Source organism: Streptomyces sp. NPDC051020 (assembly GCF_040683105.1).
GTDB lineage: Bacteria > Actinomycetota > Actinomycetes > Streptomycetales > Streptomycetaceae > Streptomyces.
Map to the genome: position 1 here is coordinate 112,809 of NZ_JBFBCG010000004.1, position 55,812 is coordinate 168,620.

Below are 55,812 nucleotides of genomic sequence, written 5' to 3' on the forward strand. Positions count from 1 at the left end.
CGGAGCGGAAGAGGACGAAGCTGGGGACGGGCTATTTCATCACGACGCGGATGGACGTCCGAGCGGCCGGTGAACCGGCCGGGACGCATCGCTTCCGGATCCTGAAGTACACGCCGGCAGGAGGGAAAGGGGGACAGCGGGGTGGAGGACGCGGGTTGAGGCAGAGCGGCCGGAGCCTGCGGCCGAGACCGGTGATCAACCGGGACAACGCCGGTTTCTGGCAGGGCGTCGCCGAGCACAGACTGCTCATCCAGCGGTGCCGGGAGTGCCAGACCCTGCGTTTTCCCTGGCTCCCCGGGTGCAATGAGTGCGGCTGCCAGGAGTGGGACACGGTCGAGGCGAGCGGCGAGGGCACGGTCTTCAGTCACGTCGTGATGCATCACCCGCCCTTCCCTGCCTTCAGCACCTCCGGCGACGCCGGGCCGTACGCGGTGGCGCTGATCGAGCTGGCGGAGGGCGTGCGGATGGTCAGCAATGTGGTCGGCGTGCCCTACGACAAGGTGCGGACGGGAATGTCGGTGAGGCTGGAATTCCTCCGTACGGACCCCGAGTTGGAGCTGCCGGTCTTCCGGGGGAGCGAGGGCTGACATGGACTTCACGCCCACGGAGGAGCAGGGCGCGGCACAGGGGCTCGCCGCGCAGATCTTCGGTGACCTGGCCACGCACGAGCGATTGGCCGCCGCAGGGTCGGGGACGGATGCCGAGCTGTGGAAGGAGCTGTGCGCAGCCGGGCTCACCGGCGCCGTCGAGGAGATCGGGCTGCTGGGCCTGGTGCTGCTGTTGGAGGAACAGGGCAGGACGACAGCGCAGGTGCCGTTCGCCGCGAGCTGTGTGTACGGGCTGCTCGCCGTCGCCGACCACGGTACGGACGAACAGCGGGAGCGACTGCTGCCACCGCTGCGGGACGGCACGGCCGTGGCCACCGGAGCGTTCCCGGCACGCTCCGGTCTGCGGACCGACGGGGAAGGGCGGCTCAGCGGCGTCGTGCCCTATGTGCCCTGGCTGCGGGACGCCACCTTGGTGCTCGTGGCGGATGCGGACCGGGTGCTGTGGGTCGTGCGGACTGCCGATCCGGGCGTGGTGGTCGTGCCGGTGGAGACGACGGCGCCGTGGTCGGCGGCGCGGCTCGTCCTGGACCGGGCTCCTGGTGAACGGCTCGGCGGGCCGGGGCCGGAGCTGAGCCCCGAGCCGAGCCCGGAACCAGAAGCAGAGTCAGAAGTAAAAGGGGGAACGGGCCGGGAGCCGGAAGCGGAGACAGGAGAGGCAGGGGCAGCCGGGATGCACGGGGCAGTGCTGGCCGCGAGCCGGACGGCATTCGCGGGATTGCAGGCAGGGGTGTGCGCCGGGTCACTGGCCCGAGCGGTCGCCCACACCACCACCCGGGAGCAGTTCGGGCGCCCGCTCTCCACCAATCAGGGGGTGCTGCTGCGCGCAGCCGACGCTCATATGGACACCGAGGCGATACGGGTCACGGCGTACGAGGCGGCATGGCGCCACGACCAGGGTCTGGCCTACGGCGCACAGGCGCTCACTGCGGCCTGGTGGGCCTCGGAGGCCGGCAAGAGAGTCGTACACGCCGGACAGCATCTGCACGGCGGTACGGGCGCCGACCTCGACCACCCCGTCCACCGTCACTTCCTCTGGGGCCGTCAGCTCGACTCCTATCTGGGATGCGGCAGTGAAGTGCTTGAGGAACTGGGTGAGTTGCTGGTGAAGGAGGGATCGTCATGAAGGTCGGCGAGGAGCTGGCACCGCTGGAGATCGCGGTGACCCGCACCCTCATCGTCGCGGGCGCCGTTGCCTCCCGCGACTATCAGGACGTGCACCATGACGCGGAGCTCGCGCAGCAGAAGGGTTCCCCGGACATCTTCATGAACATCCTGACGACCAATGGCCTGGTGGGGCGGTACGTCACCGACCACTTCGGGCCGTCTGCGGTGCTCCGTAAGGTCGCCATCAGGCTGGGGGCACCCAACTACCCCGGAGACACCATGGTGTTGAGCGGCACCATCACAGCCCTCGATGACGCCGGGACGGCCGAAGTGACGGTCGTCGGCGCCAACGGGCTCGGCAGGCATGTCACCGGCACGGTGACCGTCAGTGTTCCGGAGGGATCGGCATGAGCGTGCGCAGGGCCGATTCGCTCGGCGGCCGGGCAGCGATCGTCGGGATCGGGGCGACCGAGTTCTCAAAGGATTCCGGGCGCAGTGAACTCAAACTGGCCGTCGAGGCGGTGCGAACCGCCCTCGACGACGCCGGGCTGACCCCCGCCGACGTCGACGGTCTGGTCACCTTCACCATGGACACCAGCCCCGAGATCACGGTGGCCCAGGCGGCCGGCATCGGAGAGCTGTCGTTCTTCTCCCGCATCCACTACGGCGGCGGGGCGGCCTGCGCGACCGTGCAGCAGGCGGCGCTCGCCGTGGCGAGCGGGGTGGCCGATGTCGTGGTCTGCTACCGCGCCTTCAACGAACGCTCGGGGCGGCGTTTCGGATCCGGGGTGCAGCACCGGGAACCCACCGCCGAGGGGACGGCGCTCGGCTGGAACCTCCCCTTCGGGCTCCTCACCCCCGCCTCGTGGGTGGCCATGGCCGCCCAGCGTTATCTGCACACCTACAACCTGACCCCGGAGGCCTTCGGCCACGTCGCGGTCACCGACCGGCGCCATGCGGCGCGCAACCCGGCGGCGTACTTCTACGAGAAGCCGATCACCCTCGCCGACCACGCCGCGTCGCGCTGGATCGTCGAACCTCTGCGGCTGCTCGACTGCTGCCAGGAGACCGACGGCGGACAGGCGATCGTCGTGACCAGCGCCGAGCGGGCCAGGGACCTTCCGCGTCCGCCTGCGGTGATCGTCGCCGCAGCACAGGGCGCAGGGCGGGCGCAGGAGCAGATGACCAGCTTCTACCGTGACGGGCTGACCGGGCTGCCGGAGATGGGCGTCGTCGCCAGGCAGCTCTGGCGTACCTCCGGACTCACCCCGTCCGAGATCGATGTGGGCATTCTCTACGACCACTTCACCCCGTTCGTGCTGATGCAGCTGGAGGAGTTCGGCTTCTGCGGGCCGGGTGAGGCCGCCGACTTCGTGGCGGACGACGCGCTGCCCCTGAACACGCACGGAGGTCAGCTGGGGGAGGCATACCTGCATGGGATGAACGGCATCGCGGAGGCGGTCCGGCAGATCCGGGGCACGTCGGTGAACCAGATATCCGGGGCGGCCAGAACCCTGGTCACAGCGGGCACAGGGGTGCCTACCTCCGGACTGATTCTGGGTACCGGCGATTGACCGTGGCGCAGGAGCCGGTCCGATGTCTCAGGGGGGCGACCCTGAGTCCTGATGACGAGCTCTACTCCTCCAGGAGGTGGGGTCGGCCCTACCCCTACAACCTGAGGCGGACGCGGCTTCGGGACCTGGGGCCGATCCCCCGGGTAGCACCCGCTCCTAGCGTGGACCTATGACCACGCCAGTCTGCACGGGCGCCTCCAGGGGAGCCACTGCCGCCACCGGACACGCGCCGCTCACCTCGTCGGCGTCGCACACGCAGCATGCGTCGCATGGTTCACCGGGATCGTACGGTTCGTATGCGGGGCGGGCGCCCTACGTTCCCTACCCGTCGTTCTCGTCGTTCGTGCGGGCGCGGGGGCCCGTGCTGCTGCGTACCGCGCGCTCGCTGACCGCAAACCCGAGCGATGCCGAGGATTTGCTGCAGACCGCGCTCACCAAGACGTACGTCGCGTGGGAACGGATCGAGGATCACCGGGCGCTCGACGGCTATGTCCGCCGGGCCCTGGTGAACACCCGCACCTCGCAGTGGCGCAAGCGGAAGGTGGACGAATTCGCCTGCGACGAGCTGCCCGAGCAGGAGACGGCTCCTGCGCCCGATCCGGCCGAGCAGCAGTCGTTGCACGATGCGATGTGGCGAGCCGTGCTGAGGCTCCCGGACCGGCAGCGGGCGATGGTCGTCCTGCGCTATTACGAGGATCTCAGCGAGGCCCAGACGGCCGAGGTGCTCGGCGTGTCCATCGGTACGGTCAAGAGCGCGGTGTCACGGGCGCTCGGCAAACTGCGCGAAGACCCGGAGCTGACCCCCGTCCGCTGACCCCGCGAGCCCGTCCGTCGGCGATCCGGCTCAGGCCCGGGAGACTGCCGGCCTGTGAGCCCCCGGTGAGCCCCCTGTGAGTTCCTCTGAGCCCGCACACGACGGGTGAGCCCGCGTGACCCGCACACGACGGGTGAGCCCGCGTGACCCGCACACGACGGGTGAGCCCGCGTGACCTGCACACGCCGGTGAGCCCGCATGAGCCCGAGATCCCGCCGGCCCGTGAGCTCGTGAGTTCGAGAGTTCGTGACCCCGCTGGTCGGCGACGAGGCCCGCAGAAGTTGACGACTGCATGGAAGAAGTCCGGGTCATCGGCGGACTCCCGTCCTCAATCCCGGGATTCCGTGCCCCGGGTGCTCCGCCGACGCGGGCAGGAGAAGCCGACGTACACCGATTCGTATGCCCGGGACTAGTGACATACCACTTGGTATGTGCGCAGAATCAGCGGAACCTTAACGCCGCGTAGCGCCCACCGGGAGGACGCCGTGCTGAGCACCATGCAGGACGTACCGCTGACTGTCACCCGCATCCTGACGCATGGGATGACGATCCACGGGAAGTCGCAGGTCACGACCTGGACCGGCGAGCCCGAGCCGCAGCGGCGAAGCTTCGCCGAGGTGGGGCGCCGTGCCACGCAGCTCGCCCATGCCCTGCGCGACGAGCTCGGTGTCGTCGGCGACCAGAGGGTCGCGACCCTCATGTGGAACAACGCCGAGCATGTCGAGGCGTACCTGGCGATCCCCTCCATGGGCGCCGTGCTCCACACGCTCAACCTGCGGCTTCCCGCCGAGCAGCTGATCTGGATCGTCAAGCACGCCGACGACAAGGTCGTCATCGTCAACGGCTCGCTGCTGCCGCTCCTCGCTCCGCTCCTCCCGCAGCTGACGTCGATCGAGCACGTCGTCGTCGCCGGGCCCGGTGACCGTTCCGTGCTCGACGGCGCCGGGCCGCGGGTGCACGACTACGAGGAGCTGATCACCGGCCGCCCGACCAGCTACGACTGGCCGGAGCTGGACGAACGTCAGGCCGCCGCCATGTGCTACACCTCCGGCACCACCGGCGACCCCAAGGGCGTCGCCTACTCCCACCGCTCCGTCTACCTGCACTCCATGCAGGTCAACATGTCGGAGTCGATGGGGCTGACCGACAAGGACACCACGCTGGTGGTCGTCCCCCAGTTTCACGTCAACGCGTGGGGCCTGCCGCACGCGACGTTCATGTCCGGCGTCAACATGCTGATGCCGGACCGGTTCCTGCAGCCCGCCCCGCTCGCGGACATGATCGAGCGCGAGAAGCCGAGCCACGCCGCCGCCGTTCCCACCATCTGGCAGGGTCTGCTCGCCGAGGTCACCGCCAACCCGCGCGATCTGACCTCAATGGCCCGCGTCACCATCGGCGGCGCCGCCTGTCCGCCCTCCCTCATGGCGGCGTACGACAAGCTGGGCGTCCGTCTCTGCCACGCCTGGGGCATGACCGAGACGTCGCCGCTCGGCACGATGGCCAACCCGCCCGCCGGGCTGACGGCGGAGCAGGAGTGGCCGTACCGCATCACCCAGGGACGATTCCCGGCCGGAGTCGAGGCGCGACTGGTCGGCCCCGGCGGCGATCATCTGCCCTGGGACGGGGAGTCGGCCGGTGAGCTGGAGGTCCGCGGACCCTGGATCGCCGGTGCGTACTACGGCGGCGCGGACGGCGAGGCGCTGCGCCCCGAGGACAAGTTCAGCGAGGACGGCTGGCTGAGGACCGGTGATGTCGGCGTCATCAGCGAGGACGGCTTCCTCACCCTCACCGACCGCGCCAAGGACGTCATCAAGTCCGGCGGCGAGTGGATTTCCAGCGTCGAGCTGGAAAATGCCCTGATGGCGCACCCGGATGTGGCCGAGGCCGCCGTCGTTGCGGTCCCGGACGAGAAGTGGGGCGAGCGTCCGCTGGCGACCGTCGTTCTCAAGGACGGCGCAGTCGCGGAATACGAGGCGCTGCAGGCGTTCCTCGCCGAGTCCGGCATAGCCAAGTGGCAGCTGCCGGAGCGCTGGTCGATGATTCCGGCGGTGCCGAAGACCAGTGTCGGGAAGTTCGACAAGAAGGTGATCCGCCAGCAGTACGCGGCGGGTGAGCTGGACATCACGCAGCTCTGAGCGGTGCGCTGACGGCGAGGGCGGTGCGGGAACCCGTGCCGCCCTCGTCCGTCGTCGGCGACGACAACTGCCTCAGTTCGTGCCGATCTTCGCCAGCAGGTCGACGATGCGGGACTGGACCTCTTCGCTCGTCGAACGTTCCGCCAGGAAGAGCACGGTCTCGCCGGAGCTGAGCCTCGGCAGCTCCGCCCGGTTGATGTCGGCCGAGGTGTAGACGACCAGCGGGGTCCGGTTGAGCTGGCCGTTCGCGCGTAGCCAGTCGACGATCCCGGCTCGGCGCCGGCGTACCTGCAGCAGGTCCATCACCACCAGATTCGGCCGCATCCGGGTGGCGAGGGAGACCGCCTCGCTGTCGGTCGAGGCGCACGCGACCTGCATGCCGCGGCGTTCCAGCGTCGCCGTCAGCGCCACCGCGATTTCCTCGTGCTCCTCGATCAGCAGCACCCGCGGCGGGTGCTGCTCGCTGTCGCGAGGGGCGAGCGCCTTGAGGAGCACCGCGGGGTCGGCACCGTACGCCGCTTCCCGCGACGCCTGTCCCAGACCGGCCGTCACCAGCACCGGAACTTCGGCCGCCACGGCCGCCTGGCGCAGCGACTGCAGCGCCGTACGCGTGATCGGCCCGGTCAGTGGGTCCACGAAGAGCGCGGCGGGGAACGCCGCGATCTGGGCGTCCACCTCCTCGCGGGAGTGCACGATCACCGGCCGGTAGCCGCGGTCGCTCAGCGCCTGCTGGGTGGAGACGTCGGGCGCGGGCCAGACGAGCAGCCGGCGCGGGTTGTCCAGTGGTTCCGGGGGAAGCTCGTCGTCGACCGGCTGCGGCGACGGACGGTTGGCGACCTCGACCGCGCCGCCCGGGCCGTCCAGTGGCTCCGGACCCTCGGCGCCCTCGTCCGGTGCCTCTATCGCGTACGCACGCCCCTCGGCGGCCGGGGCGGAGAGGAGCTGCCCGGAGGCATTGGCGGTGGGCGCGGTGCCGGGCTGGGGGGCGGCAGCCGGTGCGGCGGCCGGCTGCGACAGGACGGGGTCCGCGGCGTGCTCGTCCTCGGGTGGGGCGGCGAGCTTACGCCGACGCCCGGCACCGCCGAGCGTCTGGTTCTGCTGGTGCGCGAGGTGCTGGGCGAACGGCACGCCCTGTCCGAGGGTCCGCACGCTGAACGCGCGCCCCTGTGTCGAGTCGGCGGACGCGGGTGCGGCAGCAGACACCGGCGCCGACGCAGGCATCGGTGCCTCGGCGGGCAGCGGCTGTCGCCGGGGGTCCGGCGCGGGCTCGGCCACGGGAGCGGGCTCGGGCGCGATGGCGCCCGGACGGCTCTCCGCCGGGCCGGCGGGGGCCGTGGTGGCCGTGGTGCCGGTGGTGTGCCCCGTTCCGGGCCGGGTCAGGTCGTCGCCAGGGGTGTTCGGGGCGGCCAGGCCCAGTCCCGAGGTGCCGTTCTCCGGCAGGCCGGAGGGCTGCTGGGGCTGCATGGGCCGCTGCGCGGGTTCCGGCTGTTCGGGCTGTTGCTGGGGCGCGTCCGGGGCGTGACGGGCTCGGCGGCGCCCGGTCGGTGCGGGGTGTTCCTGCGGCGGTGTGTGGGGGTTGTCCTGGGGCGTGCCCGCGGTGTCATGGCGTCCGGGCAGTGAGGCGTCGGCCTCACCGGCCGTGGGCGGGATCCGGTCGGCATCGGCGGGCGGGAGGGCGAATGCGATACGCGGCCCCACCGGTTCGGCCGCGGCGGCTCGGTCCTGCGCGGCCGCCAGCGCCCGGCGGGCCCGTCGCCCGGTCGGTTGCTGCTGCACCTGATGCTGGTTCTGCTCGGTCTGCTCACCTTGTGGTGTCTGCGGTCGGCCGGTCCGGGACGCCGTCCGGTCCTGCGCCGGGGCAGATGCGAGGGCCGGGAGGGCCAGCTGGTTCTCGTTGCCCTGGCGCGCCCGTCCACCGCCTGCGGGCACCGGCACGGGCGCCTCGACGGGCACCCCCTGCGGCGGCACGGTATGCCCACGCTGCGGACGGTTGCCCACGCCCTGAACGCCCTCGGCCGCCGTCACCACCGACCCCTCGGACATCGCCGCGGCCGCGGGCAGCGCCAACGCCTGCCCCGGCTGCTCCGCGGGCTGACCGGTGCCCGTCTCGGCCGGGCTGGGCCGTCCCCGCCTGCGACCGGATCCTTCGCCCTGCTGGGCCGGGATGAGCTCGTGGGGCGACGGCTGGGGCTGCTGCCCGCTGTGCTCGTCCTGCGCCGCCGCTTCACGACGCGCCCTGCGCCGCCCCGTCGGCTCCGCCGCAGCGGTGTCACCGGACTCGGCCCCCGAAGCGGCGGTCCCACCGCCCACCGGGCTCTCCAGGAAGGCGTCCGTCGACGCGCGTCGCGCCCTGCGCCGTCCGCCGCCTGGCGTCCCCTGCTGCTGCCCCGTCTCCTCGGGCGCAGCCGGAACGGGGGGCGTCTGCGGCGGCAGTACGGTCCCCGCCCCCGCGCCCAGCGGCACTTCGAGGACGTACGCGCTGCCGCTCATCCCCGGCATCTCGTGCGTCTGCAGCACGCCGCCGTGCGCCCGTACGATCCCGCGCACGATCGGCTCGTGCACCGGGTCGCCCCCGGCGAACGGTCCGCGCACCTCGATCCGTACGACCTCACCGCGCTGAGCCGCCGCCACGACCACTGTCGAGTCGACGTAGCCGCCGCCCGGCGCCACCCGCGTCCTGCCGGTCGAGTCGACCCCGGCGACGTCCGCGACCAGGTGGGCGAGCGCCGTCACCAGCCGCCCCGCGTCCACCTCGGCCTCGATCGGCGGCGCGTGCACCGCGAACTGCGCGCGCCCCGGACCGATCAGTTCCACAGCGCCGTCGATACCGGCCGTCACGACCGAGTCGAGCAGCACCTTCTCCTTGACCAGCGCCTCCGCCCCGCTGTCGAGACGCTGGTAGCCGAGCACGTTGTCGACGAGCGTCGTCATCCGGGCGTAGCCGGCGGCCAGGTGGTGCAGGATCTGGTTGGCCTCGGGCCACAGCTGGCCCGCCGGGTCGGCGGCGAGCGTCGAGAGCTCGCCGCGCAGCTCCTCCAGCGGCCCGCGCAACGACTCGCCGAGGACGGCGGTCAGCTGTGCGTGCCGGGCGGTCAGTTGTGCGAGCCGCTCGGTCAGCTCCTCCGACTCGGCCGCGGACCGCTCGGTCCGGTCGGCCAGCTCGGCGGCGTGCCGTTCGGTCAGCCGGGTGACCTCGGCGGTGTGCTGCTCGGTCAGCCGGGTGACCTCGGCGGTGTGCTGCTCGGTCAGCTCGGTCAGCCGCGCCGTGTGCTCGTTGGTGAGTTCCTCGTACGGCCGGCGGTCGGTGAACGTCATCACCGCACCGACCAGCTGGTCCCCGTCCCGGACGGGCGCGGTCGTCAGATCGACCGGCACCTGCGCGCCGCTCTTGGACCACAGCACCTGCCCGCGCACCCGGTGCTTACGACCGGACTTGAGCGTGTCGGCGAGCGGCGACTCCTCGTACGGGAACGGCTCGCCCTCCGCACGCGAGTGCAGGATCAGCGGATGCAGCTTCTGGCCGCCCAGGTCGCTGGCACGGAAGCCGAGGATCTGTGCGGCGGCGGGGTTGACCAGGACGACCCGGCCGTCGGTGTCCGTGCCGACGACCCCCTCGGCCGCGGCCCGCAGGATCATCTCGGTCTGCCGCTGCGAACGGGCCAGCTCGGCCTCGGTGTCGACAGTGCCCGACAGATCCCGTACGACGAGCATCAGCAGCTCGTCGCCCGTGTAGCTGCCGTTGTAGCCGGCCTGGAAGTCGTTGTACGCGGCCTGCCCGTCCTCCAGGCTGGCGCTGGTGACCTCGACCGGGTACTCGTTGCCGTCGGTCCGCCGCGCGATCATCCGCGTCGGCTTCGTCCGGCCCCGCTCGTCCGCCGCCTCGGGCCTGCGCATCGACCCCGGGATCAGCTTGGAGTCGAACTCCGGAAGCAGATCGAGGAGTCCGCGACCGACGAGCGCGGTGCCCGGCGTCTCGAACATTTCGAGGGCGATGGTGTTGGCGTTGACGACCGTGCCGTTGCAATTGACGAGCAGCAGCCCGTCAGGGAGAGCGTCGAGTATGGCTGCGAGGCGAGCAGCGCCTCGGGATGGCCTGCTGCTCACGACGACGCTTCCTCCCTGGTTACCGCACCTTGCCGGACAGCGGGCCCCATCTTGCCCCTCGGGCCGCAGGCTGTCACTGGAGGAGTCTAAAGGCAGGAGAGGGGCATCCGGCGGCGGATGCGCGGGGAGCTCTCACCAAGGTTCTGTGCATACCGCGTACGACCCCTGCCCCTGACGTGTCCCGTGACGGCCCCGGCGACCCCGGGTCACCGGACATTCGGCAGCACCGGCCGCAGGTCGTTCCAGCGTGCGATCTCGCATCCGTTGCTCCGGTCGAAGGCGGCGTCGACACGCTGCCCGCGCCAGGTTCCGGTGACCCGGGCCGTGGCCGATCCGCCGAACTGCTGGGTGCACAGGGCGCCGGCGGGCACCGGACGGAAGGGGTTCTTGCCGTCACCCGTGGGCTCCTCCAGCTCCGCGAGCCGGTCGCACGCCTGCTGCGCCACCGGGTGGCTTCCGCCGGCGGGGAGGCACTTCAGTTCGTACACGCCGTCGGCGGCGCGGTATCCGGAATCAGAGACCGTGACCGTCAGCTGGGTTGTCCGCGCGCCGTCGTCGCCCTGGAGCGCCGGTACCGGCAGCGGGAGGGGCAGCGGAAGGTGGCCGGTGGCAGCGGTCGCGGCCGGTGCGGCGGCGGACAGCACGGCGAAGGATGTGGCAGCGGTGAGGGCGAGACGGCGCAGCATGCGGGCTCCTGTGGACGTGTGGAAGACGGAGAGGCGGTACCTCGTCATCACTAACGCTCCGCATGCCCCGGCGTTGCGCAACCCGAAGGCTTTGCCCTGACGGCCGAAGGCCTAGTACCGTAGGCGGCGATTGGTGAGGCAGTGCTCAGCTGTGTCATCATCTGCACGCACCACTCGCGTTCGCGCGGGGTGTGCTGGAGGCGTCGCCTAGTCCGGTCTATGGCGCCGCACTGCTAATGCGGTTTGGGTCTTAAAGCCCATCGAGGGTTCAAATCCCTCCGCCTCCGCTTGATCACTGAAGCCCCGTGCCACTGGCCGGGGCTTCAGTCGTATCCGGATGGGGCGCGCGTCCGCGACGGCGTGTGCAGAGGTGGCCCAACATGGCGTTTCCGCAGGTCAGGGGCAGTCTGGGTAATGGATTTCGCGTGACGGCGCAGGTCATGTAATGTTGTTCCCGCAACGCCGACCAGGCAGAAAAGCCCGGAACGCCAAGCACTCGTAGCTTAACGGATAGAGCATCTGACTACGGATCAGAAGGTTGCAGGTTCGAATCCTGCCGAGTGCACAGCAAGCCAGAGGCCCCCAGGAGAAATCCCGGGGGCCTCTGCCGTTACCTGTACAGCAGCGAAGTACAGCAACCGTCTCAGCCGGTGCCGCCCATTGCTTCGGACAGCTGGCCCAGTGCCGCACGCACCTCTTCCTCGCTCGCTTCCGCGTAGACCTCCATCGTCATGGCGATTGCAGGTTCGAATCCTGCCGGGTGCACAGCAAGCCGGAGGCCCTCAGGGGAAGTCCTGAGGGCCTCCGGCTTTTGCGTTGACGGCAGTGTGTGACGGGCTGTGGAGCAAAAGGAAGCTGAGGCCGGGAGGCCAGGGCGAGCGTCCAGTCCGACTCGGCGAGCAGGAACCCGCAGTGACCCTTCGCGGTGCCTGAGGCCCCGTGGCGGCCGACCTGCGCGGCTTCACCCACCTGTCTGGGCGGGGGCCCGCGTTGTCGTCCAAGGGCCCACGGAAGTACGGCCGGGTCAGGCCGACACCTTGACGGCTGAGCCCGCCCGGGCCCGCTCCTGCACGACGCGGCGGCGCCGGGTCGGCATCCCGAACGTCGGGTTGGCGACGCCCCAGATCGCGCCCTTGCAGACCAGCTCCTTGTAGACAGCGGCGAGCCGTCCGGTCAGGGCCGCCCGGACGGCGCGGTCGTCGGCGGTGACGTACTGGATCACGCCTTCCCTGCGGCCCAGTGAGATGCACTGGTTGAAGTAGCGGAGCGGCGCGTTCGGGAGCTTCCCACCGGTCAGGCGTGCCGCGATGGCGTCGGCTGCCTGCCACGCGGTGGGGGTGCCCGAGGCGCACGACATCCGCAGCGGCTTGTCGCCTGGGCCCATGGCCATGGCCGCGTCACCGATGGCGTACACGTCCGGGTGCGAGACCGAGCGCATGGTCCCGTCGACCACGATCTGGCCTGTGTCGGTGATCTCCAGAGCGGTGGCCTTCGCGATCGGGTGGACCGCGAAGCCGGTGGTCCACACGGTGACCGCGGCCGGGACGGACGTGCCGTCGGCGGTGGTGACGCGGTCGGCCTCCACGCCGGTGACGGCGGTGTGCTCGTGCACGGTGATGCCGAGCTTGTCGAAGACCTTCCGCAGGTGTCGGCGGCCTTTGGGCGCGAGCCAGTCGCCGAGCCCGCCGCGGGCGGCGAGGGCGATAGCGAGGTCAGGGCGGGCCTCGGCGATCTCGGCCGCGGCCTCCAGGCCGGTGAGGCCGCCGCCGACGACGACTACGGGCTGTCCGGCGTCCAGGCCGGCCAGGCGCTTGCGCAGCCGGAGAGCTCCGAGGCGGCCGGTGATCTCGTGGGCGTGCTCGGCGGTGCCGGGGACGCCTTGGGTGTTCCAGCCGCTGCCGAGGGCGTACACGAGGCTGTCGTACTCGAGCTCCTCGGCGCCGTTCGCGTCGATGACGGCGACAGTCTTGCGGCCGACGTCGACACGGGTGACCTTCGCGAGCTTCAGTTCGACGCCGGTGCCCGCGAACATCTCGCTGAAGGGCCGGGGCTTGAGGTTCTGGCCGACCGCCAGCTGGTGCATCCGGACACGCTCGACGAAGTCGGGCTCGGCGTTGACGAGGGTGATGGCGACGTCCTCGCGGCGCAGCCGCTTGGCGAGGCGACCGGCAGCGATGGCTCCGGTGTATCCGGCTCCGAGGACGATGATTCGGTGCTGCATTTCCCTGCTCCTGTCTCGCGCGGGTTCGCCACCTGAACCGGTCAGCCCGCTGTTTCCTGACAAGAACGCGATGTGAAGCACCTCACATCGCGGTCAGAAGGCGGTGAGCAGGGGTTCCCCGTGGTCGGTGGCCGCCCACCGCTGGGTCGCGCGTTCGAGCTTGTCGGGGTTGACCTGGTTGTGGAACGCGGCGATGCCCTCGGCGGTGACCTCCAGGCACATGACGCCGATGACCCGGCCATCGAAGACAGCCACGAGGGCGGGGGCGCCGTTGGCGGTCGTGGCGTAGATCTCGGGGGAGCCGCCGACGATGGCGCGCTTCGCCTTGCCGGGCTTGAACAGGCCCCGCAGGAATACGGCGACCGCGAGGGCGCCCTCGACCGCCTTGGCGCGGGCCGGGACCTTCCCGCCGCCGTCGCCGATCGAGATGGCGTCCTCGGTGAGCAGCCGCACGAGCGGCTCGGTCCGGCCGCTGGTGGCGGCTGCGAGGAACTCCTCGACGATCCGCCGGGCGGCGGCCTCGTCGATCTCGGTGCGGGCCTTGCTGTCCGCGACGTGCTTCTTGGCGCGGTGGAAGATCTGCTGGCTGGCGGCCTCGGTGATGTCGAGGATCTCCGCGATCTGCCGGTGCGGGTAGTCGAAGGCTTCCCGCAGCACGTACACCACCCGCTCGTTGGGGGAGAGGCGCTCCATGAGGGCGAGGACCGCGTACGAGACGGATTCGCGCTGCTCGGCGGTGTCGGCCGGGCCGAGCATCGGGTCCCCGGTGAGCAGCGGCTCGGGCAGCCATTGGCCCACATAGGTCTCGCGCCGGGCGCGGGCCGAGGTGAGCTGGTTGAGGCACAGGTTGGTGAGGACCTTCGTCAGCCAGGCCTCGGGGACCTCGATGCGGTCGATGTCGGCGGCCTGCCAGCGCAGGAACGTGTCCTGCACGGCGTCCTCGGCATCGCTCGCGGAGCCGAGGAGGCGGTAGGCGATGGCCTCCAGGCGGGGCATGGAGGCCTCGAACCGGTCCATGTCGTTCATGGTCAGACCCATGGCCCGGATCCTAGTGCCGCGACCGGCAAGGTTTGCGACGGCTGCGTCCCCGCGCTACTCGACCGGTGCTGTTCGGCCTCCCGGACGCAGTGGATCGCGTTGTCCGTGTCTCCCGGGGCCCCCGCGTGCGCCGACCGCCCTTCCCCGCGCGGCCGGTTGATCGGGAGCCCCGCTCCGCCGCGGAGCCTCGTTACGATCGCACGCATGAGCTGGCACTGCACCGGGTTGCGATGGCCCCCAGAAGGGCCGGTCCTGGGGTGGCAGAAGGAGGGGGCGAAGGGCCGGGCGGTGGGCGGGGCCGGTTCGACGCGGGTGAGTGTCCTTGCGTACGGGAAGGAGCTCGGGTTCCGGGCAGCGGGTGAGCGGCACTGTGTGGGGGCGCGGGGGAACGTGTGTCCGCTGGGCGCCCTGGTGTCCGGGCGGAGTACGGGGGCGCGGTGCCCGGAGTGTGCGCGGCTGGACCGGGCACATTCGGTGGCCGCCGACACGGTCGCCGACGACCCCCGGACGTACCGCGTCTATCTCGCCTGGTTCGGGCCCGGGATGGTGAAGGTCGGCATCACCGCGGAGGAGCGGGGTGCGGCGCGGCTGCGGGAGCAGGGGGCCGTAATCTTCAGCTGGCTGGGGCGCGGCCCGCTGATGGCGGCGCGGCGGACCGAGGAGCTGCTCCGGGCGGCGCTGGGGGTACCGGACCGCATCCCGTACGCACGCAAGCGCGCCGTGCGGGCCGTGCTGCCGGGTGCCGCCGAGCGGGTCGCGGAGGTCGAGGAGCTGTACGGGCGGGCGGCGGCGCTGGAGACGGGGGCGGGATGGCCGCAGTCGCTGGAGCGGCTGCCGTTCGATCCCGTCGACCACACAGGGGTGTTCGGACTGGACGGGCCGGTCGAGGTGGGGCGGGCGGTGACCGAGCTGGTGGACGGCGGGGTGGTCGGCGGGCGGCTGGTCGCGGCCGCCGGGCCCGATCTGCATCTGGCGACCGCGGACGGGGTGGTCGTGCTGGACACCCGGCTGATGACCGGCTGGGAGCTGGTGGGGGCCGATGCGCGGTCGGGGGTGACCGTGCCGGTGGTCGACATCGGGGGCGGCGGCGTGCAGGACGGGCTGTTCTGAGATCGTCGGTGCTCCGGGCGGGCCGGGTGAGGAGTGCGCGATGAGTGGCGAGAACAATGACGTGGTGCGGTTCTGGGAGCGCCTCGGGCTGCCGGGGCTGATCGACGTCCATACGCACTTCATGCCGGAGCAGGTACTCCGCAAGGTGTGGGCCTACTTCGACTCCGCAGGACCGCTGACCGGCATGGAATGGCCGATCGCCTACCGGCACGACGAGGACGAACGGCTCGCGCTGCTCCGGTCCTTCGGGGTGCGGCGGTTCACCTCGATGCTCTACCCGCACAAGGCGGGGATGGCGGCCTGGCTGAACGGCTGGGCGGCCGACTTCGCGCGCCGGGTGCCCGACTGCCTGCACACGGCGACCCTCTTTCCCGAGGAGGGCGTGGAGCGTTATGTCCGCGAGGCGGTCGAGGCGGGGGCGCGCGTCTTCAAGTCGCACGTCCAGGTCGGCGCGTACGACGTCAACGATCCGCTGCTGGAGCCCGTGTGGGGGCTGCTCGCCGACGCCGGAATCCCGGTGGTGATGCACTGCGGGTCAGGGCCCGCGCCCGGCGCGTACACCGGGCCCGAGCCGGTCGGCCGGCTGCTCGCCCGGCATCCGCGGCTGCGGCTGGTGGTGGCGCACCTGGGGATGCCCGAGTACACGGAGTTCCTGGCGCTGGCAGAGGCGTACCCGGAGGTGCGGCTCGATACGACGATGGCGTTCACGGACTTCTCGGAGAAGTTCACGCCGTTCCCGGTGGCGGAGCGGGGGCGGCTCGCCGGTCTCGGGGACCGGATCCTGCTGGGGACGGACTTCCCGAACATTCCGTACCCGTACGTGCATCAGCTGCACGCGCTGGAGCGGCTGGAATTGGGGGACGACTGGTTGCGCGCGGTCTGTTACGGGAACGCGCACGCCCTGTTCGGCCGGGGCTGAGCGCTCCCGGGCACGTCCGCTTTCTCAGGGAATTCACAGAATCGGAAAAGGACCCTCTCAGAGGCGTGCCGCACCGTCGAGGCATGACGACGACCTCGCCCCAGGGGCGTACCGAACTGCTGAGGCCGGACCGTAGCCCCGTCCGCGTGCTGGTCGTGGACGACGAGGCTCCGCTTGCCGAGCTGCTCTCCATGGCCCTGCGCTACGAAGGCTGGGAGGTGCGCAGTGCCGGGGACGGTGCGGATGCCGTCCGGGCGGCACGCGATTTCCGGCCCGATGCCGTGATTCTCGATGTCATGCTGCCCGACACGGACGGGCTCTCGGTCCTCGGCAAGCTGCGCCGGGAGCTCTCCGAGGTCCCTGTGCTGTTCCTGACCGCGCGCGACTCGGTGGAGGACCGGATCGCCGGGCTCACGGCGGGCGGCGACGACTACGTGACGAAGCCGTTCAGCCTGGAGGAGGTCGTGGCCCGGCTGCGCGGGCTGATCCGGCGGTCCGGGACGGCAGCGGTACGGAGCGAGTCGACGCTCGTCGTCGGTGACCTGGTGCTCGACGAGGACAGCCACGAGGTGAGCCGGGGCACGACGTCCATCCACCTCACCGCGACCGAGTTCGAGCTGCTGCGCTTCCTGATGCGCAATCCGCGAAGGGTGCTGAGCAAGGCGCAGATCCTCGACCGCGTGTGGAACTACGACTTCGGCGGGCAGGCGAACGTCGTCGAGCTGTACATCTCGTATCTGCGCAAGAAGATCGACGCCGGACGGACGCCGATGATCCACACCCGGCGCGGGGCCGGATATCTCATCAAACCCGGTCAATGACCCGGCCGACCGGCTGACTTCGCAGTCCCTCAGCGCCGGAGCAGCAGCAGATCCGCGACGACCGGGCGGTGGTCCGAGGCAAGTGTCTCGGCCACCGCCGCGTCGCGTACCCGCACGTCGTCCTTCGACACCGCCACGAAGTCGATCCGTTTCACCGGGTTCAGTGCGGGGAAGGTCGGCGCATTCAGGTCGGCATCGGTGAGGTCCTCCCACAGCGGGGCCAGCTCCGGGGCGCCCGGTTCCGCGTTGAAGTCGCCGAGGAGCACCTTCCGCCCTTCGTCCTCCGCCATGATCCGCCGGGTGTCGGCGACCTGTGCGATCCGTACGGACGGGTCGCCGCGGTAGTCGAGGTGCGTCACATACACATGCACGGGCATCCCCTTCACCCGTACGACCACTTCACCGAAGCCGGGCGCGGGCTCCGGCACGGGGTGGGGGACCTGGGTGGAGAGCCGGGTGATCTCGTGGTTCTCGGCGCTGACGATCCGGTACTTCGACAGCACCGCGACCCCGAACTCGCGCCGGGACGCACCGGGAGTCTCCGGATCGAGGCTGTAGATCGGGGCGAACGACACCTGCATGTCCAGCCGTTTCGCCGGCTCGCCCGCGGCGTCGCGCCACTCGCTGCGCGTGCCCCAGTGGACGTCGACCTCCTGAAGCCCGATCACATCGGCGTCGAGCGAGCGGAGTTCCGCCGCCTGCCGGTCCAGATCGAAGACGTTGTCCATGCCCGAGCCGACATGGATGTTGTACGTGGCGACGCGCAGAGGCACCGGATGCCCCTGCCCGGCAGCTCCGGCGGGCGGGGCGGCGACCGCCCCCAACAGACCTGCGGCAATCAGGACTTCCACCGTACGACGACGCAGTGACATGCCACTCCAGCCCTAGGAGTGCGCTGACGATCTTGGAATCGCGCCCGACTTGCACCAGATTGCCCCGATCAACATTTACTGGCGAAGCGGGGCAAGTCAGGCAGTCGAAGCAAGATCTTCAGCAAACTCCTAGGCCCTGTCCGGCCGATCTTCGTGGGCCCGCGACGTCCGGCACGGCACCTCGCCGCGTTGTCTTCAGTCGCCCGAGTACGCCCAGTAGGAGGACGATCCTCCGCCTTGCGATGCACCGCACCGGACGCCGCAGGCTGATCCACGAAGATCGACCGGACAGGACCTAGGCCGTGACCGGCAGCCGGGCCCGCGCGAGCAGGCCCGGGGCCGGAAGGACGTTCTCACTCATCCCGGAATGGCCGTCAGCTGCCGGGCGCCAGGTGAGCGGGGAAACCGCCCGTGGCAACGGGCCCCCACCGCTCCGGGGTGATCCGGATGATCGACTTGCCCTGCTTCACCATCGCCGCCCGGTACTCGTCCCAGTCCGGGTGCTCTCCCGAGATGTTCCGGAAGTACTCGACGAGCGGCTCGACCGAGTCGGGCGCGTCGATCACCTCAGCTGACCCGTCGATCTGCACCCATGGCCCGTTCCAGTCGTCCGACAGGACGATCACGCTCACGCGCTCGTCCCGCTTCGCGTTCCGGGTCTTCGCCCGTTCGGGGTAGGTCGAGACGACGATCCGGCCGGCGTCGTCGACGCCGCATGTCAGCGGGGATCCCTGGGGGCGGCCGTCGGCCCGGGTGGTCAGCAGGATCGCCCGGTGCCGGGGCCGTACGAACGCCAGCAACTCATCGAGTTCCACGGTGGTGTTGGTCGCGATGTTGGGTGCCATGTCCGCAGACTACGACGGCAGGGACTCGCCCTGCACGGCCTGGATGTCCAGCTCCACCCGCAGCGTCGTGCCGATCGCCGAGATGCCCGCCTGCACCACCTGGTTGTAGTTCATGGCGAAATCGTCGCGGCGCAGTTCCGCCGTTGCGCTGAATGCCGCGCGCACCCCGCCCCACGGGTCGGGGCCGGTGCCGAGGTAGCTCAGGTCCAGGTCGACCGGGCGCTCGACGCCGCGCATCGTCAGCAGGCCGTGCACGGTCCAGCGGTCGGGGCCGGCCGGGGTGAGCCCGTCCGAGCGGTACGTGATCTCCGGGAACCGGTCCGCGTCGAGGAAGTCCGGCGAGCGAAGGTGCTTGTCCCGCATTCCGTTGCCCGTGTCGATGCTGGCCGCGCTGATCACGGCGTCGACGCGGGAGCGGTGGACCTCCTCGGCGATCTCGATCCGGCCGCCGAACTCGGTGAACCGGCCGTGCACGCTGGAGATCCCCAGGTGCTGCGCGACCGCGCCCACCGAGGAGTGCGCCGGGTCCAGCGACCAGGCGCCCGGCGGCGGCAGCTCCACGCCGCCCTGGCGGGCCAGCACCACCGTGCCGGCCTCGACCCGTCCGCTCGCCGTGACGAGGGCGGTCGACGCGGCGGGGGCGTACCCGACCGCGGTCACGATCACCGTGTACGCGCCGGCCGGGAGCAGGGCGTCGGTCCGTACCGCCCCGTCCTCGTCGGCGGCGGCTCGCAGCACCTGGGTGCCGGTCATGTCGGTCACCGTCACGACCGCGTGCTGGACAGCCCAGCCGTCCCGCGTCCGTACCTGTGCGCGAAGTCCCATCCCGTTTCTCTCCTTGCTTCATGACTCAATGAGTCGGCCCCGGGGCGGGGACGGCAGGCCGTCCCCTGCCTGCCGTCCCCACCACCGGGGCCCATTTCCACCGGCGGCAGCCTCTCCGCTCGAAGCGCTGCCCGCCAGGGTCTGTGTGAGAGGCCGCGCGCATAGCTGGGGCGGCGTCGCGTGCCGATGGGCGGCGCCTGGCGGCGTTGTCGTCGGTCGACGATGCTCCGCGTCGCCTCCCTCCTCCGCCCTGCCAGGCTTGCCCCTCGCCCCGCTCCTTCCCCCACCCCACCTGTGCGCGCGGCCTCTTACTCGATCACTCGCCGGGGTGGGCGAGCTCGATGTCGTGACCGTCGACCCCGCGACCGGCCACGGTCAGCGCGCAGGCCACCGGCGGGTAGCCGGTCGCGATGACCGAGTACTCGCCCGCGTCCAGGTCGGCGAAGGCGTACGCCCCGTCCTCCCCGGTCGTCGAGGTGGCGACCACATTGCCCGCCGCGTCGACCAGCGTGACGCGGGCGTCCGACAGGGGCAGCCGGGCCGAACTGGCCCGCACGACACCCTGGACCAGCGCACCGGACTGCAGTACGGCGTCGACCCGGGTGACACCCTGGCCACCGATCTCCACCGGCAGCGCCAGTGGACGGAAGCCGGCGGCGTTCACCGCGACGGTCACCGCGCCGGGCACCAGCTCGGCGAAGGTGAACTCGCCGGTCTCGGCGGACGTGCCGGTGGCCAGCACATCACCGCGCACATCGGTCACGATGACCATGGCGCCGTCGACCGGATCACCGCTCTCGGCAGCCCGCACGGTCCCGGCCAGGCCGCTCGTACCGGCGAGCAGAATGTCGTACGACAGCTGCTGGTCGCCGACGACCACGGTGGACGCCTGCGGCTGGAAGCCGTCGGCGGACGCGATCAGGACGTAGCTGCCGGCGCCCGGCGCGTCCAGACGGTAGCTGCCGTCGGCCTGGGCGACGGAGCGCCCCAGCTGCCGGCCGCCCAGCGAGATCAGTGTGACCGCGGCCCGGGCGACGGGTGCGCCCTCGGCGCCCCGCACCACACCACTGACCGGGGTGCCCTGCACGGTTGCCACCGGAGCTTCGAGCGTGTCGACCGAGGCGACCCCGGCCGCGCCCTCGGAGACCAGCGCGGCTGCACCGGACGGGACCTCGGCGAGCACCGCGGCGGGAACCTCGGCGGCAGCCTCGGCCTCCGCCGGGGCATCGTTCGCCGCGTTCGTCTTCAGCGCGACCTCCTTGATGAAGATCGTGATGAGGAAGGCGATCAGCGCGGCCGGAGCGGCGTACAGGAAGACGTCGCCGACACCGTGCCCGTAGGCGCTCTCCATGACCGTGCGGAATGGCGCGGGCAGCTTGTCCAGGTCGGGGATGCCCCCGCCGCCGGTGCCACCGTGGCCCAGGGCCGCGCCCTTCGGACCGAGGTCCGCGAGACCGTCCTTGACGTAGTGGGTGACGCGGTTCGCCATGAGGGCGCCCAGCGCCGAGACGCCGATCGCACCACCGAGGGAACGGAAGAAGGTGACGACGGAGCTGGCCGCCCCGAGGTCGGACGGAGCGACCTGGTTCTGCGCGGCGAGCACCAGGTTCTGCATCATCATGCCGGTGCCGAGACCCATCACGAACATGAAGATCGCGATGTGCCAGTACTCCGTGTCGTACCGGATCGTGCCGAGCATCCCGAGCCCGGCGGTGACCAGGAAGCCACCGCTGACCAGCCAGGCCTTCCAGCGGCCGGTCTTGGTGATGATCTGACCGGAGATGGTCGACGAGAGGAACAGGCCGGTGATCATCGGGATCGTCATGACGCCGGACATCGTCGGCGACTTGCCCCGCGCCAGCTGGAAGTACTGGCTGAAGAAGACGGTGCCCGCGAACATCGCGACACCGACGAACAGCGAGGCGATCGAGGCCAGCGTGATGGTGCGGTTGCGGAAGAGGCGCAGCGGGATGATCGGCTCGCCGGCCCGGGACTCCGTGTAGACGAAGAGCAGGGCGAGCACCAGGGAGCCGGCCAGCATCACGCCGGTCTGCCAGGACAGCCAGTCGTACTTGTCGCCCGCGAAGGTCACCCAGATCAGCAGCAGCGATACGGCGGCGCTGATGAAGAACGCGCCCGTCCAGTCGACCTTGACGTCACGCTTGACGACCGGGAGCCTCAGGGTCTTCTGGAGCACGATCAGCGCGATGACCGCGAACGGCACACCGACATAGAAGCACCAGCGCCAGCCCATCCAGCTGGTGTCGGTGATGACACCGCCGAGCAGCGGACCACCGACGGTGGCGACGGCGAAGACCGCGCCGAGGTAGCCGCTGTAACGACCGCGCTCACGCGGGGCGATCATCGCGGCCATCACGATCTGGGCGAGGGCGGAGAGACCGCCGACGCCGATGCCCTGGACGACACGGCAGGCGATGAGCATGCCGCTGCTGGTCGACATACCCGCGACGACCGAGCCCAGGACATAGATGATGAGCGCTATCTGGACCAGCAGCTTCTTGCTGAACAGGTCGGAGAGCTTGCCCCACAGAGGAGTGGTGGCGGTCATCGCGAGCAGCGAGGCCGTGACGACCCAGGTGTACGCGGACTGGCCGCCGCCGAGGTCCGAGATGATCTGGGGGAGAGCGTTGGAGACGACGGTCGACGACAGGATCGCGACAAACATGCCGAGCAGCAGCCCGGTCAGTGCTTCCATGATCTGCCGGTGTGTCATCGGCGCGCCGTCGGAGGAAGGATTTCCTCCGTGCTTGGCGTGGCCGCCCCGCACACCGGTTGGTGTGGTCGTAGCCATTGAGTTCCTTTGCTTTGCTTCTGTTACACAGGTGTACGGGTGTGCGAGTCGTCGTCGCTGTCGGCGGGCCGCGTGCGGCACTCGTGGCTGTGCTTTCCGGGGGCGCACCCACCGGAACCGCGACAGGTGAAACTGTCACGCAGCCGGGCCAGCAACGTGTTGAGCTGTCCGACCTCGTCGTCGGACCACTCCTGAAGGTTGTGGGCGAACATTTCGGTGGTCCGCCGGTTGAGGTCGTCGAGTACCGCGTTTCCCGCGGGGGTCAGCCGCAGGATGCGGGACCGCTTGTCCGCCGGGTCCGGAGACCGTTCTATCCAGCCCCGCTCGGCCACATGGGCGACATGTCGGCTGGTCACCGACATGTCGATGGCCATCAGTTCGGCCAGTCTGCTGATCCGCATGTCGCCGTGCCGGCTGAGCAGGGCCAGCACGGCGGCGGATCCGCCAGGGCATTCAGCAGGGAGGATGCGGGCGAGTCCGCGTCTGACGGAGCCGATGGCGCTGAGTTGCCGGGCCAGCTCTTCGTACTGACTGCGTGCGGCCACGGGCCCCCCAGACATCCATCTTGTTGCTTAGGGCAACCATAGAAGTATTGGTTGCCGCAGGCAAACGAAAGTTCCCTTGCAGAAGTAAAGGAACGCAAAAGGCTGTGTAGGGCTCGGGTCAAAGGCTCAGCGTGCGGGGGAAGGGTCGGGGTGGGTGTGTCTCGTGCCACACCGGAGGCGTGGGTGGTGCCCCGAAACGGCAGTAAGAGGTCGCGCAGAGGTGGGGTGGAGGAAGGGGCGGGGCGAGGGGCAAGCCTGGCAAGGCGGAGGAGGGAGGCGACGCGGAGGGGGCCCCTCCCATGCCTTTCGGGCTATGGGGGAGTCGTCGACCGACGACAACGCCGCCAGGCGCCGCCCATCGGTACGCGACGCCGCCCCACCTATGTGCGCGGCCTCTCAGCCCCGAGCGCTACTTGGGGCCCGGCCGTCGCCCCACAGGGGCATGGGGTGCTGCCGGACCGCTAGGGTCCTGACCCATGGCACACAACCGTTTCTTGGCGCCCGGCGCGAGGAGCTGTGCGCCTGGCGGACCATCTCCAACGGTTTTGGATGACCCGGATCTCCGCTTTCGCACCGCGGTGGCGGCACGCGGCACGCGCGTGATCCAGTCCGTGGCGGGCGGAGTCCCTGGCGCGAGAGGGGCCGAGCGTTGGCCGCAGGATCCTCGCGCACGTCACGACGTTACAGTTCCACAGACTTCATATCGCAGTATCCGACGAGCACTTCACCCGATTGAGTGGAAACGTATCCATGCGTAATCAGCCGCCGGCACATGGCAACCCGCAGAACCCCGAGGGCAATTACGACCCCGCGGGCAGCACCCAGATGTTCCGCGCCTTCGTCGACGAGGGTGAGCCGCAGCGCCGGCAGCAGCCGGCCGCGTCGTCCGGGCCGAAGACCGGGGTGATCGTCGCCGTCGTCGCGGTGATTGTCATCCTCGGCGCGGTCGCCTGGCTCGCACTCGGCTGACCCGACCCCGCCCTTCCCATCCGTCACGTCCAGACGGCGGTGATGCCCCGGGTCTCGACATGCATGCCCAGGGGCACCCGCCAGGCGTCCACACAGACGGTGTACGTCTTCTCCCGCGCCGCTCCCGCGTCGATCGGCGCGGGCAGCGGCGCGGTCGTTTCCACGGTCGCCCAGTCGATCCCGAGCCCGCCGATGATGTGCGTGGCGAAGGTGACCGTTCCCGACCGGACCGGTGAACCGCCGGTATTGCGGAATTCGGCAGTCACCTTCTCGCACCAGCGGTGATCGGCCGCCGTCCGCTCGGGTGCGCCCAGGGTCAGCACGGCAGGTCCCGCGGGCGCGGTGGACCCCGGCGCGGACGGGGAGGGAGTCGCGGAGCTGTCCCCCGCGCCGCCCGAGGTCGTGCCACCGGTACCGCTGCCATCTGTACTGCCGGCGGAGCCCGTGCCGACCGCGGAACCCGCAGCGCCCCCGGTGGTGCCGGCGGAGGTGCCGCCGGATCTGCTGGAGGACCGCGCACCGCCGCTCGTGCGGTCGCCCGCACCACTGCCGGTGCCGCCCGTGCCACCGGAGTCGCCGCTCGCCGCGGAGGAGCCCGGCCTCGGCTCCGTACCCCCGCTGCCGCCGCCCTCCCCGTCCAGCGGAATCAGCGTCACCCTGCCCGAAGGCGCGACCGGGCCCTTGGGTGCCTTCTCCGGGCCGGTGCCCGCCGCGCCGACTGCCGCATAGCCGTCTCCGTCGCCCGCTCCGGCGGCGCAGGCGGCGAGTGCTCCGCCCAGGCACAGCACGGCCGCCGAGGCGGCGATCACGGTGCCCCGGCGGCCGGTCGAGCCGAATGTCTGACGTCGCATCGCGCAAGTGTGGCTGACGGTCCGTCAATTCGGAACCCTCGTGCGCCTGCGTGTGGATCAGTCGGCGATGAGCCCCTCCCTGAGCTGGGCGAGCGTCCGGGTCAGCAGACGTGAGACGTGCATCTGCGAGATGCCGACCTCCTCGCCGATCTGCGACTGGGTCATGTTGGCGAAGAACCGCAGCATGATGATCTGCCGCTCCCGGGGCGGGAGTTTGGCCAGCAGCGGCTTCAGGGATTCGCGGTACTCGACGCCTTCCAGCGCGGAGTCCTCGTAGCCGAGCCGGTCCGCGAGCGAGCCCTCGCCGCCGTCGTCCTCCGGGGAGGGCGAGTCCAGTGAGGAGGCGGTGTACGCGTTGCCGACGGCAAGGCCGTCGACCACATCCTCCTCGGAGACCCCGAGCGCCGCCGCCAGCTCCGGCACGGTCGGCGAACGGTCGAGCTTCTGGGCCAGCTCGTCGCTCGTCTTCGTCAGCGCGAGCCGCAGCTCCTGGAGCCGGCGCGGCACCCGCACCGACCAGGAGGTGTCGCGGAAGAAGCGCTTGATCTCGCCGACGACGGTGGGCATGGCGAACGTCGGGAATTCCACGCCCCGCTCGCAGTCGAACCGGTCGATCGCCTTGATCAGGCCGATCGTGCCGACCTGGACGATGTCCTCCATGGGTTCGTTACGGCTCCGGAACCGCGCCGCGGCGTACCGCACCAGCGGGAGGTTGAGCTCGATGAGTGTGTCCCGCACGTAGGCACGCTCCGGGCTGTCCAGTCCGTCGGGCCCCGGTGCGGGACCCAGGGCGGCGAGCCGCAGGAACAGGGAGCGGGACAGAGTGCGGGTGTCGATGGCTTCCGGCGAGCTGGTGAGCACAGCGGGTGCGGGTGCGCTCTTCGTGAGCGTGAGCACCTTCGAGCTGCCCTGTTCTGCGGACATGCCACCCCCTTGAGGTCGCGGACGGTCGCGGTAGCCACGACCATCGGAGGAACGCAGCCTCCACCTGAATACCGGAGGTGGGGCTGCGGCAAACGCGGTTCACGCAGAATGTCACATGTCGGCAACGCGCTGTAGTGACATGTCGACAAGTCAAGGTGACATATGTGCAGTTAACGGGGGTGTGCGGCATTCGGGCTGCCCGAGAGGGACTTTGATCGGTTTACCCGATCCGGTTACGCCTCGATCCTGTTTGCGGATCGAAGTCGCGCGAAGCTTCTGGCCAGCAGTCTTGACACATGCATCTGGGAAACGCCCAATTCGGCGCTGATCTGTGATTGCGTCAGGTTGCTGTAGTAGCGCAGCAGCAGGATCCGCTGCTCGCGCTCGGGCAGCTGGACGAGGAGATGGCGGACCAGATCACGGTGCTCGACCCCGGCGAGAGCGGGGTCCTCGTAGCCGAGCCGGTCGAGCAGTCCGGGCAGCCCGTCGCCCTCCTGGGCGGCTTCGAGGGAGGTCGCGTGGTAGGAGCGTCCCGCCTCGATGCAGGCCAGCACCTCCTCCTCGGAGATCTTCAGGCGCTCGGCGATCTCCGCGGTGGTGGGCGAGCGGCCGTGCGCCGTCGTCAGGTCCTCGGTGGCGCCGGTGACCTGCACCCAGAGCTCGTGCAGTCGCCGCGGCACGTGGACGGTCCGCACGTTGTCCCGGAAGTACCGCTTGATCTCGCCGACGACGGTGGGCATCGCGAAGGTCGGGAACTGGACGCCGCGTTCGGGGTCGAACCGGTCGATGGCGTTGATCAGCCCGATGGTGCCGACCTGGACGACGTCCTCCATGGGTTCGTTACGGCTCCGGAAGCGCGCCGCGGCGTACCGCACGAGGGGGAGGTTCGCCTCGATCAGTGCGGCCCGCACTCTGCCGTGCTCCGCACTTCCCGGTTCCAGCTCCTTGAGCTGGTCGAAGAGGACCCGGGTGAGCGCCCTGGTGTCCGCGCCCCGGGTCCTGGCGGGCGACGTGCCGTCGGGCGTCTCGGTCTGGACGGTCTCGGCCGCCGGGGCGGCCCGGGTTGCCGGGGCGGACTGATCGGACTGGGCTGTCTGGGTGGCTTGGGCATCGTCGTTCTGGACGATCTGGGGAGGCACTTGAGGCGCTGTACTGGCCGGCACGGTGAGGCCACCCCTTTGCGGTCAACTTCGGTCAACTCATCCGTCAAAAGCGGTCATAGCATCACAAGACATGTCCACTGTGTGCAAGCACCGCACAGTGTCGTGTTGAGGGGGTATCGGTTTAAACCCATGGAAAAGCCCCTCACCGAAATGGTGAGGGGCTTGTGGGTTCCGGGACCGCGGAGGTCAGAAGGGGTAGTCGGCAATCACCCAGGTGGCGAAAGCCTTCCACTGTCCGGCGGCGGCCTGATGGGCCGGGTGTGCGACGTAGCGCCCCAGGGCGTCCTCGTCGGCGACCGCGGAGTTGATGGCGAAGTCGTACGCGATCGGCCGGTCGGTGATGTTCCAGGCGCACTCCCAGAACTCCAGCTCCGGGATCTGCCCTCCGAGCTCCTGGAACGCCTTCGCCCCGGCGACAACACGCGGATCGTCACGCTTCACGCCGTCGTTCAGCTTGAACAGGACCAGATGACGGATCATGGGGTACCCCTAGTTCACGAGCTCGGTCATGAATTCGCCGACGCCCTGTGCGGCACTCGAAATGCCCTCGAACCCTACCCCGACAAGCTCAGCGGCCCGTCTGGGGGAGTGGATGATCGTGTACAGCACGAAGACGGCAATCATGACGAGCGCGATCTTCTTCGCTTGCACCATCAGCCCCTGCTCCCCTTCGATCCCCTGTGCAGTCGGGCGATTCTATCCGCACGAATGGCCGATTCCGATGGGGGATTCCGATGGGGTGGTGAGCTGCTGTCGGTTTGCTGGGCGGGTGAGTTGTGGTGAGCGGGAGTGAGTCCTGCCGGTGGGGCATGGGGGCGAGAACGGGAGTTCTGGGGTCGAATGGGACCATCAGCTCCTGCGGGCGGCCGCTGCCTGTGAGTGGATCTCCGGCCCTGGCGTCGTCAGTACGGGTGCCGGTCCGGCTTGCTCGTCCATGAGGCGTAGGCTTGGGCGCCGATTTCGGGATGGACCTGCTCGATCCTGATCCTTCGCTGATCGAGCGGCTTCATGAAGTCCTCGTACTGATAGGCGTCGTCGAAGCCGATCCGACGTGTGTCTTCCAGGTCGCAGCTGAAGTACACCGCGTCGATCCGGGACCAGTAGATGGCGCTCATGCACATCGGGCAGGGAGCTCCGCTGATGTAGATCGAGCAGCCCTGGAGCATCCGGGCCCGCTCGGGCTCGGGGTCCGGTGACCCGTCAGCACGGGGCACGTATTCCAGAGTGCTCTCGTTCTGGTGCTCTTCGGAGATCGACGGAGCCTCGGGGTTGAGATGCTGCACGGCCTTGCGGATCGTTTCGACCTCGGCGTGGGCCGTGGGGTCGCCGGTGAGAAGCACTCGGTTCTGTCCACGGGCGATGATGTCCCCATTGCGGGTGATCACCGCGCCGAACGGTCCACCCCACCCCTTTTCCACCGACTCGGTCGCCAGTCGGACCGCCTCGGTGATGAGCTCCTTGTGTTGCATCACTAGGTCTCCGATCGACATCGACAGCCCTTGACGAATACAAGCGCGCGAAAGGGCGATCAACTGTCCGATTTGCCCATAAAACAACGCATACACTAAACTAGTGTGCGTGAGTCTGCGCGCAGGCCGTGAGCCGCCGGCCGAAAACGCCACCGTTGTGACCTCGCAGAAGGTGTGCGCGGGTCGCGCCGACGAGTATCAGCGCTGGCAGCACCGGATGAACGAAGCGGCCCGCGAATTCGACGGGTTCGAGGGTGCCGAGGTGTACCCGCCCGCAGCAGGCGGCGAGAATGAATGGGTGGCGGTCTTCCGTTTCGCCGGCGTGGACTACTTGACCGCCTGGCTGGATTCGGGCAGACGGCGGGAATTGCTCGACGAGGGGCGGGAATTCTTCGAGGAATCCCCGACGCAGGAGGTGCTTCGTGGCGGCGCCCCCGCCGAACAGGCGCCGGAGATGGTCACGGCCGTCGTCTCCCACGAGGTGAAGCCAGGGCGGGAAGAGGGTTTTCTGCGCTGGCAGGAGAAGGCCTTCAAGGCGCAGGCGAAGTCACCCGGATTCATGGGGTCCGAGCTGTTCAGGCCCGTGGAGGGCGTGCAGGAGCACTGGGTCGTCGTCTTCCGGTTCGACTCCCGCGAGCACCTCGACGACTGGCTCGCATCCGACGTCCGCCAGACACTGTTGGAGGAGGGCCGCACCTATTTCGCCTCCTACGACGTACGCAAGGTCGGCTCGGCGTTCAGCGGTTGGTTCCGCTTCGGCGAGGGCAAGCAGGACAACGCGCCGCCCAACTGGAAGCAGGCCATGACCGTGGTCCTGGCGCTCTATCCCACGGTGACGGTCCTGAACCTGACCGAGGGGCACTGGCTGGACGGACTCGGCCTCCCCGGATACATCGGCCTCTTCATCGGGAACGTGCTGAGCGTCAGCGTGTTGACCTGGCTGCTGATGCCACTGGTGAACAAGGCACTCGCCTTCTGGCTGGTGCCCAGCCGCGCGGGCAACTACCGCGTGCACCTGACCGGTGCCGCGGTGGTGGTGCTCTGTTATGCGCTGTTCCTCGTCATCTTCGGCCTGACCACCCACTGACCGATCCGACCAGCCGGCTCCAGCCGGGCCACGCGAGGAGGTCGTGATGCCTGAACGGACCCCCGCAGGCCCCGTCGAGGGGACACTGATCCGGCGGGGCGACCCCGGCTACGACCGCGCCCGGACCGACGAGGTGTGGAACGGGCTCCTGCCGGAACGCGTTCCCGAGGTCATCCTGCAGGCCACCGCCGAAGGGGACATCCCCCCGGGCCCGGCGCTCGTACGCCCCCGCCACCTGGGATCGCCTGCAGGAGCTCAAGCTCACGTGGGACCCGGACAACGTCTTCCACTCCTACCTCGCGTCCGCGACATGAGGCGCCTTGCGCGCGCCCTTGATTCTGTCCGGCCGCCGGGGGCGCGGCCGGGGAAATGACCGGGACGGCGTGTCGGTGGGACGGGTTCTTGTCGGGGAACGCCGGCGATCCTCCATGAGAGCCCCGGCAGGGTGACGGAGATCGTCAAGGAAGGCGACCCGAGGGGCGCACGGATCGGCCAGATCCTCGCCCCCACTGGCCGACCGTCGGCGTCGGGCAGGGTGCCGCACGGCGTGTTGCCCACAGGGGCACAGAAAAACCGCCCCCGACCTGCTTTCACAGGATCAGGGGCGGTCTTCTGAAGCGGTAGCGGAGGGATTTGAACCCTCGGTGAGTTTCCCCACACTCGCTTTCGAGGCGAGCTCCTTCGGCCGCTCGGACACGCTACCGAGAGAGAGCTTAGACCATTCAGGCCGTGGGTTGAAATCCGATTCTCCCGCGTGTGCGGAAGCCGGGTCGGAGGCTGGGCGCGCCGCCGGGTCACCGGTCGCGGAAGAAGGCCGTCAGCTGGGCGGAACAGGCGTCCTCCAGAACTCCGTGGATCACTTCGGGGCGGTGGTTGAGCCGCCGGTCCCGTACGAGGTCCCAGAGCGAACCGGCCGCGCCCGCCTTCTCGTCCCGTGCCCCGTAGACGACCCGGGCCACCCGGGACTGCACGAGTGCGCCCGCGCACATGGTGCACGGCTCCAGGGTGACCACCAGCGTGCAGCCGGTCAGCCGCCATGCGCCGAGCGCCTCGGCGGCCCGGCGGACGGCGAGGATCTCGGCGTGCGCGGTCGGGTCGCCGGTCGCCTCGCGTTCGTTGTGTCCCGTGGCGAGCAGGGTGCCGTCCGGGCCGAGGACGACGGCGCCGACCGGCACATCACCGGCCTGCGCCGCGTGTGCGGCCTCGTCCAGGGCGCGGCGCATGGCCGCCCGCCATGGGTCCCGTACGGGATCGTTCGTCGGGTCGTGGGGTTCTTGCGGTCCGTGCGGGCCCGGTGGTGCGGTCACCCGCGGACCCTAACGGACGGTCTCCAGGACCTCGGCCGCGCCCAGCGCGTCCGCGATCTCCACCAGGGCGTCCGTGCGCAGCATCAGCAGCTCCTTCTCGGCAAGTCCGAGATCGGACAGGATCCCGGTGTCTCCGAGCGGACCCGTCGGAACGGCGTCGGCGTCGAGTCCGTCGTCGGTGTCGTCGGTCTGATTGTCGGTGGTGTGATCCGGCTCGCCGTCCTCCGTACCGTCGAGGCCGACGAGCTCTTCGAGGGCGGCAATCGAGTCCTCGGCCTCGGGTTCGCGGCCGAGCAGTTCATCGGTGAGCAGGATCTCCCCGTAGGAGGAGCGGGCGGCGGCGGACGCGTCCGAGATGTAGATACGGGGGTCCTCCTCACCGTCCACCCGGATGACGCCGAACCAGGCGTCCTCCTGTTCGATGAAGACGAGCACCGTGTCCTCGTCCACCGAGGCCTCACGGGCCAGATCCGTCAGATCGGACAGGGTCTCCACATCGTCGAGCTCCGTGTCGCTCGCTTCCCACCCGTCTTCGGTGCGCGCGAGCAGTGCGGCGAAGTACACCGTGACTCTCCCACTGGTCATAGGGGTGTCGGTCCGGCGGGAGGGCATCCGGTGATCCGGCTGTCCTGCGTCCCGCCCATCGGAATCGTGGCAGAAACCTAGCGTTCGCGAGAGTAGTTCGACCGTTGCGTCGTGGATCAGTTGTCGCGGACACTGCTCGAAAGGGGCCGTCTGGCTGCTCGGAGCGCTACCAGCGGAAGGTCCGCATCCGCATGACGTGGCGCATTCGGGCGGCCCGGGCGCGGCGCGGCTGGACCCGGTCGCGCAGCGCCTTCGCCTCATGAAGCTCGCGGAGGAAGTGGGCGCGCCGTCTGCGGCGCTCCGCTTCGGTCTCGGTCTCCGGCGCGTCCTGCGCGTCGCGCGGGGCCGACTGGTCCCGCTTCTGCTGCTTCCCGTCCGCCATCCGCACATCACCCCAAGCCTGGGTCCGTATGCCCCCCACCTTCCCTCCGAACGTGTGGTTGATGCCAGCGCACAGGTGCGGGGGAGCCCGGTTACTGTTGAACCCATGCGGATCCACGTCGTCGACCACCCGCTGGTCGCGCACAAACTCACCACCCTGCGCGACAAGCGCACCGACTCCCCGACCTTCCGGCGCCTCGCCGACGAGCTGGTCACCCTGCTCGCGTACGAGGCCACCCGGGACGTGCGCACCGAGCAGGTCGACATCGAGACGCCGGTCACACCGACGACCGGGGTCAAGCTGTCGCACCCGCGGCCCCTGGTCGTGCCGATCCTGCGAGCCGGTCTCGGCATGCTCGACGGCATGGTGCGGCTGCTGCCGACCGCCGAGGTGGGCTTCCTGGGCATGATCCGCGACGAGGAGACGCTCCAGGCGTCCACGTACGCGACGCGCATGCCGGAGGACCTCTCGGGCCGACAGGTCTACGTCCTGGACCCGATGCTGGCCACCGGCGGCACGCTGGTCGCGGCGATTCAGGAGCTGATCAAGCGCGGTGCGGACGATGTCACCGCCGTCGTGCTGCTCGCGGCGCCCGAGGGCGTCGAGGTGATGGAGCGCGAGCTGGCGGGTACGCCGGTGACCGTGGTCACCGCCTCGGTCGACGAGCGGCTGAACGAGAACGGCTACATCGTGCCGGGGCTCGGCGACGCGGGCGACCGGATGTACGGCACCGTCGACTGAGTCCTGGTTCCGGCCAGGGCTTTCGGCCCGTGCGCCCCGAGGTCCCTGTCGTCGAACCGGCGCCTGCTGCGCGGCGTGACGACGGGACAGCCCTCAGCGGCAGGAGGAGGGCGCCGGGGCCGGCTTGTTGAGGGCGGTGAGGGCCGCGGCGGCTTCCTTCGGGGTGTTCAGCTTCTTGAACGCCGTACCGAGGATCAGATCGACATCCGCCGTCCTGCGCGCGTCGGTCTTCGGCGTGGCGCCCGTCAGCTGCGTACCGAGGACCGGGAACGTGCCGTTCGTGGCCGTCGGCGCCCCCAGCAGTACCCCGGGCCCGGGGACCTTCTTGTCGTACTCGGCGGAGGCATTGCCCACCTTGCCGATGCGGAAGCCACGCTTCTTCAGCTCGTCGGCGGCGGCCTTCGCCAGCCCGCCGCGCGGCGTCGCGTTGTAGACATTGACGGTGATCTTCGCCGGTGCCGGCAGTGCCCTGGCGGGCGTGGACGGCTTGGGCGTGGGGCAGTCGGCCCTGCGGTCCGCGGCGCTGGCCTGCTTGTCGCCGCCCGTGAAGACGTCGATGAGCTGCAGCGTGCCCCAACCGGCCAGCCCTAGGGCCGCCACGGAGGCAATGGACACGAGGACCAGTGTGCGGCGGTTTCGGGGGCGGCGCATGCGCGGGTACGTGTCGCCCGTGATGCGGTACTTTCCGCCCATGCCGGGAGGAGTGAGCATGCTCATGGACGCAGCGTAGTGCGACCCGGTGAAGATGCGTACTAAATGATCAACGGATGGCACCCGTCCGAGTGCGAATGCACCCGAAAGCACCCGGCGCGGCGAAGTGCGCGGACCGCCGGCTCACCGAGCTGCTGGACTGTCAGCCGAGTTCGAGGACGCGGGCGTGCAGCACCTGGCGCTGCTGGAGCGCCGCGCGGACCGCGCGGTGCAGCCCGTCCTCCAGATAGAGGTTGCCCTGCCACTTCACGACGTGGGCGAACAGGTCGCCGTAGAAAGTCGAGTCCTCGGCGAGGAGGGTTTCGAGGTCCAGCTGACCCTTGGTCGTCACCAGCTGGTCGAGGCGGACCGGGCGCGGCGCGACATCCGCCCACTGCCGGGTGCTTTCCCGGCCGTGGTCGGGATATGGCCGCCCATTTCCGATGCGCTTGAAGATCACACGGAAAGCCTACCGGTCAAGAGCCTCCGGGCGCAGCCATGGAGCGGTACTGCGATGCTGGCCAAAACGTCATGAATGCAGGCATTTCGGAACACGGGCCGCGATGAGTGACAGCGACAGCACGGGCGGAGGTACCGAAGCGGGCGCGGGAGCAGGTGCCGGCGGTGACCGAGCCCAGGTGCGCGCCGAGCATGACGGGTCTCGCGGCGTTCCCGCCACGGGTCTCGGCGATCACATTGGCCGCGTCCTTCGCGGGGTCGTGCCCGGACAGGTGCCCGTGGTTCGGGGAGGAGGAGAGGCGCGGCCAGAACGGTGGCAGCCACAACAGCCTTGACCCTGCGACGGGTTGCGTGAGAGTCCTTCCGGTGCGAACGGTTGTGCAGGAAAGCTGGCGATCGCAGTGACGCCCGTGAACAGTTGCGGACTTTCCTTCATCTCGTCTTCGCCGCGGCCGCCTTCGCTTCCTGCTTGTGCGCGCGGACGAGGGCGAGCGAGTCGGGGCCGGTGATGTCGGCGACCGAGCGGTGCGAGCCCGCCTTCCCGTACGGACCCGCCGCGGCGCGCCAGCCGGTCGGCCGGACATCCAGCTGCTTGCCCAGCAGTGCGAGGAAGATCTGCGCCTTCTGGACGCCGAACCCCGGCAGCGCCTTGAGCCGTTTCAGCAGCTCGGCACCGGTTGCGGCATCGCTCCAGACGGCGCTCGCGTCTCCGTCGTACTCCACGACCAGGAATTGGCACAATTGCTGCACCCGTTTGGCCATGGAGCCGGGATAGCGGTGCAGAGCGGGTTTCGCGGTGAAGAGTTCGGCGAACGCCTCCGGGTCGTAGACGGCGATCTCATGGGCGTCCAGATCGTCGGAGCCCATCCGCTGCGCCAGGGTGTACGGGCCGGAGAATGCCCACTCCATAGGAACCTGCTGGTCGAGCAGCATGCCGACCATGGCGGCGAGCGGGCTGCGGCCGAGCAGCTCGTCCGCTTCCGGCTGCTGAGCGATCTGCAGGGCGATCGGCTTGCCCTTGCCGTTCGGTCTGTTCTGTGTCATGCCTCCGATCATCGCGACAGTGACGGGGGACGGCGAGTCCGGGAGCCGCCGATGGAGTACCGAAGACGGGAACGAGATCAGCAGCCGGGCGACGTGGTCGCGTGCGTGGGGCCTTGCGCGAAAACGGGGTTGCCTCCACCGTGGGCGGGGTCGGGCCGGTTGACCGACCGGCTCGCTCCGTACGGTGACGGGAGTCAGCATGACCTCATTGCCTCTTCTGCCCCATGGACTGCACGGTGACGGCCCGCACAAGGTGATCGCGGTGCACGGCTGGTTCGCCGACCGCTCCGCCTACGACCCGGTTCTGCCGGATCTCGACCTCGGTTCGTTCCAGTACGCGGTGGTGGATCTACGGGGATACGGGGAGGCCAGGGACGCGAGCGGTGCGTACACCACAGCCGAGGGCGCCGCGGACGTGATCGCGCTGGCCGACCGGCTCGGCTGGGACCGGTTCTCGCTGATCGGCCACTCGATGGGCGGCTGCATCGCTCAGCGGACGCTGGCCATCGCCCCGCACCGGGTGCGCAGAATCGTCGGTGTGTCGCCGGTACCCGCATCCGGCCTGCCCCTGCCGCCCGAGCAGTGGGAACTCTTCTCCGCTGCGGCGCACACCCCGGAGAACCGTCGGATCATCCTCGACATCACCACCGGAGGCCGACGCCCCGCAGGCTGGCTGGACCGCATGGTGCGTCGTTCGCTCGAACGCAGCGACGCGAAGGCGTTCCGGGCCTGGCTGGATTCCTGGGCGGGCGAGGACTTCCACGACCGGATCGACGGTTCGCCCGTGCCGGCCCTGGCTGTCGTGGGCGCGCTGGACCCGGCACTGTCGGCCGAGTTGCAGCGCGCCACCTGGATGCGCTGGTTTCCGCAGGCCGAACTGGTTGAGCTGCCCTCGTGCGGCCACTACGCGATGGACGAGGCCCCTCTCGACCTGATCCGTGTGATGGAGGACTTCCTACGAGCCGATACGGAGGACGGCGAGGCGAAGGCATGAGCGGGCCCGCGCCCGAAGCACCGGAGCAAGCGCCCGTACCGGACGTCTTCGACCCGAGGCAGTACGCGCAGGGCATCCCCCACGACCGCTACCGCCACCTGCGCGATCACCACCCAGTGGCGTGGCAGGAGGAGCCGGAGGTCCTCGGCTGGCCGGCGGGTCCCGGCTTCTGGGCGGTCACCCGGCACGCGGACGCCGTCCACGTACTGAAGGACTCCTCGACGTACTCCTCGCACCTGGGCGCCACACAGATCCGCGACCCCGACCCCGCCGACCTGCCGTTCATCCGCCGCATGATGCTCAACCAGGACCCACCCCACCATCGGCGACTGCGCACGCTCGTCAGCCGTGCGTTCACCCCCAAGCGCGTGGACCGTTTCGCCGCGGTCGTCCGCGAACGAGCCCGCTCCCTGCTCACCCGGGCGGTCGCCGAGGCGCGGGCCACCGACGGCACCTGCGACCTCGTCGCCCGCGTCACCGACGATTACGCGCTGCTCAATCTCACCGACCTGCTGGGCGTACCGGACAGCGACCGGGGCCTCCTCCTGCACTGGACCCGACGCGTCATCGGCTACCAGGACCCGGACGAGGCGGAGACCCCAGTGCCCGGCCCGGACGGCGAGCCGGTCAACCCGAGGTCCCCGGCGTCACTCACGCGGCTCCGCGCCGACGACAAGGTGGTCGTCTTCCACGCCTCGGCCAACCACGACGAACGCGTCTTTCCCGACCCGTACGCCCTGGACCTCTCCCGCACCGTTCCTGGGCAGTGAGCGGGAGTGAGTCCGCGCACTGGCACGCCCCGAACGGTTTTGGGCGCACTGGTCGTCCGCTTTCGCATCCCGGGCGCCAAACCCCCCCCCATGGTTGTCATCGCTGAATCCGGCCTGCCGGTGGACTCAAGGCCCGGCCTCGGGCCGTGTCCCTGCGCGGAATCCGTCATGCCATTTCTGATCTGCCTGCAGACGATTTCATTCCGTATTGGCGCCTGAGCACGACTTATTCGCCCCGTCAATTAATCAAGCACTCTGTGAAAGTCCAGCCGGAGGAGTCCCGTTGAGCGCTCGCATTCTGGTCGCCGAGGATGATGTGAAACAGGCGCGACTGATACGCATCTATCTGGAGCGGGAGGGGAACGAGGTCCAGATCGTCGCCGACGGCCGCTCGGCGGTCGACCGCGCCAGATCCGTAGGCCCGCGCGTCGACCCGCCGCTCCTGCGAGCGGACCGCCTCCGTCGCGCCGTCGCGCCTTCAGGTCCGCCTCGGCGTACGGGACGAGTCGCCGCCCACCTTGGCCGCCGCGCCGACGGTGGTCGTTGCGGTGGGCGTCAGCCTTGCCGTCATCCTTGGCGGGCTGCTTCTGAGCAGGGCCGTGCTGCGCCCGATACGTGCCCTGACCCTGGCCGCCCGGGGGCTGGGGGAAGGAGATCTGGAGCGACGTGTTCCGGTCTTCGGTCGGGATGAGATCGCCGAACTCGGGCGTGCCTTCAACAGGATGGCCGACTCCGTCCAGGCCGTCGAGGAGCGTCAGCGCCGCCTCGCCGGCGACATCGCACACGAGCTGCGTACCCCGCTGGCCAACCTGCGCGGCTATCTGGAAGCGCTGCAGGACGGGTTTGTCGAGCCGACCCCCGAACTGCTCGACTCCCTCCACGAGGAGGCGATGCTGCAGCAGCAGATCGTGGATGATCTGCAGGATCTGGCGCTTGCCGAGGCCGGTGCGCTTACCTACCACCACGCTGTTGTCGATCTGCGCGACGTCCTGGAAACCTGCCGTACGGCCCATCGGGCCCAGGCCGAAACAGTCGGCGTGGTCCTGGAGGTGGAGGCGCCGCAGCAGGTGTTCGTGGACGCCGACACGGACCGGCTGCGTCAGATCGTCGGCAATCTCGTCGGCAACGCGCTACGGGCCACGGCGCCGGGCGGCACCGTGACGCTGGCTCTGGCCCGGCAGGGCGACTCGGCGGTCCTTCAGGTGCGGGACACCGGCAAGGGGATACCGGCCGAGCATCTGCCCCACCTCTTCGACCGATTCTGGCGGGCGGATGCGGCCCGGGGCCGCGCCACCGGCGGCAGTGGCCTGGGGCTCTCCATCGCCCGGCAGATCGTGACCGATCACCGGGGGACGATCGACGTGGAGAGCACGGTGGGTGTCGGGACGACCTTCACCGTCGTGCTCTCCACGGCTCGTGCAGACGCGCACTGACCTGTCCGGCCCGGGGTGCTGCGGTCGCGGTCAGGAACCCGCGAGCGCCTGGGTGGGCGCCAGGCGCCCGGCCCGCACCGCCGGGTACAGCCTGGCGATCGCCCCGATCAGCAGCGTGACGGCGATCCCGGCTGCCGCCGCCCACACGCCGTCGGATCGACTGCCCCGCGCCGGGCGCCTTTCACGTGCGTCACACGCGACCGGTGTGCTGGTCCAGGATGGCCCGCAGCCGGTCGAGGTCCCCGGCCTCATGCACCCCCTGCTTGGGCAGGACACTGACCCACATGATGTTGGGGTCCCGGCTGAGCAGGACGAAGTGGCCGGCCGTCTCCCGGTACCCCCGGAAGACGGACCACTTCTGGACCAACGTGTTGTGGTCGCTGCGGCAGGTGATCCCGGCCGGAGACACGGTGACGCGGTACTCGCCCTGCCATCCGACGATCCGTTGCACCTGGGCGGCCTGGAGCCGCGGGTACCCCCACACCACCAGGACGACGAACAAGACCAGGACGGTCGAGACCACGTCGACACTCCCACGGCCCACCGTGGAGAGCAGCCACTGCCCTACCCACAGTGTGAGGAACACGCTCCGCAGCAGCAGCCCGATCCGCTTGATCCGCGCGCGGACCCGCAGGCCGACCAGTGTGTCGGCAGGCTGGGGCCGGTACCCCAGACGGACCGCAGTCTGTTCGTCCACGACGACATCGGAGTTTTCCGCGCCGCTGTCGGTGCCTTCGGCGCTGTGGCCCTCGGCCATGAACCCTCCCCGGTACGACGACCCGCGGATCCTACCGAACCTCAGTGCCGGGGCAGACGGCCGCCGTGGCGGTACAGGTGGCTGTCGAGTACCAACCGCTGACCTCGGATCACGTTGTGGGCTGTGCCTTCCGCAACCGTGCCGGGGCGGAGGGTTCAGGGCTGGGTGAGCCGCTGGAGGAGCGTACCGATCTGGTCGTTGTCGGCGATCAGTGGCAGCGTGTCGAAGGAGAGCTCCCACTCACCCCCGGGGCCGAACCGCTCGACTATCCCGAAGGGGACGTCGGCTCCCTTCTCGCTGGTTACCGTGCCGTGCCACTCGACGTAGGTCGTGGTGTCACCGAAGGCGACCTGGCCCGCCTTCAGCTGGACGTCGGCGTGATCGAAGAACCTCTTGAGGTACGCGGTCTTGCCCGCGTTCGTACCCAGGGGCTGGGCCAGCCCCGGGGCGGTCAGCCGGGCGTTCCTCATCCGGCCGGCCAGCGCGGAGACGTCCCCGCTGTTCCATGCCGCCAACCGGGCCGTGATCTCGTCGGCCCGGAACCGCTCGGGTGCACCGCCGGCCCCTTCGCGGGCCACCGGATCCGCGTCGGCGATCCCCTCGAAGAGGGGCCGCAGTTCGGGGGCTATCGGCTTGAACATTTCGTAGCGGTCGTAGTAACGCCGGGCCTGAATCGTCTTGCCGTCGTCGGAGAGCACGTTCCGGGCGATCTGGGGAAAGGCCACCTTGTGTCCCTTGATGGTGACCTCGTTCTGCTGGCCGAACATCATCACCGCGCCGTCTGCCACCACGGAGGTGCCCCGGTACCGCAGGTCGGGGGCGAACTGGAGTGTGCGGGTGATGGAGTTGCCGATCGCCGTGTGTCCGCGCTGCGGGCCGCCGCCCGCCTCCCAGAGGGTCGCCTCCCCGTCGAAGATGTCCAGATAGGCCTTGACTCTCGGGTGGTTGAGATCACCCACCGCGGGCGGCGTGCCGGTCGGTGTCTCACCGAAGGTGATCTGCCGCTTGAGGAACGCGCACGCGTTCGGGGTGATCCGGCCCTCCAGCCTTTCGACCTTCTCCCGGACCCCCGCACATCCGCTGTCCTCCGAGACGGCTGCGGCCGCCGGGGAGGTCGCGGCGGCGGACACGGACGGGCCGGCCGCCACCGCGCCGAAGGTCAACCCGGCGGCCATGGTCGCTGCGAGCAGTCCCGTCTGCCCCAGTAGCGTCTTCTTCGTGCGCGGTGCCCGCTGCATTGCCACCATGGTGATACCCCATTCTTGATCCCTGTTGCCCGCTGAGGCCGGGCCCGGCCGGGGTGCGCAGCGCGCCCCGCCCGGCTGAGACCACCGTTCCAGCCGGCGCGCGGAGTATCGATTACCTTGCGGGTAATGCCGGGCCGGGGCAGGCCCGGCGGCATGATGCTGATCGGCTTCCCGCTCCGGCCGATGCCCCTTCCCGGTACGACCCGTCCGCCGGCCAGGCGCGGTCGTACGCACGGTCATCGACGGGCGCCCAGCCCGGCTCGGGCCGACCGTCGCTGGTCCGCCGGATCACCCGGAGCCCCTGTGCTGTGCTCCGTTCCTGTCAGTCGGTCGTGGCCGGGATCAGGCAGAAGGGGTGGCCGTGCGGGTCGAGCAGGACGACCCACTGGCCGTCGCCCGGCTGGAAGGCGGGCCGGGTGGCCCCGAGGGCGAGCAGTTCCTCGACCGCGCGGTCCGGGTCGGAGGTGGTGAAGTCGAGGTGCAGGTGCTTGCTCCCCTCGGGCCACTTCGGCGCCTGGTAGCCCTCGACGCGGGCGAAAGCCAGTCCCGCCCCCGTGCCGCCCGCGCTGAGGGAGGCGAAGTCTTTGTCGCTGTAGGTGAGTTCCCAGCCGGTGACCCGCTGGTAGAAGGCGGCGAGCGCGACCGGGTCGGCGCAGTCGACGACCACGGTGGTGAGCTGTTCGAGAACGGGCATGAGAGGACTCCAGAATCGTGAACGACTGGAAGCCGAACGGGCTTCGGTGAGGAGCCTCGCCCCGCAGCCCCGCCCGGGTCTTGAACATCCTTGCGCGGCTGTCAGTCAGACCCTGAGCCACGACCACCGGAACCCGCTACGAGTATCAATGTCAGACCCGGCGCGTAGCGTTCGAAGGGTGCTCACCGCCGTTCCTGTCGCCACGCGCCCCGACTTCGGCATCAGCGCGGTGTCCTGCCGCGCCGACCACACCAGCTGGTCGGCGCCGGAGGTACGTGCCGACTACCGGGTGGTGCTCGTGCGCCGCGGGCGGTTCCGCAGGATGGCCGCCGGCGTTCCCACCGACATCGACACGACCCTGGCCTACGTGGGCGTTCCGGGCGAGGAGGAGAGCTTCGCTCACCCCGCCGGGGGCGACGTCTGCACATCGATCAGCGTGACGCCGCAGCTGTGGCGTTCCCTGGCCGGGGACAGCGCGGGACCGACTGTGCGGACGCTCTGCACCGACCCGAGGCTCGACCTGGCCCACCGGCGTCTCCTCGTTGCGGCCCGCTCGGACGACACCGACTACGCGGTCGCCGAGGAGCTGCTGGGCCTGCTGTCGACGGCGATCGGCCGCACTGCCGCCGGACCGACTCCGCTCGGAAATGCGTCACTCGAGCGCGATCGGAGTCTCGTGGCGGCCGCCCGTGAGGCGATCGCCGAAGGAGACCCGGCCGCGGACACGCTGTTCGCGCTGGCCGATTCGCTCCGTGTCTCCCCGTACCGCTTGAGCCGGGCGTTTCCGCGTCAACTCGGCGTCTCGGTGACTCGCTACCGCCACCGCGTTCGCATCGGCCGCGCCCTCGACCGCCTGGAGGCCGGCGAGACCAGCCTCAGTAACCTCGCCGCCGATCTCGGCTACGCCGACCAGGCTCACCTCACCCGGACCATGCGCCAGTACCTCGGCCACACACCGACCACCCTGCGACGGCTTCTGGCTCCCGCCCCCTGACCGCGGGTATCCCGGGGCGACAGCGATGCCCGGGGCGCGGCGGCAAGACGAAGGCCCGGACCGTCAGACGACCATGCGCCCGCCTTGGGCGGTGGTGGCGATGTGGTCGGTGGTGTTGAGGATCACGGCGGCGATTTCGGGGGCGGTGGTGTGGGCCAGGCTCCCGGTGTTCCGTCTGGCACGGCACCGGCGCTTTCTGGTCCGCAGGATCGGGCAGTCCGCAGTGAGGGCGGCGGGCAAGCATGCTGCACTTGTGCGGGCTTCAGCGACCAGTGGAGCGAAATCCCCGAGGACAGCACATGTCCGGATTCACTGAATCTCATCATCACACTTAACGTAGCGCTCATGAGAACTAACTTTCTGTCACCAATGGTGCGAGGGCTGTCCGCGCTGACAGCCGCCGTGGCCATCGGAGTAACGGCTGCGGCAGGTACTGCCGCAGCCGGCGGGACGTTCCTCGGCCGCCTGCACACCGTGCGCGAGATCTCCTCCACGGTCCCTGCGAACGGCGACGTGAACCCCTATGGCACGGCCGTGGTCCCGCGCGACGCCGGGAAGCTCCACAAAGGCAACGTGCTGGTCAGCAACTTCAACAACAGCCAGAACCAGCAGGGCACGGACACCACCCTGGTCCAGATCAGCCCGCGCGGCACCGCCAAGCTGTTCGCCCAGATCGACCCGGACCATCTGCCCGGCCCATGCCCCGGCGGTGTGGGGCTCACCACCGCCCTGAGCATCCTGCCCGGCGGGTGGGTGGTGGTCGGCAGTCTGCCGACCACCGACGGCAGCTCCGCAACCGCCCAGGCAGGCTGCCTGCTGGTGCTGGACAGCCACGGCAGGGTCCGCAGGACGCTCGCCGGAGGCGGCATCAACGGACCGTGGGACATGACCGCCACGAGCCGCGGCGACCGTACCGACCTGTTTGTCACCAACGTGCTCAACGGCACCGTGGCCGGCGGCGGTGACGAGGTGGACCGGGGCACCGTCCTGCGCATCACCCTCAAGCGTCATGGCAACCAGCCGCCGAAGCGGGTGAAGACCACCACGATCGGCTCGGGCTTCGCCCAGAAGACCGACCCCGCCGCCCTGGTGATCGGCCCGACCGGAGTCGGCCTCGCCAAGGACGGCTCGCTCTATGTCGCCGACACGGTCAAGAACCGCATCACCGTCATCCCGCGCGCGCTGACCCGGAAATCCAGCGCCGGCACTGGCCGGGTCGTCAGCAGCGACTGCAAGCTCAACGGCCCCCTCGGCCTCGCCATCGCCCCCAACGGCCACATCCTGACCGTCAACAGCGGTGACGGCAACATCGTCGAGACCACACCCAGGGGCCGCCAAGTGGCCTTCCGGCAACTCGACAAGAGTGGCTCCCCGCCCGGCGCGGGTGCGTTGTTCGGCCTGGCGGTGGACCTGGACCGTGACGCCGTGTACTTCGTCAACGACGCCACCAACTTCCTCAACGTCCTTAAGTGATCCACGAACCCGCACACGCACCGGGCCGACCCTGCTGCGCGCCGTGAAACGCCTGCACCAGGGAGCCCAGGAGCGAGACGGGTCGCGGCCGGCGCCGACGGGGAGGGCAAAGGCTACGTCTTCGCCTCGCCGATCGGCGGGCCGTTGAGTCCGAACCCCGGCTTCCGTGTCTGGAAGCGGCTTCTCCGGGACGCGGGCGTCCGAGACGACCGTCGGCATGACGCTCGCCCTCTCTGGAACCGGCGTGTCCGGCCGGTGCAACGACCGGCCGGACACGGTGTTACGCGCAAAAGCATCAGGGCCTGACCGTCGCCGGCACCCGGGCAGGAGCGAACGGCTGCGTCCTGGCCTGTGTCGTTGACTTCACCGTCGAGGTACCGGGCCGAACGTGAAGCTCTGAACGTGTCGCTGATGGGCCCTGCGAGGACACCGTCGTTCGCAGCAGGGTGTTTCTGCGCGCCCGCGAGCCCTGTCCTACGGGTGTTCTGGGGACAGGGCCAGGGCGTCGACGGCCTACTTCAGGGCGACGCTGTCTCCGTAGGCGGTTGCGGTGCTCGTCGTGCTTGTGCCGGCGAACGCCCAGCGCCACGTGCCGGCGGAGTTCGCGGTGACCGTCGCCTTGAGCTTGCCGCTGCTGTCGGTGGTCACCTTCTTGACCGTGGTGTAGGTGGAGGAGCCGGATTTTTTGTACTGAAGGGCCACGGCCTGGCCGCTGTATCCGGCGTAGGCGTTGGTGTCCCAGTTGGCCCGGGTGAGCGTTCCGGTCACGGTGAGCGTACGGCCCTTGGCGACCGGCTCGGGGGAGGCTTGAGTGCTGGCGAGCTTGGCGTAGCGCTTCACCTTGACCGGTGCGCTGTCCTCGAGGTCGTAGAAGTCACCGTCCTTGGCGGCGGCCTCGGCAGTGAAGTGCCAGGTGCCGGCCGAACTGTTCTTGAGGTCGTAGTAGTCCGTGCGGTCGGCGTCCAGGGTGAACTTGAAGACGCACTTCCTGGTGGTGGATGTGGGCCGGGTGCAGTCGGCGGAGCCTGCGTGGATGATCCGATTGTCGGGGCTGACCAGCTTGGGACCGTAGATGTCATTGATCCCGGACCTGTCCTGGGCGACGGCCGTGACGGTCAGCGTCTGCGCCGCACTGACCCCGACGTTGACGGTCTTCTTGCTGAAGGACAGTGACGTGAAGACGGTGTCGCCCTTATGGGTGTCGGCATGCGCGGAGGGCGTCAGGAACGAGAGCAGCCCCAGAGCGCCGACGGCGGCGACCGCGGTGGAACGAATGCGCATGTGTCTCCCAAAACGCTGAGCCGGATCTTGTCCGGGTGCGTGGAAGACCTGCGACAGCCGCGGTTGGTTGTACGACGGCAGACGGCGTCCTGACCGTGGAGAGCTCAGCCGCTGTGCCGCGGGCCCGTGGGAAGACGACGATCGGCTGAAGCTGCCGCCACCGCCGTGACAGCACCGGCCTGCACGGAACACCGCTTCCGCGTGAGCGGTCGCCCTTGCGGCTGGCCACGGCACGTGGGGGACGAGCGTGCTGTCACTACCCAGACCGACTCACGGTTGGCCCCGGCGCACCAGGGCCATGCCGGCGAAAGCGCAGGATCTGCTTCTTTGTTTCGATGCCAGTGAAGTCGACCTCAAGGTCGATGTGCCGACCGTCCCCTGGGCTTCAAGATCGACAGTCAGGTCGTTCTCGTCGAGGCTCAAGTCACCTTCGAGCAGCGGCTGGTGGACATTGGCTTGCGATCGAGGAGCCGCGCCAGCAGCTTCTCAAGGCTGGTCTGCGGAGCTGTGGCCACCCGTGCCGCGCTCGCCCGGTTCGCTTCGCCGGTGCTCCTACTCGCCGGAGAGGTCGATCTGGGTGCCCCTTCTCGCGCGATGGCCGAGTTCGCCGGCCCCGAACATAGCGGTGGGCACCGACATGCGTCCCGGCTACCGGTTCAGCAGGTGGTGCATGACGGTTTCGGGGATGGCGCAGCGGCGCATGGCATCCTCGTCGTCCTCCAGGTTCGGGTTCTGCGCGGTGGCGCTGCGCAGAACGGTCTCGGTGCCGTGGATCAGATCCTCGGCCAGCTCACGGGCGAGCACCCGACGCTGTCAGAGGCCTCCGCACGGTCCGTAACGGGCGGCGAGGCGGTACGCGCCGCGCCACTCCGGGCGTTGCGGCGTGCGTCGAGGAAGGGTGATGGACGGTCGAGGGGGGACTGACAGATCCTCATCACGGTGCTTATGATGCCGAGGATGAAAAACAACTCCTCGTACGGATCGGGGGAATCGTTCGCGCAAGGTGAGTGCTGATGGCACATCACTTCGCGAACACGATTCCGGCCCACCAGTTGATGTGGCAGCGCGTGCGCGAGTACGCCGTGCCGCCGTCCATGATCGAGACCGCGACCGCACGGCGTGCGGTCGGTGACTGGGCGGGTGCCTGCGCCGCCGCCCGGGTCGACACCGATCTCGATCTGCGCGCCGTGCGCGACCGCCACGGCACCGAGCTCGTCACCCACCTTCGTGCGGATCTGCGTCGGCTGGCGCCGGATCTGCTTCGCTGGCACATGCCCCGGATCGCCCCCGACGGATGGCTCCGGCCCGGCCTGACCATCTCCCTGAGCCGTTACCGGAGTTCCGGAGCCACGCCGTTGCAGCTAGTGGTGCGGACACCGCCGGCCTGGGCGGACGCCGGACAGCGGATGTCCCTGGCTCTGTGGGAGCAGTCCGGGATCGGCGCTCCGAGGCACCATCCGCACCCGCATCCCGACCGGCGTTTCCGGCTCGACCTGCACCGGCATCTCTGGGACTCCGGGCGGTGCGGCGAACTGGCGTGGCGGTGCGGTGCGGGCGGGGCGCCGTTCCTGGCGCCGCCCGTCCGGCCCTACACGCTCGCCCGGCCGGACGTGCCGGACCTGCCCGATCGGTCCGCCGTCCACGACTGCTCGTGGGCGTCGGCACGGTGGGCCCCCGAGGCCGAGCTGCTGCTGGGAGCCGAGGGTCGCCCTCGCGGGGCCTTCACCGTGCGGCTCGGTACGCGGAGCCGCGCCGTGCTCGAACTCGTCGCTCCCGACGACAGTCATGCCCCGACGTTTCGGCCGCTCCGGGAGGCGCTGCCGCCGCAGGAGGTCGCAGCGCTTCCGGTGCTGCCAGAGGCGGCGGCCAGGGTCCTTCCGGATCTGGAGTTGCTGCGGGCCGGGCTGGTCGTGTCCGATCGGCTGCATCCGCTCGTCGCCGCAGCATTGGCGGTGGCTGCCTCGGTGCCGGCGGCAGGTTCGGGACCTGCGGCCGGCACCGCCCCCCAGCCCGGCGACCCGCACCGGGTGGAGTGCCGGGGCGAGGTCCACCGGATCGCGCTGCGGGACGGGGCACTGACGGCGATCGATCACGCCCCGGCACAACTGCGCCGGGAGGAGCTGCTGGTGGCGCTCGGCGGGCCCTCGCTGCCCTGCTTGCAGGCGATCGACGCGGTGCACCGCGAACCCGAGGCACTGCCCGCGGTCCGGGAGCGGCTCGGCCACGGTGACGTCACCGGGGCGCTGAACGTGGTCGAGGGGTTGCTCGGTCCCGGTGCGGTCCTGCGCGACGGGCCGCTCCGGGAGGAGCTGGAGTCGGCTGCGGCTCGCCGCATCGACCACGGACTTTTCCGCTCGGGGCTGGTCGCCGTGCACCCCGCTGCCGGTGCGGTCGGGGGCGGGAACGCCTCAGGCTTGGGGCACGCGGAGCCGGGCCACCGGCTCCGGCTCGATCGCCGTACGCCTGCCGCAATGCGCCTCAAGCGGAGCAGCCGGGCACGGCCCCGTACCGGCCTGACCTGACCCTGATTACCGGGCGATCGTCTGACCGGCTGCCCCACCTACGTCTCGCGCTCGCACTGCGCGTTCCGCGCCGCACAACCCCACCACCTTTGGGACGCACCGTCCCGTTCCGTTCCCTCATTCCACCCCAGGTGATGCCCATGACCTCCAGTACCCTCCTGCCCGCCCCGCTCCCGGCCGTCGGTGCGCCCGTACCCACCCCCGCCGACGCATCCGGAACCGGAACCGGCGCCCACCTCGCCCTCGCCGATGACCTCCTGGCCCTGCTGCGGACGACCACCACCGAGCCGCGCCCCGACGAGCAGCTCGAAGCGCTCACCCTGGCTGTCGCGGCCGATCTACCCGTGCTGTTGTGGGGCGAGCCGGGCATCGGCAAGACCGCGGCCCTGACGCAGCTCGCCGCATCCCTCAACCTGCCGCTGACGACCGTGATCGCCAGTGTCCACGAGCCGACCGACTTCTCCGGGCTGCCCATCGTCGGCGACGACCCGACGGTGCAGGGGGTGCCCATGGCGCCGCCGCAGTGGGCCGTGGAACTCGTCCGGGCCGGGCGGGGGTTGCTTTTCCTGGACGAACTCTCCACCGCCACCCCGGCCGTCCAGGCCGCGCTGCTCCGGGTTGTCCTGGAACGGAGGGTTGGTGCGCTGCAACTGCCGTCGGGAGTACGGATCGTGGCCGCCGCCAATCCGCGCGCGTCGGCGGCGGACGGGTGGGAGCTGAGCCCGCCGCTGGCGAACCGGTTCGTGCATCTGTACTGGGTGCACGACCGGGAGGTGGTGGTGCGCGGGCTGGGCGGGGTCTGGCCCCGGGCGGAGCTTCCCCGGCTGGTGCCGGAGCGGCTGCCAGAGGCGGTGGCTTACGCCCGGCGCGCAGTCTGCGGTTTCTTGCAAGCCCGGCCGACGCTGATCCACCGGCTGCCGAGCACCGAGACGCGGCGCGGCGGTGCTTGGCCCTCGCCCCGGAGCTGGGAGGCCGCGTTGACCCTCCTGGCCTTCGGCACGGCGGCCTCCGTCTCCCGGGAGGTGCTGGCGCTGCTGGTGAGGGGCGCGGTGGGGGACGGGCCAGGGCTCGAACTCCTCGCCCATCTGGACCGGATGGAACTGCCGGACCCGGAGTCGTTGCTGGCCGATCCGGCCTCCGCCGAGCTGCCGGCGCGGGGCGATCTACGGCAGGCCGCGCTGGAAGCGGTGGTGGCCGCCGTAGGGGCGCGGCCGCAGCGGGCGCGGTGGGAGGCGGCCTGGGCGGTGCTGGTCCGGGCACTGGAGACCGGCGTCCCGGACCTGCTGGTCGCCCCGGCGACGGCGCTGGCCGCGCTGCGGCGCGACGACTGGGAGGTGCCGGAGGAGGTGGAGCGGCTGGCCGGGGTGATCGGTCTCGCCCGGCTGGCGGACCAGTCGGTGGGGCGGGCCGCGGCGATGGCCGACGCCGAGCGTACGACGGGGGCGCGCCGATGACGGGGGCCGCGGAGCGCCCAGGCCCGCACCCAGTGCCGCGCCCGATGTCCCGGCCCTCGCCGCCGCGCCCGGTGCGGGCCATCGTGCCGAGGCTGCCGGCTGGCTCCGGTGGGCCGTACGGCCGGCCCGGACTCCCCCTGGACATGGAGAAGTTGCTGGCCGCTCGGCTGCATGCGGTGAAGGTCCGTCCCTACCTGGCCGGCGCACTCTTCGCGCTGCACGTGATGGAGGACCGTTCAGTGCCGACGATGGCGGTGGACGCGCACTGGCGCTGCTACGTCTCCCCCGGCTACGTGGTGCGCACCCCAGTGGAGGAGCTGGCGGGCGTCTGGGTGCACGAGATCTCCCACCTGCTCCGAGACCACCACGGGCGCAGCGAGCGGTATGCGCGGGAGCACGAGGAGCACGGGCCCGGCGAGCGGCTGCGGCGGAACATCGCGGCCGACTTCGAGATCAACGACGACATCTACGGTGACGGTCTGCCCCTGCCTGCCGGGGCGGTGCTGCCGTCGCTGCTGCGGCTGCCCGACGGGCTGCTGATGGAGGAGTACCTGCGGACGGCATCGATGTCCGGGCTCGGCGCTGACCTGGCCTGGCTGGACTGCGGAAGTGGTGCCGACGGGCAGGACCGGCCGTGGGAGCTGGGGCTCGACGGGGCATACGGGCTGAGCAGGCAGCAGCGGGACGCGGTCCGCTTCCGGGTCGCCGAGGGGATCAAGGGCCGGCCGGGCGACGCTCCGGAGGGATGGCGCCGGTGGGCGGACGAGGCGTTCCATCCACCGCAGCCGTGGCGGCAGTTGCTGGGGGCGGCGGTCCGCTCCGCGGCGGGTGCGTCGGGAGTGGGCGAGGACCACAGCTACCGGCGTCCGTCCCGCCGATCGGCCGCTGTTCCCGGGGTGCTGCTGCCGAGCCTGCGCCGTATGCCGCCCCGGGTCTGCGTCGTGATCGACACCTCAGGGTCGGTGAGCGACGCCGAGCTGGGCAGCGCGCTGCTGGAGGTGGCGGCGATCTCGCGAGCGGTGGGCGGGCGGCGCGACCTGGTATCGGTGATCTCCTGCGACGCGGCGGCCGGGGTCGCCGTTCCGCTCTGCCGCGCCGAGAACATCGAACTGGTCGGCGGCGGGGGAACAGATCTGCGCTCCGGTTTCGCCCGGGCGCTCCGCTCCCGGCCCCGCCCGGACGTGATCGTCGCTCTGACGGATGGTCAGACGCCCTGGCCCTCCGCGCAGCCACCCTGCCGCACCGTCGTCGGTCTCTTCCCCCGCCCAGCGAGCGCAGTGGACGAGGAAAATCCCGACTACGTCCCGGACACCCCGCCGCACTGGGCCCGCGTCGTCACCATCAGCTGAGAAAGCGCAGTGGCGCGGCACCACGACCGGGACGCTGTTCGTGCGGGTACCTGACTGCTCATTGGCCGATCCTTGTCAGCTCGATCCTCGGAGACTCCTGAGGCCGACGCTGCCGTGGCCGAGACGGCGCTGCGTCAGCGCCGCCCGGTTTGAGCAGGGCGGCCAGTGTGGCGGTGCGCTTGTCGCGGAATCCGATTTCACCGCCGGAACGGCCGTACTGGACGCCGTAGATGGTGAACGCGTGCATATGGCAGTTCTCCCAGCCCATCGCGGCCTGGATCACGGAGTGAAGCCGGTCCAGGCGGATCGAGGCGGGCACCAGCAGCTGCCGCCAGACCCGGAAATCGTCCACGTCGGCGAGCTCGACGAGGATCCGCAACACCGCGTCGCCGGGCTCGGGCTCGCCGCGCATCCGGGCTGTCCCGGTGCATCCGTCCGCCGTCAACTCGGCGTGTTCCTCCGTGAGATGGACAACGCCCAAGGAGGCGAGGGCCTTCAGGACCCGTTGGACGGCGTGGTCGTTGACGGTGCGCAGATGCCCCAGACGGTCGGGGGACAGGTTGTCGAGCACGTACAGCGGGCTGACCGCTTGCCACACCACCTCGTACAGGTCACTGAGTGGTACCGGGGCAGTGTTCGCGTACAGCCGCTGCAAGCGAAGCCGGGTGCGCCGACGGTGTGCCGACCACGCGCGGACGGGCCGCGCTGACCCGGCCACCGCACCTGACCATTCCTCAGCTGTGGCAACGCTGGCTGAACAACAGCCTCCTGGACGATTTCTCCCGCGTCGAGGAGATCAAGGGCCAGCGCTCGGCGAACGTCCTGACCGCCGCCAAACCGCGCCGCAAGCTCGTTCCCAGTGCGTCGGCGGATTGCCCTCTCACCGTATGGGCCCCTGGACCGCGCGCATGTCGGCGTGTGCGCACGCTGCTCCGGGGAGGCGTAGGCGACCGTCATGCCGCCCGACGGCACCAACACGCTGACCCCCGGCGCCGTTTCGAGGCCCGCCGGGGCCACGGCGGCCTTGGACCGGGCGAGGCCGAAGTCGGTGATCTTCGCGGCGCCCGCGCCGTCGAGCAGCACGTTGGCCGGTTTCACGTCCTGGTGCACCAGATCTCTGCGATGGGCGTGCTCAAGCCCGCGGGCCGCTTGGACCGCCGTTTCGAGTACACGGGCGAGGACCTGCCGAGCGTCCCGGCATAGAGCTGGCCCTCGCCGATCCACTCGGCGAGGCTGCCGCCCTCGACGTACTCGGCGAACACGCGCGGGACACCATCGATCACCCGCACGTAGTGGCAGGCGCAGACGATCACCCGCACGTAGTGGCAGGCGCAGACGATCACCCGCACGTAGTGGCAGGCGCAGACGTTCGGATGCAGCCCGAGGGGCACCCGCGCCTCGGCTTCCCTGACGAACAACTCCTGATCGCCGGGGCGGCGGAACAGCTCGGGCCGCGAGCTCTTCACCGCCATGTCGATGCCCCAGGCGAGATGCCGGACCCGATGCACGATGCCCATTCCGCCCCGGCCGAGCTCACCGATCACCCGATACCGACCGTCGACGGTCCCGCCGGACGCCCAAGCGGCTGACGTAGGTGCGTTCACTGCGATTCCCCCCTGCTGGTGACGACCGGCGCCGGGGTCGGCTCGTGACGGCATTGCCGTGGACGTCCCTTCCGCCGCCGAGGCGTTCACGGTCACCGGGGATGTAGAAGTCGCCGCGCACAGCCGTCAGTTGACGTCTCCGGCCCCACGCCGGATGCGGAACTCGCCTGCGGGCCCGGATCCTCGTCCATTCCTGTATTACGGTACTGGAGTGTGCGGGCCTTGCTGGGGGAGAGTTGTTGAACGCTCGAATTCTGGTCGCGGAAGATGACGAAAAGCAGTCTCGACTGATCCGGATCTATCTGGAGCGCGAAAGCCACGCGGTGCAGGTCGTGGCCGACGGTCGTGCGGCGCTGGAACGGGCCCGTTCGGTGCAGCCGGATCTTATCGTTCTCGATGTGATGCTGCCCCTGGTCGACGGACTGGATGTGTGCCGCATCCTACGTACCGAATCGGATGTTCCGATTCTGCTGCTCACCGCGCGCTCGACCGAGGAGGACATGCTTCTCGGCCTCGACCTCGGCGCCGATGACTACCTCACCAAGCCGTACAGTCCGCGCGAACTGACCGCACGGGTACGGGCGTTGCTGCGCAGGTCCAAGAGGGGCGGCAGCGCGGTGGAGCCCGCCGTGCTGCGGGTGGGCGAGGTGGAGCTGGACATGGCACGCTTCGAAGTCCGGGTGGCGGGGCGGCCGGTGGCACTGACCGCGAAGGAGTTCGCGGTCCTGGAGACGCTGGCCCGTGAACCGGGCCGGGTCTTCACCCGGGCGCAGATCATCGAGCGCGTCTTCGGTTTCGACCGGGATGTCCTGGAGCGGACCGTCGACGCGCACGTGATGAACCTTCGACGGAAGCTGGAGACGGACCCGAGGCGGCCCCGCCATCTGGAGACGGTTTACGGGCGGGGCTACCGCCTCGCGGACGGTGGCGGCTCAGCCTCCTCCTGACCTGCCGCCATGGCCCGAAGCCGCGGGCAGGGTGATCGTGAACGTCGTACCGAGCCCGACCGTGCTGTGCACGTCGATCCCCCCGTCGTGGTCGGTGACGATCTGACGCGCGATGGACAGCCCCAGCCCGCTGCCGCCGGTCGCCCGCCCCCGTGACGGATCCGCCCGCCAGAAGCGGTCGAAGAGATGCGGCAGGTCCTGTGCCGATATCCCTTTGCCGGTGTCCCGGACTTCTACGACGGCCTGCTCGCCGCGCCGGATCAGAGCCAGGGTCACCGTGCCACCGGGCCCCGTGGCGTGCAGCGCGTTTCCGATGAGGTTGCCGACGACCTGGCGCAGCCGGTCCGGGTCGGCGGTCACGTACACCTGGCACGGCGCCTCCAGCTCCACCGCGACGCCCGCCGTCTCGGCCTGGGCACGATGGGCGGTGCGGCCGGCGTCGAGCAGCTCGCGCAGATCGACCTCGCGGCGGTGGTACGTGAGCGCCCCGGCCTCGGCCAGGGCCAGGTCCTGCAGGTCGTCCACGATCCGTTGTTGGAGCAGCGCCTCCTCGTGGAGGGAGTCGAGCAGGTCGGGCGTCGGTTCGACGATCCCGTCCCGCAGGGCTTCCAGATAGCCGCGCAGGTTGGCCAGCGGGGTGCGCAGCTCGTGCGCGATGTCCCCGGTGAGGCGGCGCTGGCGCTCCTCGCCGGCCTGGATGGAGTCGGCCATGCGGTTGAAGGCGCGGCCGAGCTGTGCGATCTCGTCCCGCCCGGAGACGGGGACGCGTCGCCCCAGATCGCCCTCACCGAGCCCCTTGGCGGCGTGCGTCATGGCCCGGACCGGGCGAAGGACCGCCCGGCTCAGGAGCAACGCGCCGAGGACGGTTGCGAGGGCGACTCCGATCGCGACGGCGACGGTGGGTGCGGCGGCGAGGCTGGGCGGGGACTCGTTCCGGTAGCCGAGGTGGATTTCCAGGCGGGGCGGGGCGACGGAGGCGGTCCGCTCGTTGAAGACCCGCTGGAGGCAGGGGGTGAGGGGCTGTGCGGAGTCGCAGGCGCGGAGCGCGTCGAGATCCTGCGGGGTGTGCGGGTCGGCCCCGCGGGGCGGCTCTGTGCAGTGCGCGGGCCGGCCATCCGTGCTGATCCGGGGAATGCCCAGGTCGTCCTGCCGGGCGGTCACCTCGGCGCCCACCCGGGTCAGGCAGGCAGCGTACGCGGCCGAGGAGCGGTAGTTGGCGATCGCGGTGGCCGCCAGCTTGACCGAGAGCCGGGGTGTCTGCCCGTCGGGGAACCGCAGGACGGGCCGCGCGTCGACCAGTACCGGGGGCCGGCTGCTCAGTGGGCGGGGCCCGCGGCCCGCGAGGGCGTCGGAGTCGGCGAGCGGGGCGCCGGTCTCGGTCACGACCCGGATGCGCTGCCCGGTGGCCTCGGCGAGTTCGCCCACCGTCGGTGCAAGCCCGTCCCAGGTGCCGTGCGCGAATCCGTACGTGCGGAGTTCACCGGTGATCAGGGAGACCTCCCGCTGTCCGGCGCTGACGGTCTCCTGGACCTGACGGTTCGCCTGACGCAGGGTGAGCCAGGCGGTGGAGGCGGTGGCGGTCAGGGCGACCAGCATGAGCAGGCCCAGGACCCGCAGCCGGAAGCTCATCGCGTTCCCCTTGTCCTGGCTGTCGGGACGCGTGCGCTCAACGGGGCTCCTTCGGTCGGGTTTCCCCAAGTGCGGGATGACGGGATATTTCGGCGTGCGGCTCGGGCCTGCTCGGCAAGAGCGCCGATTCGGCCGGTACGCCGCAGGAATGTCCGATTCCGCCCTGAAGTCAATTCCGGTCCCCAATGGAAGGAAAGTGGCCAGTTGGCTGCGGAATGCTTACTTCCGCACTGTCGGCCTGTGAGGGTACCTACACCTCTCGCATCCCGATGGATGCGGTGGCAGCACCGTTCGCTCCGGTGCCTCCCGGTACTGGGGTCGCACTACTAACGAAACGACACATGGGGGTACAACTTGAAGCGTCGACTCGCAGCGATCATCCCTGCCGTCGCCGTGGCTGCCCTGGCCGTCCCGATGGTCACCGCCACCTCGGCCTCCGCGCACGCGTCCTGCGGTACCACGGTCAGCGACAAGGACGGTTCGGCCTGGGGCGTCTACGCCAACGGTGCCAACGAGCGCAGCGGCTCCAGCACCGGCTGCGGGATCAATGGCCTCGCCGACAGCAACGACAGGCTCGACTACCACTGCTACACCGTGGGCAGCGACGGCCACACCTGGACGTACCTGCGCGACGAGAACGGCACTGGCGCCGATGTATACGGCTGGGTCCGTGACGACCTGCTGAGCAACGGCGGCAGCTACGTCTACTGCGGCTTCTAGCAGCACCGGGGAACTGCCGGCCGAGCCGGAGCAACAGCACACCAGGGGCGGTCTCGTGCGAGGCCGCCCCTGCCTCGTGCGGCACCGGAACGGACACGGGCCCGCCGCCGTTCCGCCCACACCCGCGGTGGTGGCCCCGCCCATCCCGCTCACCTCTCTCCCCACCCGCCGCGGCCGGGCCTGTGGCCGGCGTTCCCGTGGCCGTACGGCTCAGGAGCTGGACAGCGCCTCCGTCGGCGACAGCTTGCTGGCCCGCACCGCCGGATACAGTCCGGCGGCCATGCCGATGAGCAGGGTCGATCCGATGCCGGCCGCGCTCGCCCAGGCCGGGACGACCGTCGGCCAGCCGCGGCCGACGGCGTACCCCGCCGTGATCAGGGTTCCGAGCACCGTACCGCCGAGCCCACCGATGAGGGACAGCAGCAGCGACTCCGTCACGAACTGCGTGCGGATCTGACCCCGGGTCGCCCCCAGGGCCCGGCGCAGACCGATCTCCGGCCGGCGCTCCAGGACCGAGATGACCATCGTGTTGCCCACACCGACCCCGCCGACCAGCAGAGCCACTGCGCCGAGGCCCAGCAGCAGGCCGGTGAGCGCCGACTCGGTGGCTTCGCGGGCCGCGAGGGCGTCGGAGGGCCGCGAGACCCGGACCTCGCTCGGCTTCTCGGGGTATGCCGTGGTCGGCAGCACCGCCCGTACCGCCGCGACCTCACTGTCCTCGGTGCGGACGTAGACCATGGAGGGGTGGCCGTCGAAGCGGAGGTATGTCCGGGCCGCCGACCAGCCGACCAGTGCCGCGCTGTCGAGTTCCGGCGCGAGCGGTACGGGATCGAGGACGCCGATCAGCGAGAACCAGCGGCCGCCGATCAGGACCCGGGTTCCGGAGGTGTACACGTCGAGCCGCTGGGCGGCCGTGGCACCGAGCACGACAGCCGGGTACTTCTCCGTCGCCGCGTCCAGCCAGCGGCCCTCGCGGACCTTGCCGCCGACGGCCGGGAGCAGGTCCCGGTCGGCCGCGAGGACGTCGAGGGAGCCGGTGCGGCCGATGGCGATGTGGTCGTTGCGGTAGATGTGCGCGCCGGTCGCGCCGGTGGCGGCGACCTGCTGCGCGGGCGGGATCCGGCGGATCATCGGCACGGCCTCGTAGGGGAGTCTGGCTTTCTCGCCGGCCAGGCTCTGGCCCGGTGCGACCCGCAGGAGGTTGGTGCCGAGCGCGTCGAGGCGGCGGTTCACCTCGGCC

Annotated in this window: 50 protein-coding genes, 3 tRNA genes and 6 pseudogenes (2 of these 59 running past the window's edge); 27 read left to right on the top strand and 32 right to left on the bottom strand. The window is 70.3% G+C overall.

From position 1 onward, the window contains the following. The 6 genes from AB0N06_RS03860 to AB0N06_RS03885 form a co-directional block, all read left to right on the top strand. Window positions 1-587: the 3' portion of an OB-fold domain-containing protein gene (locus AB0N06_RS03860; RefSeq protein ID WP_366133158.1), read on the top strand. It extends 367 nt beyond the left edge of the window; only the last 587 of its 954 coding nucleotides appear in the window; the start codon falls outside the window, past its left edge; it ends in the stop codon at window positions 585-587. A 1-nt stretch (window position 588) separates the two neighbouring features. Further along, window positions 589-1,731: an acyl-CoA dehydrogenase family protein gene (locus tag AB0N06_RS03865; protein WP_366133159.1), complete on the top strand. Its 1,143-nt coding sequence runs from the start codon at window positions 589-591 to the stop codon at window positions 1,729-1,731. Continuing rightward, window positions 1,728-2,123, top strand: a complete 396-nt coding sequence (locus tag AB0N06_RS03870; protein ID WP_358856569.1) for a MaoC family dehydratase — start codon at window positions 1,728-1,730, stop codon at window positions 2,121-2,123. The genes AB0N06_RS03865 and AB0N06_RS03870 overlap by 4 nt, the downstream gene beginning before the upstream one ends. Then, complete coding sequence (locus tag AB0N06_RS03875; protein ID WP_366133160.1) at window positions 2,120-3,286, top strand: lipid-transfer protein; 1,167 nt, start codon at window positions 2,120-2,122, stop codon at window positions 3,284-3,286. Before AB0N06_RS03870 ends, AB0N06_RS03875 begins: the two co-directional genes overlap by 4 nt. A gap of 169 nt (window positions 3,287-3,455) precedes the next feature. Beyond that, complete coding sequence (locus AB0N06_RS03880; protein WP_366133161.1) at window positions 3,456-4,100, top strand: SigE family RNA polymerase sigma factor; 645 nt, start codon at window positions 3,456-3,458, stop codon at window positions 4,098-4,100. Between the two features lie 485 nt (window positions 4,101-4,585). Beyond that, the gene (locus AB0N06_RS03885; protein ID WP_366133162.1) at window positions 4,586-6,235 is read left to right on the top strand and encodes a long-chain fatty acid--CoA ligase; all 1,650 of its coding nucleotides are present in this window, start codon (window positions 4,586-4,588) and stop codon (window positions 6,233-6,235) included. 72 nt (window positions 6,236-6,307) lie between these two features. On the opposite strand, the gene AB0N06_RS03890 is transcribed toward AB0N06_RS03885, so the two are convergent. Together AB0N06_RS03890 and AB0N06_RS03895 are read right to left on the bottom strand one after the other, a co-directional pair. Continuing rightward, a complete protein-coding gene (locus AB0N06_RS03890; RefSeq protein ID WP_366133163.1) occupies window positions 6,308-10,339 on the bottom strand; it encodes a PAS domain-containing protein in 4,032 nt (1,343 codons plus the stop codon). Between the two features lie 206 nt (window positions 10,340-10,545). Continuing rightward, window positions 10,546-11,025, bottom strand: a complete 480-nt coding sequence (locus tag AB0N06_RS03895; RefSeq protein WP_366133210.1) for an SSI family serine proteinase inhibitor — start codon at window positions 11,023-11,025, stop codon at window positions 10,546-10,548. A 196-nt stretch (window positions 11,026-11,221) separates the two neighbouring features. Here AB0N06_RS03895 and AB0N06_RS03900 point away from each other — a divergent pair. Next, window positions 11,222-11,312: transfer RNA gene (locus AB0N06_RS03900), tRNA-Ser, on the top strand. Between the two features lie 205 nt (window positions 11,313-11,517). After that, window positions 11,518-11,590 (top strand) — tRNA-Arg (locus AB0N06_RS03905). Between the two features lie 459 nt (window positions 11,591-12,049). On the opposite strand, the gene AB0N06_RS03910 is transcribed toward AB0N06_RS03905, so the two are convergent. Together AB0N06_RS03910 and sigJ are read right to left on the bottom strand one after the other, a co-directional pair. After that, a complete protein-coding gene (locus tag AB0N06_RS03910) occupies window positions 12,050-13,246 on the bottom strand; it encodes an FAD-dependent oxidoreductase (protein ID WP_366133164.1) in 1,197 nt (398 codons plus the stop codon). 93 nt (window positions 13,247-13,339) lie between these two features. Beyond that, complete coding sequence (gene sigJ, locus AB0N06_RS03915) at window positions 13,340-14,284, bottom strand: RNA polymerase sigma factor SigJ (protein WP_366133165.1); 945 nt, start codon at window positions 14,282-14,284, stop codon at window positions 13,340-13,342. Between the two features lie 204 nt (window positions 14,285-14,488). On the opposite strand from sigJ, the gene AB0N06_RS03920 reads away from it, so the two are divergent. The 3 genes from AB0N06_RS03920 (at window position 14,489) to AB0N06_RS03930 (ending at window position 17,134) form a co-directional block, all read left to right on the top strand. Next, a complete protein-coding gene (locus AB0N06_RS03920; RefSeq protein ID WP_366133166.1) occupies window positions 14,489-15,394 on the top strand; it encodes a DUF2797 domain-containing protein in 906 nt (301 codons plus the stop codon). Between the two features lie 40 nt (window positions 15,395-15,434). Beyond that, window positions 15,435-16,313, top strand: a complete 879-nt coding sequence (locus tag AB0N06_RS03925) for an amidohydrolase family protein (RefSeq protein ID WP_366133167.1) — start codon at window positions 15,435-15,437, stop codon at window positions 16,311-16,313. Window positions 16,314-16,396: 83 nt separating this feature from the next. Beyond that, window positions 16,397-17,134 (top strand): response regulator transcription factor, encoded by a 738-nt coding sequence (locus tag AB0N06_RS03930; RefSeq protein WP_366133168.1) that lies wholly within the window; start codon window positions 16,397-16,399, stop codon window positions 17,132-17,134. Between the two features lie 29 nt (window positions 17,135-17,163). On the opposite strand, the gene AB0N06_RS03935 is transcribed toward AB0N06_RS03930, so the two are convergent. From AB0N06_RS03935 to AB0N06_RS03955, 5 genes are all read right to left on the bottom strand, one after another. Next, entirely contained in the window at window positions 17,164-18,006 is an 843-nt protein-coding gene (locus AB0N06_RS03935) for an endonuclease/exonuclease/phosphatase family protein (RefSeq protein WP_366133169.1), read from the bottom strand. A 374-nt stretch (window positions 18,007-18,380) separates the two neighbouring features. Next, a complete protein-coding gene (locus AB0N06_RS03940) occupies window positions 18,381-18,851 on the bottom strand; it encodes a PPOX class F420-dependent oxidoreductase (protein ID WP_366133170.1) in 471 nt (156 codons plus the stop codon). Between the two features lie 9 nt (window positions 18,852-18,860). Beyond that, complete coding sequence (locus tag AB0N06_RS03945; protein ID WP_366133171.1) at window positions 18,861-19,676, bottom strand: YceI family protein; 816 nt, start codon at window positions 19,674-19,676, stop codon at window positions 18,861-18,863. Between the two features lie 316 nt (window positions 19,677-19,992). Continuing rightward, entirely contained in the window at window positions 19,993-22,488 is a 2,496-nt protein-coding gene (locus AB0N06_RS03950; RefSeq protein ID WP_366133172.1) for an MFS transporter, read from the bottom strand. A 23-nt stretch (window positions 22,489-22,511) separates the two neighbouring features. Next, the gene (locus tag AB0N06_RS03955) at window positions 22,512-23,033 is read right to left on the bottom strand and encodes a MarR family winged helix-turn-helix transcriptional regulator (protein WP_366133173.1); all 522 of its coding nucleotides are present in this window, start codon (window positions 23,031-23,033) and stop codon (window positions 22,512-22,514) included. Between the two features lie 750 nt (window positions 23,034-23,783). Between AB0N06_RS03955 and AB0N06_RS03960 the strand changes: the two genes are divergently transcribed. Then, complete coding sequence (locus AB0N06_RS03960) at window positions 23,784-24,002, top strand: hypothetical protein (protein ID WP_366133174.1); 219 nt, start codon at window positions 23,784-23,786, stop codon at window positions 24,000-24,002. A gap of 23 nt (window positions 24,003-24,025) precedes the next feature. Here the strand turns inward: AB0N06_RS03960 and AB0N06_RS03965 are convergent, their stop codons facing one another. The 6 genes from AB0N06_RS03965 to AB0N06_RS03990 form a co-directional block, all read right to left on the bottom strand. After that, a complete protein-coding gene (locus AB0N06_RS03965; protein WP_366133175.1) occupies window positions 24,026-24,853 on the bottom strand; it encodes a hypothetical protein in 828 nt (275 codons plus the stop codon). 57 nt (window positions 24,854-24,910) lie between these two features. Further along, window positions 24,911-25,777: an RNA polymerase sigma factor SigF gene (locus AB0N06_RS03970; protein WP_366133176.1), complete on the bottom strand. Its 867-nt coding sequence runs from the start codon at window positions 25,775-25,777 to the stop codon at window positions 24,911-24,913. Between the two features lie 233 nt (window positions 25,778-26,010). Beyond that, a complete protein-coding gene (locus AB0N06_RS03975) occupies window positions 26,011-26,940 on the bottom strand; it encodes an RNA polymerase sigma factor SigF (RefSeq protein ID WP_366133177.1) in 930 nt (309 codons plus the stop codon). A gap of 186 nt (window positions 26,941-27,126) precedes the next feature. Beyond that, a complete protein-coding gene (locus AB0N06_RS03980; RefSeq protein ID WP_359109554.1) occupies window positions 27,127-27,420 on the bottom strand; it encodes a Dabb family protein in 294 nt (97 codons plus the stop codon). Between the two features lie 9 nt (window positions 27,421-27,429). Continuing rightward, window positions 27,430-27,594, bottom strand: coding sequence for a hypothetical protein (locus tag AB0N06_RS03985; RefSeq protein ID WP_366133178.1), 165 nt, complete (start codon window positions 27,592-27,594; stop codon window positions 27,430-27,432). A gap of 248 nt (window positions 27,595-27,842) precedes the next feature. Next, window positions 27,843-28,409 carry a nucleoside deaminase gene (locus tag AB0N06_RS03990; protein ID WP_366133211.1) on the bottom strand — a complete coding sequence of 189 codons (567 nt, stop codon included), beginning with the start codon at window positions 28,407-28,409 and terminating at the stop codon, window positions 27,843-27,845. A gap of 109 nt (window positions 28,410-28,518) precedes the next feature. Here AB0N06_RS03990 and AB0N06_RS03995 point away from each other — a divergent pair, with 109 nt between their 5' ends. Together AB0N06_RS03995 and AB0N06_RS04000 are read left to right on the top strand one after the other, a co-directional pair. Continuing rightward, window positions 28,519-29,496, top strand: coding sequence for an antibiotic biosynthesis monooxygenase (locus AB0N06_RS03995; RefSeq protein WP_366133179.1), 978 nt, complete (start codon window positions 28,519-28,521; stop codon window positions 29,494-29,496). A gap of 233 nt (window positions 29,497-29,729) precedes the next feature. Further along, window positions 29,730-29,810 (top strand): annotated as a pseudogene (locus AB0N06_RS04000) (BBE domain-containing protein); the annotation flags it as partial. 304 nt (window positions 29,811-30,114) lie between these two features. On the opposite strand, the gene AB0N06_RS04005 reads toward AB0N06_RS04000, so the two are convergent. The 4 genes from AB0N06_RS04005 to AB0N06_RS04020 form a co-directional block, all read right to left on the bottom strand. Continuing rightward, window positions 30,115-30,199, bottom strand: a tRNA-Ser gene (locus AB0N06_RS04005). Window positions 30,200-30,290: 91 nt separating this feature from the next. Further along, complete coding sequence (tadA, locus tag AB0N06_RS04010) at window positions 30,291-30,719, bottom strand: tRNA adenosine(34) deaminase TadA (RefSeq protein ID WP_327249476.1); 429 nt, start codon at window positions 30,717-30,719, stop codon at window positions 30,291-30,293. Window positions 30,720-30,812: 93 nt separating this feature from the next. Further along, entirely contained in the window at window positions 30,813-31,367 is a 555-nt protein-coding gene (locus tag AB0N06_RS04015) for a hypothetical protein (RefSeq protein ID WP_366133212.1), read from the bottom strand. Between the two features lie 187 nt (window positions 31,368-31,554). Then, complete coding sequence (locus AB0N06_RS04020) at window positions 31,555-31,770, bottom strand: hypothetical protein (RefSeq protein ID WP_366133180.1); 216 nt, start codon at window positions 31,768-31,770, stop codon at window positions 31,555-31,557. A gap of 105 nt (window positions 31,771-31,875) precedes the next feature. Between AB0N06_RS04020 and upp the strand changes: the two genes are divergently transcribed. Beyond that, window positions 31,876-32,511, top strand: a complete 636-nt coding sequence (gene upp / locus AB0N06_RS04025) for a uracil phosphoribosyltransferase (protein WP_037695091.1) — start codon at window positions 31,876-31,878, stop codon at window positions 32,509-32,511. 93 nt (window positions 32,512-32,604) lie between these two features. On the opposite strand, the gene AB0N06_RS04030 is transcribed toward upp, so the two are convergent. The 3 genes from AB0N06_RS04030 to AB0N06_RS04040 form a co-directional block, all read right to left on the bottom strand. Beyond that, window positions 32,605-33,204, bottom strand: a complete 600-nt coding sequence (locus AB0N06_RS04030; RefSeq protein ID WP_366133213.1) for a LytR C-terminal domain-containing protein — start codon at window positions 33,202-33,204, stop codon at window positions 32,605-32,607. 160 nt (window positions 33,205-33,364) lie between these two features. Further along, entirely contained in the window at window positions 33,365-33,661 is a 297-nt protein-coding gene (locus tag AB0N06_RS04035; protein WP_366133181.1) for a type II toxin-antitoxin system VapB family antitoxin, read from the bottom strand. Window positions 33,662-34,092: 431 nt separating this feature from the next. Beyond that, window positions 34,093-34,704 (bottom strand): HhH-GPD-type base excision DNA repair protein, encoded by a 612-nt coding sequence (locus AB0N06_RS04040; protein ID WP_366133182.1) that lies wholly within the window; start codon window positions 34,702-34,704, stop codon window positions 34,093-34,095. Window positions 34,705-34,903: 199 nt separating this feature from the next. On the opposite strand from AB0N06_RS04040, the gene AB0N06_RS04045 reads away from it, so the two are divergent. From AB0N06_RS04045 to AB0N06_RS04060, 4 genes and pseudogenes are all read left to right on the top strand, one after another. Next, window positions 34,904-35,698 (top strand): alpha/beta hydrolase, encoded by a 795-nt coding sequence (locus tag AB0N06_RS04045; RefSeq protein WP_366133183.1) that lies wholly within the window; start codon window positions 34,904-34,906, stop codon window positions 35,696-35,698. Next, window positions 35,695-36,450 (top strand): annotated as a pseudogene (locus tag AB0N06_RS04050) (cytochrome P450); the annotation flags it as partial. The gene AB0N06_RS04045 and the pseudogene AB0N06_RS04050, both read left to right, overlap by 4 nt. A gap of 301 nt (window positions 36,451-36,751) precedes the next feature. Continuing rightward, a pseudogene (locus AB0N06_RS04055) lies at window positions 36,752-36,883 on the top strand (DNA-binding response regulator); the annotation flags it as partial. 31 nt (window positions 36,884-36,914) lie between these two features. Further along, a pseudogene (locus AB0N06_RS04060) lies at window positions 36,915-37,901 on the top strand (ATP-binding protein); the annotation flags it as partial. A gap of 190 nt (window positions 37,902-38,091) precedes the next feature. Here the strand turns inward: AB0N06_RS04060 and AB0N06_RS04065 are convergent. The 3 genes from AB0N06_RS04065 to AB0N06_RS04075 all read right to left on the bottom strand — a co-directional run bounded on the left by AB0N06_RS04065 (window position 38,092) and on the right by AB0N06_RS04075 (window position 40,599). Beyond that, window positions 38,092-38,658 (bottom strand): YcxB family protein, encoded by a 567-nt coding sequence (locus AB0N06_RS04065; protein WP_366133184.1) that lies wholly within the window; start codon window positions 38,656-38,658, stop codon window positions 38,092-38,094. A 155-nt stretch (window positions 38,659-38,813) separates the two neighbouring features. Further along, a complete protein-coding gene (locus tag AB0N06_RS04070) occupies window positions 38,814-39,896 on the bottom strand; it encodes a hypothetical protein (RefSeq protein ID WP_366133185.1) in 1,083 nt (360 codons plus the stop codon). Window positions 39,897-40,227: 331 nt separating this feature from the next. Further along, the gene (locus AB0N06_RS04075) at window positions 40,228-40,599 is read right to left on the bottom strand and encodes a VOC family protein (protein ID WP_366133186.1); all 372 of its coding nucleotides are present in this window, start codon (window positions 40,597-40,599) and stop codon (window positions 40,228-40,230) included. Between the two features lie 178 nt (window positions 40,600-40,777). Here AB0N06_RS04075 and AB0N06_RS04080 point away from each other — a divergent pair, with 178 nt between their 5' ends. Then, the gene (locus tag AB0N06_RS04080; protein ID WP_366133187.1) at window positions 40,778-41,593 is read left to right on the top strand and encodes an AraC family transcriptional regulator; all 816 of its coding nucleotides are present in this window, start codon (window positions 40,778-40,780) and stop codon (window positions 41,591-41,593) included. A 63-nt stretch (window positions 41,594-41,656) separates the two neighbouring features. Here the strand turns inward: AB0N06_RS04080 and AB0N06_RS04085 are convergent, their stop codons facing one another. Beyond that, the gene (locus AB0N06_RS04085; protein WP_366133188.1) at window positions 41,657-41,833 is read right to left on the bottom strand and encodes a hypothetical protein; all 177 of its coding nucleotides are present in this window, start codon (window positions 41,831-41,833) and stop codon (window positions 41,657-41,659) included. A 105-nt stretch (window positions 41,834-41,938) separates the two neighbouring features. On the opposite strand from AB0N06_RS04085, the gene AB0N06_RS04090 reads away from it, so the two are divergent. After that, the gene (locus AB0N06_RS04090; RefSeq protein ID WP_366133189.1) at window positions 41,939-43,066 is read left to right on the top strand and encodes a hypothetical protein; all 1,128 of its coding nucleotides are present in this window, start codon (window positions 41,939-41,941) and stop codon (window positions 43,064-43,066) included. A gap of 513 nt (window positions 43,067-43,579) precedes the next feature. Here AB0N06_RS04090 and AB0N06_RS04095 read toward each other — a convergent pair. Further along, entirely contained in the window at window positions 43,580-44,347 is a 768-nt protein-coding gene (locus tag AB0N06_RS04095; protein ID WP_366133190.1) for a calcium-binding protein, read from the bottom strand. A 510-nt stretch (window positions 44,348-44,857) separates the two neighbouring features. On the opposite strand from AB0N06_RS04095, the pseudogene AB0N06_RS04100 reads away from it, so the two are divergent. Further along, a pseudogene (locus AB0N06_RS04100) lies at window positions 44,858-44,959 on the top strand (alpha/beta hydrolase); the annotation flags it as partial. Between the two features lie 36 nt (window positions 44,960-44,995). Here the strand turns inward: AB0N06_RS04100 and AB0N06_RS04105 are convergent. Continuing rightward, window positions 44,996-45,151, bottom strand: coding sequence for a hypothetical protein (locus AB0N06_RS04105; RefSeq protein WP_366133214.1), 156 nt, complete (start codon window positions 45,149-45,151; stop codon window positions 44,996-44,998). Window positions 45,152-45,360: 209 nt separating this feature from the next. Here AB0N06_RS04105 and AB0N06_RS04110 point away from each other — a divergent pair, with 209 nt between their 5' ends. The 3 genes from AB0N06_RS04110 to AB0N06_RS04120 all read left to right on the top strand — a co-directional run bounded on the left by AB0N06_RS04110 (window position 45,361) and on the right by AB0N06_RS04120 (window position 49,672). Then, window positions 45,361-46,869 (top strand): hypothetical protein, encoded by a 1,509-nt coding sequence (locus AB0N06_RS04110; RefSeq protein WP_366133191.1) that lies wholly within the window; start codon window positions 45,361-45,363, stop codon window positions 46,867-46,869. A gap of 140 nt (window positions 46,870-47,009) precedes the next feature. Next, on the top strand, window positions 47,010-48,323 hold the full coding sequence (locus tag AB0N06_RS04115; protein ID WP_366133192.1) for a MoxR family ATPase: 1,314 nt from the start codon (window positions 47,010-47,012) through the stop codon (window positions 48,321-48,323). 143 nt (window positions 48,324-48,466) lie between these two features. After that, a complete protein-coding gene (locus AB0N06_RS04120; protein WP_366133193.1) occupies window positions 48,467-49,672 on the top strand; it encodes a VWA-like domain-containing protein in 1,206 nt (401 codons plus the stop codon). A 58-nt stretch (window positions 49,673-49,730) separates the two neighbouring features. Here the strand turns inward: AB0N06_RS04120 and AB0N06_RS04125 are convergent, their stop codons facing one another. Together AB0N06_RS04125 and AB0N06_RS04130 are read right to left on the bottom strand one after the other, a co-directional pair. After that, a complete protein-coding gene (locus tag AB0N06_RS04125; RefSeq protein ID WP_366133194.1) occupies window positions 49,731-50,327 on the bottom strand; it encodes a plasmid pRiA4b ORF-3 family protein in 597 nt (198 codons plus the stop codon). Window positions 50,328-50,662: 335 nt separating this feature from the next. Next, window positions 50,663-50,896: pseudogene (locus AB0N06_RS04130) on the bottom strand (protein kinase); the annotation flags it as partial. Between the two features lie 619 nt (window positions 50,897-51,515). Between AB0N06_RS04130 and AB0N06_RS04135 the strand changes: the two are divergent. Further along, window positions 51,516-52,223 (top strand): response regulator transcription factor, encoded by a 708-nt coding sequence (locus AB0N06_RS04135; protein ID WP_359109529.1) that lies wholly within the window; start codon window positions 51,516-51,518, stop codon window positions 52,221-52,223. On the opposite strand, the gene AB0N06_RS04140 is transcribed toward AB0N06_RS04135, so the two are convergent. After that, the gene (locus AB0N06_RS04140; protein WP_366133195.1) at window positions 52,209-53,852 is read right to left on the bottom strand and encodes an ATP-binding protein; all 1,644 of its coding nucleotides are present in this window, start codon (window positions 53,850-53,852) and stop codon (window positions 52,209-52,211) included. The genes AB0N06_RS04135 and AB0N06_RS04140 overlap by 15 nt on opposite strands. A 354-nt stretch (window positions 53,853-54,206) precedes the next feature. On the opposite strand from AB0N06_RS04140, the gene AB0N06_RS04145 reads away from it, so the two are divergent. Then, window positions 54,207-54,572, top strand: a complete 366-nt coding sequence (locus AB0N06_RS04145; RefSeq protein WP_366133196.1) for an SH3 domain-containing protein — start codon at window positions 54,207-54,209, stop codon at window positions 54,570-54,572. Between the two features lie 210 nt (window positions 54,573-54,782). Here AB0N06_RS04145 and AB0N06_RS04150 read toward each other — a convergent pair whose 3' ends face one another. Beyond that, window positions 54,783-55,812 carry the 3' portion of an ABC transporter permease gene (locus tag AB0N06_RS04150; protein ID WP_359109652.1) on the bottom strand. It continues 152 nt past the right edge of the window, so 1,030 of the gene's 1,182 nt are visible here — the last part of the coding sequence; the start codon falls outside the window, past its right edge — the gene reads right to left on this strand; it ends in the stop codon at window positions 54,783-54,785.

Excerpts from the sequence above, each read along its gene's own strand:
- AB0N06_RS03865 (WP_366133159.1), top strand. The coding sequence starts at position 589 with ATGGACTTCACGCCCACGGAGGAGCAGGGCGCGGCACAGGGGCTCGCC.
- AB0N06_RS03870 (WP_358856569.1), top strand. The coding sequence starts at position 1,728 with ATGAAGGTCGGCGAGGAGCTGGCACCGCTGGAGATCGCGGTGACCCGC.
- AB0N06_RS03875 (WP_366133160.1), top strand. The coding sequence starts at position 2,120 with ATGAGCGTGCGCAGGGCCGATTCGCTCGGCGGCCGGGCAGCGATCGTC.
- AB0N06_RS03880 (WP_366133161.1), top strand. The coding sequence starts at position 3,456 with ATGACCACGCCAGTCTGCACGGGCGCCTCCAGGGGAGCCACTGCCGCC.
- AB0N06_RS03895 (WP_366133210.1), bottom strand. The coding sequence starts at position 11,025 with ATGCTGCGCCGTCTCGCCCTCACCGCTGCCACATCCTTCGCCGTGCTG.
- AB0N06_RS03910 (WP_366133164.1), bottom strand. The coding sequence starts at position 13,246 with ATGCAGCACCGAATCATCGTCCTCGGAGCCGGATACACCGGAGCCATC.
- sigJ (WP_366133165.1), bottom strand. The coding sequence starts at position 14,284 with ATGGGTCTGACCATGAACGACATGGACCGGTTCGAGGCCTCCATGCCC.
- AB0N06_RS03920 (WP_366133166.1), top strand. The coding sequence starts at position 14,489 with ATGAGCTGGCACTGCACCGGGTTGCGATGGCCCCCAGAAGGGCCGGTC.
- AB0N06_RS03925 (WP_366133167.1), top strand. The coding sequence starts at position 15,435 with ATGAGTGGCGAGAACAATGACGTGGTGCGGTTCTGGGAGCGCCTCGGG.
- AB0N06_RS03930 (WP_366133168.1), top strand. The coding sequence starts at position 16,397 with ATGACGACGACCTCGCCCCAGGGGCGTACCGAACTGCTGAGGCCGGAC.
- AB0N06_RS03935 (WP_366133169.1), bottom strand. The coding sequence starts at position 18,006 with ATGTCACTGCGTCGTCGTACGGTGGAAGTCCTGATTGCCGCAGGTCTG.
- AB0N06_RS03940 (WP_366133170.1), bottom strand. The coding sequence starts at position 18,851 with ATGGCACCCAACATCGCGACCAACACCACCGTGGAACTCGATGAGTTG.
- AB0N06_RS03945 (WP_366133171.1), bottom strand. The coding sequence starts at position 19,676 with ATGGGACTTCGCGCACAGGTACGGACGCGGGACGGCTGGGCTGTCCAG.
- AB0N06_RS03950 (WP_366133172.1), bottom strand. The coding sequence starts at position 22,488 with ATGGCTACGACCACACCAACCGGTGTGCGGGGCGGCCACGCCAAGCAC.
- AB0N06_RS03960 (WP_366133174.1), top strand. The coding sequence starts at position 23,784 with ATGCGTAATCAGCCGCCGGCACATGGCAACCCGCAGAACCCCGAGGGC.
- AB0N06_RS03965 (WP_366133175.1), bottom strand. The coding sequence starts at position 24,853 with ATGCGACGTCAGACATTCGGCTCGACCGGCCGCCGGGGCACCGTGATC.
- AB0N06_RS03970 (WP_366133176.1), bottom strand. The coding sequence starts at position 25,777 with ATGTCCGCAGAACAGGGCAGCTCGAAGGTGCTCACGCTCACGAAGAGC.
- AB0N06_RS03980 (WP_359109554.1), bottom strand. The coding sequence starts at position 27,420 with ATGATCCGTCATCTGGTCCTGTTCAAGCTGAACGACGGCGTGAAGCGT.
- AB0N06_RS03985 (WP_366133178.1), bottom strand. The coding sequence starts at position 27,594 with ATGGTGCAAGCGAAGAAGATCGCGCTCGTCATGATTGCCGTCTTCGTG.
- AB0N06_RS03990 (WP_366133211.1), bottom strand. The coding sequence starts at position 28,409 with ATGCAACACAAGGAGCTCATCACCGAGGCGGTCCGACTGGCGACCGAG.
- tadA (WP_327249476.1), bottom strand. The coding sequence starts at position 30,719 with ATGCGCCGCGCCCTGGACGAGGCCGCACACGCGGCGCAGGCCGGTGAT.
- AB0N06_RS04020 (WP_366133180.1), bottom strand. The coding sequence starts at position 31,770 with ATGGCGGACGGGAAGCAGCAGAAGCGGGACCAGTCGGCCCCGCGCGAC.
- upp (WP_037695091.1), top strand. The coding sequence starts at position 31,876 with ATGCGGATCCACGTCGTCGACCACCCGCTGGTCGCGCACAAACTCACC.
- AB0N06_RS04030 (WP_366133213.1), bottom strand. The coding sequence starts at position 33,204 with ATGGGCGGAAAGTACCGCATCACGGGCGACACGTACCCGCGCATGCGC.
- AB0N06_RS04040 (WP_366133182.1), bottom strand. The coding sequence starts at position 34,704 with ATGACACAGAACAGACCGAACGGCAAGGGCAAGCCGATCGCCCTGCAG.
- AB0N06_RS04045 (WP_366133183.1), top strand. The coding sequence starts at position 34,904 with ATGACCTCATTGCCTCTTCTGCCCCATGGACTGCACGGTGACGGCCCG.
- AB0N06_RS04065 (WP_366133184.1), bottom strand. The coding sequence starts at position 38,658 with ATGGCCGAGGGCCACAGCGCCGAAGGCACCGACAGCGGCGCGGAAAAC.
- AB0N06_RS04070 (WP_366133185.1), bottom strand. The coding sequence starts at position 39,896 with ATGCAGCGGGCACCGCGCACGAAGAAGACGCTACTGGGGCAGACGGGA.
- AB0N06_RS04075 (WP_366133186.1), bottom strand. The coding sequence starts at position 40,599 with ATGCCCGTTCTCGAACAGCTCACCACCGTGGTCGTCGACTGCGCCGAC.
- AB0N06_RS04090 (WP_366133189.1), top strand. The coding sequence starts at position 41,939 with ATGAGAACTAACTTTCTGTCACCAATGGTGCGAGGGCTGTCCGCGCTG.
- AB0N06_RS04095 (WP_366133190.1), bottom strand. The coding sequence starts at position 44,347 with ATGCGCATTCGTTCCACCGCGGTCGCCGCCGTCGGCGCTCTGGGGCTG.
- AB0N06_RS04110 (WP_366133191.1), top strand. The coding sequence starts at position 45,361 with ATGGCACATCACTTCGCGAACACGATTCCGGCCCACCAGTTGATGTGG.
- AB0N06_RS04115 (WP_366133192.1), top strand. The coding sequence starts at position 47,010 with ATGACCTCCAGTACCCTCCTGCCCGCCCCGCTCCCGGCCGTCGGTGCG.
- AB0N06_RS04120 (WP_366133193.1), top strand. The coding sequence starts at position 48,467 with ATGGAGAAGTTGCTGGCCGCTCGGCTGCATGCGGTGAAGGTCCGTCCC.
- AB0N06_RS04140 (WP_366133195.1), bottom strand. The coding sequence starts at position 53,852 with ATGAGCTTCCGGCTGCGGGTCCTGGGCCTGCTCATGCTGGTCGCCCTG.